Raw genomic sequence first — 56,027 nt, forward strand, 5'->3', positions numbered from 1 at the left:
CCGCCGGCGGCCGCGGCGGCACCGCCGGCCGTGAGGACGCCCAGCGCCCACAGCGCGGTCCGGCGCCTCATCGCGACGGGGCGGGCGACCGGCCGCCGTGCCGGATGCACGCCGCCTCGGCCTCGTCGAACTGCGGGTCGAGCCGGATCGACTCCGGCACCTCGCGGTCCAGGTCCGGCTCCGGGTCGGGGAAGTCCTCGACGCCGTGGGCGCGCATGCAGCGCGACTCCTCGCGCGCGGCGTCGAGCTTCGCCGAGCGGTCCTCGGGGCTCAGGACGCTCTCGTACTGCCGGCAGGCCGCCATGGCGGCGGCCAGCACCTCGGCGTCGATCTGGCTCTTGTCGTACCCGCCGCCGATCCTGAGGCCGCCATCCGCGTTCGCGACCGGGTCGGCCTCGGGCACGCCGTGCTCGCGCATGCAGCGGGCGTGCCGCACGGCCTGCTCCCGGGCGTCGGCGGTGGCGGTCGGCGGTGCCGCCGGGCCGGCGCCGGGCGATGCCGTGCACGCGGCCACCCCGAGCACGAGCCCGGCCAGCCCGGCCAACCCGGCCAGGCCGGCGATCCACACGCGTCTCGTCATGGGCTCCAGTGGACCCGGGAGGCCGCAACGGTACCGTTGCCGCGTCTGTAACACCCGTGTAACCCCGGGTCGCCGAGACTGCGGGTGTGCGCGTGTTGCTCATCGAGGACGAGACGGTGCTGGCCGAGCAGGTCGCCGACGGCCTGCGCGACCAGGGGATGGCGGTGGACGTCGCCGCCGACGGGCTGGACGGGCTGCACAAGGCGACCGCGAACCGGTACGACGTCGTGATCCTCGACCGGGACCTGCCGCGGCTGCACGGCGACCAGGTCTGCACCGCCCTCGCGGCCGGCGACGGCGGCCCCCGGGTGCTCATGCTCACCGCGGCCGGCGAGGCGGCCGACCGGGTCGCGGGCCTGACCCTCGGCGCCGACGACTACCTGCCGAAGCCGTTCGTGTTCGCCGAGCTGGTCCTGCGGGTGCGGGCCCTGGCCCGGCGGGCGGCCGGCGCGCCGCGGGTGCTGCGCCGGGCCGGCCTCACGTTCGACACCGCGCGCCGCGTCGTCACCCGCGACGGCCGCACCATCCCGCTGACCACCAAGGAGCTGGCCGTGCTGGAGATCCTCATGACCGCCGACGGCGCCGTGGTCAGCTCCGAGGACCTGCTCGAACGGGCGTGGGACGAGCACGCCGACCCGTTCACCGCCACTGTGCGGGTGACGCTCGCCCGGCTGCGCCGCAAGCTCGGCGAGCCGCCGCTGATCGAGACGGTGGTGGGGGCGGGGTACCGGCTGTGAGGCACCCGTCGATCCGCCTGCGCCTCACCGTCGTCTCCGCGGTCGTGCTCGTCGCCGCCTGCGCCGCGCTGCTGGCGCTGAACTACTGGCTGCTGTACCACAGCCTGTACAACAACATCCACGACCCGACCCCGGCCGAGCTGGCGAAGATGCGCAGCACGCCGCCCGGCGCCGCCCCCGAGCTGGGCGAGAAACTGCGCGTCGCGGACATCGACGCGGCCCGCATCGCCGAGCTGCGCCGCGAGACGCTCCTGGGCACCGCGGGTGCGTCCGCGCTCGGCCTGCTCGTGACGGCCGTCGCCGGCCTGGGCATCTCGTGGGTCGTCGCGGGTCGCCTGCTGCGCCCGCTGCGTACGCTGACCGCCGCGACCCGCCGCATCTCGCAGGACCGCCTCGACGAGCGGATCGCGCTGACCGGCCCGCACGACGAGCTGCGCGAGCTGGCCGACACGTTCGACGCGATGGTCGGCCGCCTGGAGGCGGCGTTCGCCAGCCAGCGCCGCTTCGTCGCGGACGCCGCCCACGACCTGCGTACTCCCCTGGCCATCGTGCGCACCGGCCTGGAGGTCCAGCTGGCCAAGCGCTCCGCCACGCCCGCGCAGTGGGAGGACGTGGCCCGCCGCGCGCTGACGGCGACGTCCCGCGCGGAACGGATGCTGGACGGCCTGCTCGCGCTGGCCCGCAGTGACAGCGGGGTGCTCGCGCGGGAGCCGTACGACCTGGCCCTCGCCTCGGCGGCGGCGTTGAGCGCGGTGGACGAGGAGGCGGCCGCGCTGACGGTGACCGCCGACCTGCGCCCGGCCCCGGTGACGGGCGACCCGGTGCTGCTGGACCGCCTGGCCGGCAACCTGGTCGACAACGCGGTCCGGCACAACCACCCGGGCGGCTGGGTGTCGGTGTCGACCGGCCCGGAAGGGCTCACGGTCCGCAACAGCGGCCCGCCCGTCCCACCGGCGGACCTGGACCGCCTGTTCGAGCCGTTCCAACGCCTGACGACGGGCCGCGCCGCCAACCCGTCGTCGACGGGCCTGGGCCTGGCGATCGTCCGCTCGATCGTGCACGCCCACGCGGGCACGATCACGGCGGCGGCGAACCCCGACGGCGGCCTGACCGTCACCGTCACGCTGCCCGAGCTCACCGTGCCAGCTGCGCCGCGGTGAGTTCGGCCAGGATACGGTCCGGTGCGAGGAACGGGCCCATGTGGCCCAGCCCCTCCATGGGTACGTAGGCCTTGGCCGGCGCCTCGATCCGCTCCACGTACTCCTGCGCCAGTTCCGGCAGTGCCCAGGTCTCGTTCGCGCCCTGCAGGATCAGCACCGGGACCTCGAACGTCGTGCCCAGCCGCTCCGGCGTGACCGCCATCGTCTCGGCGTACAGGTGCTGGGGAAAGGCCATCACGTCGCCGAACCAGGCGAGGATGTCCCGCAGCGAGTAGCCCGGCATCAGCAGGACCCGGGCGATCGCGATGTTCCGCCACGTGGTCCCCTCCGGGTCGACGGCCATCGCGTAGCGCAGCCGGCGGGTCCACTGGTCCACCTTCGGGTACGGCGGCGGGCCGAGCTTCACGAGTCCCTTGACCACCCGGTGCTTCCCCGCCGCCCGGGTCGCCGCGAGCAGCCGCTCGTACGCGACGGCCTCGTTGCGCTCCATGTCCACCATCTGGCCCATGCCGACGTACGCGTGGAACAGGTCGGGCCGGCGGCGGGCCATGCCGACGCCGATCACCGTGCCCTGGGAGTGGGCCGCCAGCACCATGCGGTCCTGGCCGAGGCGCTCGCGCAGGTGCTCGGCGAGCTCGATGCCGTCGGTGATGAGGCGGTCGAACGTCCACTCGGCGTCACCGCGACCGCGGGCCGCCCGGCGGGTCCGGCCGACCGTGCGACGGTCCCACTGCACGACCGTGAAGTGCTGTTCCAGGGAGGTGTACAGCGGGGTCAGCGGAATCATCGACGCGCCGTGCGGGTGCAGCCACAGCAGCACCGGGTTGGCCCGGTCGGCGCCCCGGACCTGCACCCACTGGTCCACCCCGCCGATCCGCACGAACCCACTCTCGTTGATGCCCGCCGGTGGCAGGGCAAGCCGGCGGGCGACCGACCGGCGGCGCAGCATGACGAACCCGAGCGGCGCGGCGATCACCACGACGACGGCGACAGCGAGCAGCATCCATGTCATAGTGAGAAGGTGACATGACAAAATCTACATGTCAATATCTAGGTGTGTACGGTGTCGGGACAGGAGGTTGGGATGTCGCTGCGCTACGCCCTGCTCGGGTTGCTCGCCGAGGAACCGGCGAGCGGCTACGACCTGGCCCGCAAGTTCGAGCGGAACCTGCGCCGGTACGCCTGGCACGCCCAGCACAGCCAGATCTACCCGGAGCTGAACCGGCTCGCCGCCGACGGCCTGGCGGCGGTCGTCGAGGAGGGCCCGCGGGGCCGGCGCACCTACGCGATCACCGACACCGGGCGGGCCGAGCTGCGCCGCTGGGTGCTCGACCCGAACGACGACCCGGTGGTCCGCAACGAGCACACCCTCCGGCTCTTCCTGCTGTCCACACTGGACGTCGAGGACGCCCGGAAGATGCTGCGGCACCAGGCCGAGGGCAGCCGGCTGGAGTACGAGCGCCTCCGCGCCGCGATCGACGCGGCCGGCGCGTCGGGCCGGGCGCCGGTCGAGCTGTTCGCCAGCGAGCTCGGCGCGCGGTACTTCCAGGTCCTCCACGAATGGGCGCTCTGGGCCCTGGACCACCTCGACAGCGAGTAGGCGCCCTCGTCAGTGCTCGAGCGCGACGTGCTGCAGCGCTCGCGCCAGGCCGGCCACGTCGACGCCGGCCAGGTGGTCGAGAAGGTGCCGGCGGACGCTGGCCAGGTTGCTCGGCCAGGCCCGGTCCAGGCGGGCGCGGCCGGCGTCGGTGAGCACGGCGGTCCAGCCGCGGGCGTCGTCCGCGGCCCGGACCCGCTCGACCGCGCCCTGCTCCTCCAGGCGGCCGACGATGCGGGTCATCCCGCTCAGCGACAGCTCGCAGGCGGCGGCGAGCTCGCCCATCCGCAGCCGCAGCCCGGGCGCCTCCGACAGCCGCATCAGGGCCGTCCACTCGCTCAGTGACAGCCGCTGCTCGCGCATCAGGTCGGCGTCGATCGCCCTCGGCAGGGCGTACATCAGCCGGGGCAGCGCCCGCACCAGCGCGTCCTCGTCGGGGGTCAGCGGCCGCGGTGTCGTCATGGTCACAGCTTACTTGCTTGGCGAAGCAAGTTCACACCGCCTACTACTTGGCTGGTACTTGCTTGACGAAGCAATGAGCGAGGGAGGACCCCATGGCAACGCTCGACGGGAAGGTCGTGCTCATCACCGGGACGGCCGGCGGGCAGGGCCGGGTCGCGGCGCAGGTCTTCACGCGGGAGGGCGCGCGGGTGGTCGGCACCGACATCCAGGCCACCGCGAACGACGAGACGGTCGCGCTGGTGCGGCGGGCCGGCGGCGAGATGACCGGCCTCGCGCCGGTCGACCTCACCGACCCGGACCAGGCGCGGCGCGTCGTCGAGGACGCCGTCGCCGCGTACGGCGGGCTGGACGTGGTCTACAACAACGCGGCCGTGCAGCGCTTCGGCCCGCTGCCGGACTTCTCCGTGGACGACTGGCGCACGACCGTGGCCGGCGAGCTCGACATCCCCTACTTCGTGTCGAAGTTCGCCTGGCCGCACCTGGTCCGGCGGGGCGGCGGCGTGATCATCAACATCGCGTCCATGGCGGGCATGGTGGCGGGTGCGGTACCGCCGATGGTCGGGCACAGCGCCGCGAACGCCGGCGTCATCGGGATGACCCGCCAGCTCGCCCTGGAGGGCGCGCCGCACGGGATCCGCGCGGTGGCGATCAGCCCCGGCCCGGTGCTGACCCCGGCCAGCGACCGCGACCTCGGCGACAACCGGGCGGCCCGGGACGCGATCACCGCGAAGACCCTGCTCAAGCGGTTCGCCCGGCCGGAGGAGATCGTCGAGCTGGCGGCGTTCCTCGCCTCCGACCGCGCGTCGTACATCACCGGCGCCAACTACCCGGTCGACGGCGGAGCGACCGCCTGGTAGCGCTGCACAACGCGGCACCGGCCCGCACCGCCCGTTCGGCTCCGCGGGTGGGCCGGGCCGCGCGCGCCTCGGCCCGCCCACGGTGACTCAGCGGACCGGTAGCCGGCCGCGGGCCAGGGACGGCGTGCGCATCCGCAGCAGCGGTACGCCCACGCCGTAGGTGACGAAGTGGCCGACCGGCTCGATCTCGATGACGCAACACCCGGCCCGCCGCTGCGGCGGGACCAGACGCGCGAGCGGGCCGTCCGGCAGCTCGGCGGCCGGTTGGACGGTCGCGGTGCCGTGGAAGCTGACCGTCGCCGGCGGGATCGGGAACAGCAGCGCCAGGATGCCGCCGCGGCGCACCGGCACGGTCACCGCGACCCGCCCGGACAGGCCGATGTGCCGGGCCTTCCAGCTGTCCTCGGCGACCGCCACGTACATCCGCCGGCGGTCGACCACGTACACCACACCGCTCGATCGCGGTTCGCCCGCCGGCGTGACGTAGCCGAGCACCGCGAACGACGCCCTGGTGAGGTCCCGCCAGATCCGCTCGACTGTCGCGGCCATCGTGCGCTCCTTTCCCTCAGTGGTGCGCGCCGGTCAGCGCGGCCCAGTCGCGCTCCATGCCGGCCAGCACGACCGGCAGGTCCGGGAACCGGGCGCGGTCGGCGATCGCCGTGACCACGAGCCGCCCCGCGTACGACAGCGCCAGGAAACTGATCGCGAGGTTCCCGGCGAGCGCACCGACCGGCACCAGCTCGATCGCCGGCGCGCCGAGCACCCGGACCGGCGCGGGCGGCCCCGGCACGTTGCTCACGACAAGGTTGACCAGGTGCTGGCTCCGGCTGAGCCGCCGGGCCAGCCCGGTACGCGCCACTGCGACCATGAACCCCTGCTGCGCGACGGCCGCCTGGCCACGCTTGGCCCGCGCCGTCTCGGCCGCCACGGCCCGCAGCCGGGCGCGCGGGTCGGCGTCGCCGACCGGCAGCCGCACCACGACGCTGCCGTTGTGGTTACCCCCGGCGGCCCCATCCCGGCCGCCCGCCAGCTCGGCCGGTCCGCCCGCCAGCTCGGCCTTGCCGCTTGCCGGCTCGTCCCGGCCCCCCGCCGGTCCGTCCGCGCCGCCTGCCGGCTCTTCCGGGCCGCCTGCGGACCCATCCCGGCCGCTTGCCGGTCCGTCCGCGGCGTGCAGTGCGACGGTCACCGCGACCCGCAGCTCCAGGCCGCTCACCGGCTCGCCGCGGGCCAGGAGCAGCTCGCGCAGCCCGCCCGCGACGACGGTGAGCAGCACGTCGTTGGCCTTGCCGCCGGCCGCATGGGCGACGGTCTTCGCCTCGGCCAGGTCGAGCCGCACCACGCCGAGCCGCCGGCCGACCCCGATCGGTCCGTTCAGCGACGTCCGCGGCGCCGCCCACGCCCGACGCAGCGTCTGCCACGCCCCGCCCAACGTCGACCCGGCCCTGCCCATCGTCGGCCCGGCCCTTCCCCTCGCTGGCTCGGCACCGCCCTTCGCCGGCCCTGCACCGCGCAGCGTTGGCTCGGCCCTGCCCATCGCCAGCCCATCAGCGCCCATCGCCGGCCCGGCAGCGTCCTTCGCCGGCTCGGCGCCGAGTGCTGTCCGTGCGGTGCCGGACCCGGGGCCCCGGCTCCGTCCCGTGCCGGGCCGGGCGCGCCGGATGCCGCGCAGGCGCTCGACGACGAGCTGCCGCCACGGCGGCGGTGGCGCCGGCGCCCACGGGGCTTCGGCGGCGGACGGCGGGTCGAGCAGCGCGCCGAGCAGGCGGACCGCCGCGGCACCGTCGCCGACCGCGTGGTGGAGCTGCACCACGACGGCGACCCGGTGGTCGGGCAGGCCGGTGACGATCCAGAGGTACCACAGCGGCCGGGCCCGATCCAGCGGCGCCGCCAGCAGCCGCTCGGTCAGCCGGAGCAGCTCGGCCTCCCCGCCGGGGGCCTCGACGGCGACCGCCGCGACGTGCCGCTCGACGCGGAAGCCGGGATCGTCGACCCAGATCGGGCGTCCGGCGAGCAGCCCCGGGCGGTACACGACCTGCCGCAGCCGCGGCGCCCCACACACCCCGGCCCGCAGCCGCGCGTGAATGGCGGCCAGCCGCGGCCGCCCGGCGGCGTCGAGCAGCCCGCACCCGTCGACCATCGCGATCACCCCGACGTGCATGGGGGTGTCGGCCGCCTCGACCGCGAGGTTGGTCAGGTCGAACGCGCTGAGCCGCTCGATCCGCATACCCCGACGATGGCCCGCCGGGTCCGCCGACGGCAGGGTCCAAGGTCCCGTCGCCACCGGCCGAGGTACGCGGCCATCACCGCGCGCGGCAGGCCAGGGCTCACGGCGGCGGCCTCGACGACGTCCGGCTCCGGGTCGTCGGGCATCGGGGACCCTCGCCGTTACGTGGTAGGAAAACTGGTGCCAGAGCCCCGGTTTTCCTACCACGTCATCCGGCGCTCAGGAATAGACCTCCATCTCGTACAGCGAATAGCCCCACTGACCGGACAGGGCCACGCCCTGCATGCGGACGTACCTTGCCTGGCCGCTCACCGCGAGGCGTTCCGTGCCGCCCGGTGAGTTCGCCTGGGTGTAGGCGTCGCGCCAGGTCGAGCCGTCCGTCGACGCCTGGAGTTTGTACGACTTCGCGTACGACGTCTCCCAGCGCAGGACCACCTCGCGCAGGTTGTACGTGGCGCCCAGGTCGACCTGGATCCAGTTGTTCGGGTCCTGGCTGGCGGCCCACCGGGTGGCGAGGTCGCCGTCGACGGCCTTCGCCGCGGTCTGGTCGGCGCTCGACGACGAGGACGCCGTGGCCGGCCGGCCCTGGGCCAGGTTGACGGCCGCCGCGCTCAGCGTCAGCTCCACCGTCACCGTGCGGCCGCGGACCAGCGGCAGGACCCGTGCGATGCCGCCCAGCGGGGAGGACTGCACCGTGACGCCGTCGGCGGTGACGGCGGTGATGCCGGAGCGCTGGATCAGGGTCAGGTTCTGGTCGATGTTCGACGTGAGGGTCACCCGTACCTTGCGGGTGTCCATGTCCCAGGTCAGGTTGTCGATGCGGAACTGGCCCTTGCCGAGCATGCCGTTGATCGAGCCCTTCCGCAGGGACTTCGGCAGCGCGGGCAGCACCTCGAGCGTGCCCGGCCTGCTCGTCGCGAGCATCTCCATCATGACCGTGGGCACGGAGTTGGCGACGTCGGTGGCGAAGACGCCGTGGTTGTTGTAGTGGGACGTGGCCATGCTCGTGTAGTAGTAGTCGTCCTTGGCGAAGCGGAGCAGCTTCGCGTTGACCGAGTCGGCGTTGTTGAGGTCGGCCGCGATGAGCGCGCCGTGCAGCAGGCCGTGCCCGGCGTTCTCGTAGGACCCGGCGTCCTTCTTCTGCAGGAAGACCTGCGCGGCGTTGTACTGCGCGCGGTTGGTCTCCGGCGTGATCTCGCGGTACGGCCACACCGGCATGAGGCCGCTGGAGTGCCGGTGCTGGTAGTTGTTCTTGTTCGCGAGGTCCGGCCAGGCCCACTCGGCGAGGGCGCCGTCGTTGTTGATGATGTACGGCGGGAGGTGGTCGAGCTTCTCCTGCCACACGGGGATCTTGTCGGCGTCGCGGCCGAGTGCGCGGCTGGTCTGGATGAGCGTCGACAGGGCGAACCGGGCGCCCGAGATGTCGTAGACCGAGTTCACGGACAGCGGCACCCCGCCGGGCGGCGTGTTCTCCGGGGAGATCGACCCGGCGAAGATGTAGTTGCCGTTGCCGTCCTTGCGCACGAGGAAGTCCTCGTAGAAGTCGCCCATGTCGCGGATCAGCGGGTAGTACTGGTTGGCCAGGAACGTGGTGTCGCCGGTCACCTGGTAGTACTCCCAGAACGGGTACAGCAGCCACGACTCGCCGCCGGTCACGTACTGGTACGGGTAATCATAATTAATGTTTGATATGAGCCCCTCGTTGTTGGGCGTGTTGCCGCCGGTGAGCATGCCGCGGGTGCCGAGCAGCTTGCGGGCGTTGGTGCGGAAGTCGGCCTGCCACTGCTGGTTGAGCCAGAAGTAGCCCTGCATCGCCTCGGGCATGTTGCCGATGTTGCCGCCGGAGATCTGCAGGTTGAGGTTGGCGTCGAGGTGGTAGTAGCCGTCCCAGCCGACGTTGCTGTCGCCGGTCCAGTTGCCGAGCAGGTCGGGCGCCGCGGTCTCGTTGCTGGAGGCGAGCAGGTGGTAGCGGCCGGCGTTGAACATCCGCTCGTACAGCGCGGGGATCGGCGCCGACGCGGTCTTCTGCTCGGCCAGGAGCTGCTCGGTGGACTTGGCACGGTCCTGCGCACCGGCGCCGAGGTCGAGCGTCACCCGGTTCATGATCGAGCTGTGCTTGCTGACGTGGCGGTTCAGCAGCGTCTGGTAGTCGCCGCTGAGCCCGTTGAGCCGGGACTGCAGCTGCTGGCGGTTCCACTCCGTCTCGGCGGTCACGCCGCCGTTGAACGTCCCGTCGTACCGCTGGGTCAGCGTCAGCAGCAGCACGTACGTCGCGTTGGTGACCTGGACGTCGGTGCCGTCCATCGTCTTGGTGCCGTCCGTGACGATCCGCGTGACGCCCTCGTAGCCGGCGTTGTAGGTGCCGCCGGCGTACTTCGCGCGCAGGTTCAGGAAGTTGACGTTCGAGGCGTTGGTAAAGGTGACGCCCTTGTTGAGCAGGTTCATGCCCGGGTCGATGGACAACCCGAGCTTGACGCTGAGCCGCTGCCCGGACGGCGCCGGCAGGTACTGCACGGCGGCCCCGTCGGTGCGCGACACGAACGACGTGCGCTCCCACCCGCCGGCACCGTCGTTCCAGTTCACCTTCACCAGCCCGGCGGAGTAGTCGGTCGAGCGGCTGTAGTTGCTGACCGAGCCCGAGCCGGTGAGCTGCATGGTCATCTTGAAGCCCGGGTGCTTGCTGCCCTCTCCCCCGCCCTGGTACCCCTGGACGTTGGCGGCCAGCTGGTTGGCCTGCTGGTACTGCCCGGCGATGAGCAGGTCCCGGATCCGGTTGATGTCGGTGGCGCTGACCGTGTTGAACGTCCGGTGCGGCCGGGCCTCCGACCGCGCCATGAAGAAGTCCTTGTCGTTGAACACGGTCGTCTCGCTGCGCGGGTTACCGAAGACGATGATGCCCTGCTTGCCGTTGCCGGCGAGGAGGCCGTTGGCCCAGTCGGCGTACGTCTGCGGGTAGCTGGTCGACGGCGCGACCGTGGCCGAGCCGCCACCGCCGCCGGTCGAGCCGGTCCCCCACACCTCGAACTCCCACAGCGAGTAGCCCCACTGCGTGTTCGGGGTGACGCCCTGCATCCGCACGTACCGCGTGGTCCGGCCGACGGTGACCGAGTCGCTGCCCCCGTCGCCGGTGGTGGTGGAGTAGACGTCGGTCCACTGGGTCCCGTTGTCGGACACCTGCACCTTGTACCCGCGCGCGTACGCCGCCTCCCACGACAACGTCACCGTCGAGACGGCGGCGGCGGTGCCGAGGTCGACCTGGATCCAGGCGTTGTTGTCGTTGCTGTGGTCGCTCGACCAGCGGGTCGAGGTGTTGCCGTCGATCGCGTTGGCCGCGGTCAGCGTGCCGTCCTGGTAGGAGGCGGTCGCGCTGGCGCCGGCGTTGCGGGCGAGGTTGACGGGCGTGTCGGCCGCGGCCGAGGGCAGCCGCAGCGCGGCCGGCGCGAGGATCAGCACCGCGAGCGCGACGCCGAGGAGTCGCCGTTTCATCGATTACCTCTCTTTCAGCGGGTGCTGACGCGCAGCGAGGAGATGGCGTCGTTGTTGCCGGAGTTCACGAGGTTCGGGGTGTCGGCGGTGAACGTCCACGCCGTGCCGGCGAAACCGGCGTCGGCGTACGCGGTCACCGAGTAGCCGGCCGGCACGCGGATCGAGGAGACGGTGTCGTTGGCGATCCCGGCCGCCTGGAGCTGGGCCAGGTCGTAGTTGCCCACGCCGAGCGTCGCGCCGGCGCCGGTGTAGTTGGCGTCGGCGTAGAACGACGGGCCGGCGCTCGTCGCGGCGGTACCGTAGACCTCGAATTCCCAGAGTGAATAGCCCCATTGCGTGGCGGGCGTGACGCCCTGCATCCGCAGGTAGCGGGCGCTGCGGCCGACGGTGACCGAGTCGGTGCCCCCGTCGCCGGTGGTGGTGGAGTACACGTCCGTCCACTGGGTCCCGTTGTCGGACACCTGCACCTTGTAGCCGCGCGCGTACGCCGCCTCCCAGGCGAGGTTCACCGACGACACGGCGTAGCCGCCGCCGAGGTCGACCTGCAGCCACGCGTTGTTGTCGTTGCTGTGGTCGCTCGACCAGCGCGTCGCCGAGTTGCCGTCGATGGCGTTGGCGGCGGTCAGCGTGCCGTCCTGGTACGACGCCGTCGCCTGGGCGCCGGGGTTGCGGGCCAGATTGACCGGCACGTCGGACGGCGGCGCCGGCGGCTTCGGGACGGTCTGCCCGGCCGGCGGCCACAGCGTGAACGTGTTGGCGCCGCCGCGTGCGTTCGCGAACGGGCCGGCCATCGTGTTGGTGGTGCTGACCGCGGCACCGAAGAAGTCGGTGGTGACGTCGGCCGCGATGCTCTCGTTCGCCCGCGGGATCACGCCGACGCGGCTGCGCGTCGCCGGGGTCAGGCCGGTGATGCCCGACGCGTTGAGGTCGAAGCTGAGCGACATCTGGGTGTTGGTCGAGGTGTACCGCACGTTCGACAGCGCGCCGGTGAAGTTGCCCTCCTTGACGTGGGTCTTGCCGGTCGCGTTGTCGGGCAGCGTCGAGCCCTGGACGAGGTTGTTGTACCAGAAGAACTTCTGCGGGTTCGTGATCGCGGTCGACTCGTTCATCGTGCCCGGCTGGAAGTAGTAGGCGTCGCGCCCGCTGCCGTCGATGTTGATCCGGCCGTTGTCGATGAACAGGTTGTTGGCGAACACCACGCCGGTCGCGTCCAGCGTGCGGATGTCGCTGTTGCCGATGAAGACGTTGTTGTCGACGAGGATCGGCCCGTGGACGGCCTCGGCGTAGTACCCCCAGGGCGTGTTCATGACGATGTTGCCGGTGACGCGGACGTTCTGGTTGCCCCAGTCGGTCCAGATGCCGGCAGAGTTGCCGCCCTTGGAGCTCTTGATGTAGTTGCCTTTGATGAGGCCCTCGTTCATGTAATGCACTTTGATCGGGGCCGTCTCCGCGCCGCTGAACTCGTTGCGGTAGTTGGTGTCCTCGATCATGTTGTAGAGGATGTCGGAGTTCCACGAGAAGACGCCGGCGATGCCCGACTGCCCGGACTTGCCGATGTAGTTGTTGCGCACTACGTGCGAGCCGTACCTCGCGGTGTCGTGGAAGTGCGTGCGGGTCGTGCCGGGCCGGTTGCCGGCCCACTCGTCGCAGCCCAGGCCGATGTCGATGCCGATGGTGCGGGCGTTGAGCACGACGTTCTGCTCGATGATCCAGCGCAGGCCGCCGAAGACGCTGATCGCGCCCGCCTGCCGGCGCGACGGGCTGCTCGGGAAGTCGGAGTAGGTGTTGGCCGCCTGGTTGACCGTGAACCCGCGGACGGTGATGTAGCCGAGGCCCCACACGTCGGGGGCGAAGATCTGCCGGCGGACGTTGATCTCGGCGAGCTTGGCGTTCGGGTCGGCGGTGCCGAAGTTGGCCCAGATGGTCGTGGTACCGCCGGCGACCTGTGAGTACCACGTGTTCGCGCCGGACTGGACGTCGGCGAGCGACGGCTTCTCGAGGTACGCCTGCTCGCTCAGATAGACGTCGCCGGCGGTGTAGCCGGGGAAGGTCGCGTCGCCGCCGCCCTGGGGCTGGCCGGTCGCGTAGGGGTTGTACGCGCCGAAGAAGCTGCCGGGCAGGGACACGCTCCAGACGTTGCCGCTGGTGCGCGCCCAGTTGTTGATCTCCTCCGATCCCTTGATGACGACCTCGCCGTCGCCGGCGTTGGTGTACGTGATGCGGGTGGTGTCGCCGGTGCCGCCGCGGGCCGGCTTGACCGTCTCCCGGTAGAGGCCGGCGTGGACGAGGACGGTGTCGCCGGGCTGCGCGTCCTGGGCGGCGCGGTTGATCGTCAGGTACGGCGCGGCCTGCGTGCCCGCGTTGGCGTCGTTGCCGTTCTTGGCGACATGGATGGTGCGCGGGGCCGCCGCGGCCGGCTGGGCCGCGAGCAAGGTCGCCGCTATTGCGAGGGCACCGGCGGCCGCGCACAGCGACGTGATCCTGCGGTGGGTCATGGGGCTCCTTTGCGGAGACGAGCAGGGGGTGTACGCCTCGTTCGATCGAGGCGATGATGGGCGGACCCCCGGTGACGTCAGCGCGCCGTCGCGTCGTCTGCTGCGCGGCCACCACGGAAGGGCGCCACGCCCGGAGTGCATCGCTTGCCGACCCACGGATGGCGGCCGTGACCCGCGGCGCGATGACCGACTTTCATAATTAATCTATGCTCTCGTATCTGCGAAGCAATCTAAGGGCGCTCCGCCCGGACGTCAACCGGGGACGGACCCCGGACCAGCACGGCGACCGGATAGCGGCCCGATGCTCAACGCGCGGACCGGCCCGAGACCCGCGGCGCCGGGCGCGGGACGCGGGCGGGCGAGAGCTGGGGCCGCGGCCACGGCCCGGTACGCGGGCGGTACGCGGCCGCCGCGTGGGACGCCGGCGGTACGCGGGCTCAGGTCAGCGCCGCTACCTGAGGGCCGTGGCCCGGGGCGACCGAGCCCTGCAGGACCAGCGCGGCGCCGCCGATGGCGGCCGAGTCGCGGGGGTTGCTCGACAGGTCGACGTGGACGCCGTGGACGTCGCGGGCGAAGGCCCGCTCGGCCAGGCGGCGGCGGATCTCCGTGACGTAGATCGAGCCGGCCACGGCGAAGCCCGGGCCGGCCAGGACCAGGGTGTCGAGGTCCCACAGGTTGGCCAGGGTCACCGCGCCCTCGGCGAGCAGGGCCGCCGACTCGTCGATGAAGCGGCGGGCCTCGGCGTCGCCGTAGATGGCGGCGCGGGCCAGGACGTCGAAGGCCCGCGCGTCCGGGTCGTCGCGGTGGATCCGCAGGCGGGCGGCCAGGCCGCGGGTGGCGCGGGCGCGGGCGACGAGCCGGTGCGGGGCGGCGTACTGCTCCAGGCAGCCGCGGCTGCCGCAGTGGCAGGGCGCGCCGTCGCGGACCACGGTGAGGTGGCCGATCTTGCCGGCGTTGGAGCTGGCGCCGCGGTGCAGGGCGCCGTCGAGGACGACGCCGGAGCCGATGCCCGAGTTCATGTACAGGCAGCCGAACGTGCGCTCGCGGGAGATCTGGCGGCCCCAGAACTCGCCGATCGTGGCCGCGGCGGCATCCGTGTCGACGAGCACCGGCACGCCGAGCCGGCCCGTGAGGGCGTGCGCCAGGTCGAGGTCGGGCTGCGGCGGCAGGCCGGGCAGCGCCAGGAACCGGCCCCGCGCCACGTTCACCGGGCCCGGGCCCACCACGGCCATGCCGGCCACGCTCTGCGGGGGCAGGCCCAGGCCGTCGGTCACGTCGCGGTACAGCGTGGCGAGCCGGTCCACCACGGACCCCGGCCGGCCGTCGGCCGGGCCCGCGACGAGCTGCCGCCCGACGGTGCCGCCACGGGTGTCGGTGACGACGCAGGTGAGGGTGTCGGCGCCGACGTGGATGCCGACGCCGTACGCGGCGCGGGAGTTGATGACGAGCATGCTGCGCGGCTTGCCCCGCGTCGCGACCGTGTCGCCGGTCTCGCGCACGACGCCGTCGTCGATCAGGCGGCGCACGATGTTCGAGATCGTGGGCTGGGTCAGCCCGGTGGCCTTGACCAGCTCGACCCTACTGATCGGCCCGGACGAGCGGATGAGGTCGACGATGAGCGCACGGCTGCCGGGCCCCGCGGCCGCCGCCTCCCGTCGTGCCACCGTCGCCCACCTCTCGTCTCGCCGTACGCTGTCGCACGACTACGGTACGGGGACGAGACTAGCGGCGCGGACCCATGCGGGGGCGGCGGGAGTGCTTTTGTCGTACCCGCCTGGTAGGCGCCGCACGGACCGTCATCGCCTGGGCCGTGCAGCATCGGATCGGCACCCTCACCGTCGGCGACCCGCGCGGCGTCCTGCAGCTGGATGCTGGACGGCGGCAGAACCTCCGTCTCCGTCAATGGCAGGTCGGCCGCGCCATCGCCGTGCTTCGCGACAAGGCCGCGCTCGCCGGCATCACTCTGCGGCTCGTCGACGAGCGCGGCACCTCCTCCAGATGCCCCGCCTGCCAGCGCCGCGTCCGGAAGCCGGCCGGGCGGACCATGACTTGCACCAACTGCCGGACCATCGGGCACCGTGACCTGTTCGCGGCCGCCAACATCGCTGCTCGGACCGTCATCGGAACGAGCGCGGATCTCACGCCGCGGCGGCACCCATCGTGCCGACCGTGATAACGCACCGTCGAGCCGGACGGCATCTTCCTGGTGTCGGACCGTCCCGGCGTGACCCGCGCCGCCACCCGCCCCATCGCGGCGAGGCGACGGTACAAGGGTCGGTTGGCCAGCTGAGGCCCGCCCCGCCATCTACTACGGTGACGGGGAGTCGCTCGACCGCCTCACGCGGCGAGGAACCGCGACACGCTCGCCAACGTGGTGAGACTTCGCGGTCACAGCACTGGACGATTTCGGAGGGACCATGGCGACAGCAGCGCCCAGGCCGGGGACGCCGGTCGGCCTTGCCCTCGTCCGCGACGCCGAGGTTCTCGGCGCGGAGCCGTTCTTCCACGAGTTCATCGCCGGCATCGAGCGCATCCTGGTGCCGCTGGGTGTGCCGGTACTGCTGCAGGTCGTCGCCACCGTGGCCCAGGCCGCCGAGCGGATGCGCGCCTGGGCCCAGCACGGCCAGGTCCAGGGCATGATCCTCATCGACCTGCTCCCCGACGACGAACGCGTCGCGCTGGTCCGCAGGCTGCGCATGCCGACGGTCGTCATCGGCGACCCGGTCACTGCCGGCGGCCTGCCGACGGTGTGGACCCAGGACGACGTGGCGATGCGCGACGTGGTGTCGGCGCTCGTCGCGGGCGGCCACGAGCACCTGGGCCACGTCGGCGGCCCGGCCCAGATGGCGCACACGATCATCCGCCGCCACACGTTCGAGACCGCCGCGGCGTCGCTCGGCGCCCGCACGACGTCCTTCGAGGGCGACTACTCGGAGGCCGCCGGCGTCCGCGCGGTGGCCGACCTGGCCGCGCTCGCCCGCCGCCCCACCGCGCTGGTCTTCGACAACGACGTGATGGCCCTGGGCGCCCTGCACGAGGCGGCCCGCCTGGGCCTGGCGGTGCCGGACGACCTGTCCCTGGTCGCGTGGGACGACTCGGCGCTGTGCCAGCTGGCCGCTCCGCCGCTGACCGCGGTGAGCCACGACGTCCAGGAGCTCGGCGAGCTGGTCGGCCACACCCTGGCCGACGCGCTGGCGGGCGCGCCGACCGGCGTCGTCAACGCCCCGCCGGCCCGCCTGACGGTCCGCGGCTCCAGCCGCTAGCCCACCGCGGCGCCTCCCACCAAGGCACTCCCACGTCCCCAGCCCGCGCCCAAGTCCAGGCCCCAGCCCAGCCCAAGGCCCAGACCAGCGCGGGCGACGCCGCGCCGGGTAGATCTGCAACGCCGGCTCTCCAACTCACCGCCGCCTGCTTGCTTGACCTCGCCACAAGCGGCACTTTCATAGATTACTAATCTTAGTTATTGACTTCGGCGGGGGCGTCGAGGAAGCTGTCAGGCGAGCAAGGGCCGACACCAAGGCACGAGCGAGCGACACCGACAGCAAGCACCGAAGAAGCCAGCACTGCCGAATGCAAGCAAGAGGCACCGCCGATGCAGGCGGGCCAGCACCAAGCTGCGCCAACGGCAAACACCGCCGAAGCAAGCGCCCCGTTCACCCCCGCGGCGCGCCGTCCCGGGTCACACCCTGCCCGGATCACGCCCCACCCGCGACAGCGTCGATCGCCCGTGATCGACGCCGATGCATCCTGCCCTGCCCTGAACACCACCGCGCGAAGAAGTTGAGGAAGACCTATGGACCACCGCACCAGGCCGCGGTCCTTGCGTACCGTGGCCGCCTTCGTTGTCAGTGCCCTCGCGCTCGCCCCCGCGCTCGTCGCCTGCGGCGGCGACGACGGCGCGGCGAGCAGCGACTCCATCGACGTCGTCACCCGCTGGTCGGCCGGCAACTCGGCCGCCGCCGCCCAGAACCGGGTCCTGCAGGCGTTCACCGCCGAGACCGGGATCAAGGTCAACGTCACCGAGGGCCTCGAGACCATCGACGACCAGGTCGAGAACGCCGTCGCGGCCGGCAAGTCGCCCGACGTCGTGATCGTCAACCTGTTCGACAAGACCCTCGGCTGGCTCGACGCCGGGGTGACCGTGCCCGCCGACCAGTACGTCAAGGACTGGGGACTGGAGGGCAAGCTCAAGCCCGCCGCGCTGGACGAGTGGCGGGTCGGCGGCGCCGCCGGCGGCCAGCTGCAGGGGCTGCCGTTCTCCGGGTTCAGCTGGCCGCTGTGGTACAACAGCGACCTGCTCAAGCAGGCCGGCGTCGACAAGATCCCGGCGACGACCGACGAGCTCATCGCCGCGGCGGGCAAGCTGCGCGCCGCGAACATCGGGCCGCTCGTGGTCGGCGGCAACGACTGGACCGGGCAGAAGCTCTTCTACCAGATCGCCCAGTCGTACACCGACGCCAAGACCATGCAGCAGGTCATGCAGAAGGGCGGCTACTGCAGTACCGAGAAGGTCCTCGACGGCATCAAGCTGTTCACCCAGCTGCGCGACGCGGGCGTGTTCGTCGACAACGCGGCCGGGCTCATCGCCGACGGCATGTACGCCGCCTACTACTCGGGCAAGGCCGCGATCATGCCGGCCGGCTCGTGGGCGTACACCGAGTCGACGGCCGCCGGCACCGGCATCGACAAGCGCACGACGCTGGGCGGCTTCCCGATCCCGAGCGGCTCGACGTTCAAGAAGCCGGTGGCGTACCGCGGCTTCACCGGCGTCGGCTTCATGATCACCAAGCGCGGCGCCGAGCCGGGACGGATCGACAACGTGCGCAAGCTGGTGACGAAGTTCTATGCCGACACGGCGGTCGGCGACTTCGTCAAGGACTCCGGCATCCTGCCGCCGACCACGGGTGACTTCGCCTCGTACGCCACCAACCCGCTGCTGTCCCAGTCGCTCGGCCTCGACAGCACTGTGGACTACGCCGTGCTGCCCGACGTCTGGATCGGCGCGGCGTCGGACCGGATCATCCAGGTCCTCACCGGTGCCTACGGCAAGTCGACGCCGCAGCAGATCTGCGCCGGCCTCGACACAGCCACCAAGGGCTGACACCGACGAAGCGGGGGCCGCACGACCCGCGGCCCCCGCGACAGCGAAGGAAAGCGATGTCATCCACCAGCACGCTCACCCGTCCCACCACAGTGCGAACGCCCGCCAGAAGGCGCAATAACCCGTCGCGGGTCCTGTGGCTGACCGTCCCGTCCCTGGTCTGGTTCGCCGTCTTCGCCGTCGGCCCGCTCGCCGCGATGTTCGTCATCGCCACCCTGCGGTGGAAGGGCCTGCTGTACGAGCCGACGTACACCGGCACCGAGAACCTCCGCAAGGTCTTCGCCGACCCGGTGTTCTACGACGCGGTGCGCAACAGCGTCGTCCAGGTCGCCGTCGTCATCCCGGTGATGATCCCGCTCGCGTTCATGCTGGGGTACCACCTGCACACCAAGCCGCGCGGGTACCGCGTGCTGTCCGTGCTGTACTTCTCCCCCGGCCTCATCTCGATCTCCGTCACCGGCATGATCTTCTACGGCGTGCTGTCCCCGGACGGCGGCGTGAACGGCGTGCTGGGCGCGCTCGGGCTCGACACGCTCGTCACCCCGTGGCTCGCCGACCCGGCGACGGCGCTGCCGAGCCTCATCGCCATCGATCTCTGGCGCGGCGTCGGCTGGACCGCGGTGCTGTTCGCCGCGCGGCTGGCCAGCCTGCCGGCCGACGTGATCGAGGCGGCCCGCATGGACGGGGCCGGGCGCCTGCGGGTCATGTGGCAGATCGCGTTCCCGATGGTCAAGGACTACGTGCGGACGCTCACGATGCTGCAGTACCTCTGGACGCTCTTCACCTCGGCGGCGCTGATCCTGCTGCTGACCAAGGGCGGCCCCGGCACGTCGTCGACGACGCTGTCGTACCTGGTGTACGCGAAGGCGTTCGCCCAGCGCGACCTCGGCTACAGCCAGGTGGTCGGCGTCGTCCTGCTCGTCCTCGGCATCGCCGGGATGGCCCTCATCCGCACCCTGCTGCGCAGTTCCCTGGAGCACAACCGATGACCGCCCAACGTCAGCGACACCCGCTCGCGACCGCCCTGTCCTGGCTGTACGCGCTGCTGCTCGCCGCGCCGCTCTACTACCTCGCCGTGAGCGCCCTCAAGACCAACATCGAGATCTTCACGCGGCCGTTCGCGCTGCCGTCGCGCTGGCTGTGGGGCAACTTCGCCACCGCCTGGCGCGCCGCCGGGCTCGGGCAGGCGCTGGTCAACTCGCTGCTCGTCTCCGCCGTCGCGATCGCGCTGACGCTGGCGCTCGCGGTACCGGCGGCGTATGCCCTCGCCCGTCAGGACAACCGCCTCGCGCGGGTCATCACCGGGACGTTCTCCGCCGGGTTCCTCATCCCGCCGTTCGCGGCGCTGATCCCGACCGTGGTCCTGGCCATCAAGCTCGACCTGTTCTACACGCGCGAGTTCCAGATGCTGTTCCTGCCGGCCAGTGCGCTGCCGCTCTCGGTACTGCTGCTGACCCAGTTCATGAAAACGGTGCCGCCGGCGCTGGTGGAGTCGGCCGCCCTCGACGGCGCCGGGCACTGGCGGCTGCTCGGCAGCGTGTACCTGCCCATCGCGATGCCCGGAGTGGTCAGCGTGACGATCCTGCAACTGCTCACCTTCTGGAACGAGTACCTGTTCTCCCTGACCATCACCGGCACCGCGCCGGGCGTGCGCACCGTGCAGGTGGCGCTGCCGACGCTCGTCTCCGACGCCACCAACTTCGGCGTGCTCACCGCCGGCACCGTGCTCACGCTGCTGCCGGTCTACGTCGCGTACGCCATCGCCAGCCGCCGCATGCAGGAGGCGCTCACCGCCGGGGCGGTCAAGGGATGACACTCACCACGCAGGCGACGACCGCCGCAGCGACCCGCCTCGACCTCGGCGGCGAGTGGGAGCTCACCTGGGCCGGCGGCCCGTCCGACGCTCCCCCGGCCGTCCGCGGTGCGGCCGTCCCCGCACAGGTGCCCGGCGAGGTCCACACCGCGCTGCTGGCCGCGGGCCTGATCCCCGACCCCGACAGCGGATGGGGTGAGCTCGCCCAGTCGTGGGTCGGTCATTCGCATTGGGTGTACCGCCGCAGCGTGCACTGGCAGGCGGTGCCCGGCACGAGGACCGATCTGGTCGCCGACGGCCTGGACACCATCGCGGACGTGCTGGTCAACGGGCGGCTGGTCGGCGCCGCCCGGGACCAGCACCTCGCCCACCGGTGGCCGGTCGACGACGCGCTGCGGCCGGGCGACAACGTGATCGAGGTGCGGTTCGCCCCGGCCTGGGAGGCCGCCCTGGAGCACGAGCGCGCCCACGGGCCGCTGCCCAGCCCGTACGACGAGCCGTACGCCCACGTGCGCAAGGCCGCCGCGAACTTCGGCTGGGACTGGGGACCGCACTTCGTCACCGCCGGCATCTGGCGCGGCATCCGTCTCGAGACGTACACCGGCCGCATCGAGCACGTCCGCCCGCTCGTCCGGCTCGACCCCGCGCACGCGGTCGCCCACGTGACCGCGCACGTGCGGGTCGACGCGCCCGCCGGCACGCGGGTGCGGGCCGAGCTGACCGACCCGGCCGGCGGCACCGCCGCGGCGGGCACCGGGGTCGTCGCCGGCGACGAGGTCGCCATCACGCTGTTCGTCGTCAACCCCGAGCTGTGGTGGCCGGTCGGCCTCGGCGGCCAGCCGCGCTACCGGCTGCGGGTCGAGCTCGACCACGGCGGTACCACATTGGACACCACATCCGTCCACATCGGACTGCGGTCGGTCGCGGTCGACGAGTCGCCGGACGCCGCCGGCACCCGCTGGACGCTCGTCGTCAACGGCCGCCCGGTGAAGATCCGCGGGTACAACTGGATCCCCGACGACACCCTCGCCGGCCGCGCCACGCCGGAGCGGGTCGCGGCCCGCATCGACCAGGCCGTCGCCGGCAACGCCAACCTGCTGCGCGTCTGGGGCGGCGGGCACTTCGCCACCGAGGAGTTCCTCGACGCCTGCGACGAGCGCGGCGTGCTCGTCTGGCACGACTTCCTCTTCGCCTGCGCCGCCTACTGCGAGGACGACGACGTGACCGCGCTCGTCACCGCCGAGGCCGAGCAGGCGGTGGCGCGGATGTCGTCCCACCCGAGCCTGGTGCTGTGGTGCGGCGGCAACGAGACCGTCCTCGGCCGGCACCACTGGGGCTGGGCCGACCAGCTCGGCCAGCGCGGCTGGGGCGCCGCCTACTACCTCGACGTGCTCCCGCGCGTGCTGGCCCGCCTCGACCCGACCCGCCCGTACCTGCCGAACTCCCCGTGGTCCGGCACCCTCGACCGGGACCCGCTCGCCGACACCCACGGCCCGTCGCACCTGTGGAACCCGTGGAACACGGCCGACTACGCGCACTACCGCGACCACGACCCGGCGTTCGTCGCCGAGATGGGCTGGTGCGGCCCGGCCGCGTGGACGACCCTCGAACGGGTCCTCGACGGCGAGACCCCCGGCCCGGACTCCCCGCTGACCCGCCACCACCTGCGCGCGATCGACGGCCTGCACAAGCTGACCCGCGGCCTGCAGCCCCACGTCCCCACCCCGACGACGGGCGCCGACTGGCACTTCGCGACCCAGCTCGTCCAGGCCCGCGCGGTGGCCACCGGCGTCGAGTGGCTGCGCACCCGGGACCGCTGCGGCGGCGTCGTGGTGTGGCAGCTCAACGACTGCTGGCCGGCGATCAGCTGGTCCGCGGTCGACCACGCCGGCATCGAGAAGCCGCTGTGGCACGCGCTGCGCCGCGCGTTCGCGCCGCGCCTGGCGACGGTCCAGCCGGTCCGCCCGGGCCCGACCCACGACCCGTCCGGCCCTGAGGGCCTGGAGCTGGTCCTGGTCAACGACGGCACCTCGGCCTGGCACCCGGACGTCCTGATCCGCCGGGTCGGGCTGGACGGCAGCGAACACGCCCGCACCCTCCTTCGCCCGGAGTGCCCGCCGGGCTCGCTGGTCCGGGCGCCGATCGACATTGCCGGGTGCACGGACCCCCGCGCCGAGCTGCTCGTCGTCGACGTGGACGGCGCGCGGACCGTGTGGACGTACCGCCCGGACCGCGACCTGGCCCCGCTCCGCCCGTCCCGCCGGGTCGCCGTGACGGCGGCGGACGGCGCGCTGCACGTCACGGTGGATGCCGTGACCCTGCTGCGCGACGTGTGCGTGTTCGCCGACCGCCTGGCCGCGCCGCTGGGCCTGCCCCCGGCCGCGCTGGTGGTGGACGACGCCCTGGTGACGCTCCTCCCCGGCGAACGGCACGTCTTCCGGGTGACCACCCGGGACGGCCGCCCGCTGCCGCCGGCCCCGCTCCACGACGCGGTCCTCGATGCCGCGGTCCGCTCGGCGGGCGAGCTCACCAACGGCGGGAACTGAGCTGCTGGTGGTGTTCGACCTCGAGCCCGCCGGGTCACCGGTCGGGTCGGCGACGCTGCTGTTCGCGGGCCGGCCCGCTAGGGTCGGCGCGGTGCGGTTCGAGGACCTGGTGGCCGAGGCACAGGCCGTACCGCTGCGCGGCTGGGACTTCACCTGGCTCGCCGGCCGGACGAAGGGTTCGACCCCGACGTGGTCGTACCCGGCGCTGGCCGGCGAGCTGCTCCACCCGGGCGTGCGGCTGCTCGACGTCGACACCGGCGGAGGCGAGCTGCTGGCCTCCCTCGCCCCGTTGCCCGCGGGCAGCCTCGCGGTCGAGGGCTGGCCGCCGAACGTGCCGGTGGCTGAGCGGAAGGGGCGCCTGGCCGCAGGGGCGGGAGTAGCAGCGCCCACGCGGACAGGACGGCCGCGGCGGCGGTGGGGCTGGCGGTGCGAGGGGCCGCGCAGACACGGCGGGCGCGGCCGGCGGCGGTGGGAGCGGCCGGGCTAGCCGGTGACGGAGTGGCCGTTGGCGCTCAGTTCCTGGTAGCGGCTGATGTACTCGGCGCCGACCGCGGGCATCGCCGTGTGGTCGGTGTCGGCGAACCAGATCTCGTTCTCCAGCCAGTAGCGGCACAGGAACGTCTCGAACGACTCGCCGCAGAACACCACCTCGTCCGGCTGGTCGTCGTCACCGTAGTCGAGCGGGTCGAAGAACCCGGACGAGCAGACCACGGCGTGGTCGCGGCCGTCGCCGGTCAGGAACAGGTACCAGTACAGGCAGCCCTGCTGGTCGGCCAGGAACCGGACCAGGTAGCCGTCGCCGGCCGGGGCCCGGGCCGGGCCACGGCTGAGGTCGACATAGCACGCCGTGCAGGAGCGGACGCGCCGCTGCAGCTGCGCCGAGCCCATGAACGTGACGAACGCCGGTGGCAGGGCCAGGCCGATCCGCTCGCAGGCCGACCGCAGCTCGGGCAACTCCCGCGCCGGCGCCTCGCCCACGCACCACTCGCCGTGCGCGGGCTGCGTGGACAGCCACGACAGATCCCCGGACATCGCGAACGGCACCGGCGGCAGGTCCTCGAACCCGTACCGACCGTACGTCCCCACGTCGGGCCGGCCGCCCACCCCGGCGTCCTCGAGACCGATCCCCCACCAGAACGGACGGAACGGCGAATCCTCTGCCAGCACCCGGAAACCTCCTCGTAGCCCGCTGTCGCCGACAACATAGCCCCCGGGTACGACAAAAAAGGCCGCTACTTCTGGTAGCCGTAGTTGTCGCAGGTGCGCCGCTGCAGGACGCAGTTCTTGGTGCGGCTGTTCATGGTCGCCACGTCCCAGACCACGAAGGCGTCGCCGTGCATCGACGAGGCGCTCTTGCCCTCCTTGTCGGACGAGAGGTAGTAGCCCTCCGGGGTGCCCTTCGCGCCGTACTGGATGTCGAACGTGATCGCCGGGATCTTCACCGGATGGCTGGCCGGGCAGGCGTTGCCCCCGCCGAAGGCCACGTGGTCCTTGTGGTTGGGGCTGTCCAGGTGCTTGCCGTCCCAGCAGTCCGGGAACTGCATCATGAAGTGCAGCGTCGCGGTGCCGCCACAGATGGGCCAGTTCCCGTTGGTACTGCGGGCAATCCCGTCGAGGTCCCCGGGCCCGTAGAAGGCGCAGTAGAACTGCCCCCTCGCGCCGCGCGGGGTCGGCTGCGACTTCTTGGCGTCGCCGGAGATCATGCGCAGCCCGTTGGGCATCGGCAGCACCCCGGCCGACGAGCTCATGAGCGACCGGTAGTACACCCGGAACCCGGTGGTCTCGACCGGCTTCCCGCTGGCGATGTCGTACAGCGTCGGCACCCAGTACGCGGAGTGGTCCTGGGCGGGCTTGCACGTCGTGGCGGTGAACTTCATGAGGTCGGCGGGCGTGGTGTCCGCGTTGACGGCCTTGTTCCCGACGAACGAGTGCATGTGCGAGGCGCCCGCCAGCCCCGGGAACACGATCGGGTCGTCGGCGAGCGAGTGGCTGTACTGGCAGTCGGCCCGGAACTCCGGCAGGTTCCCGACGCCGGCCGGCACCGGATCGACGGCGAGCGCCTTGAACGCGTCGACCTGCGCCTTCCAGGCCCCCTGGTCGACCGGGACCCACCCGCCGGCGGCGACCGGCGCCTTGGTCGTGGCCGACGGCGCCGCGGATCCGGAGGGCGCGACGGAGGCGGCACCGGACGCGGCGCCGAGCGCGGCCCCGGCGTCGGCCGCCGCGCCGCCCTCGAGGGCACTGTCCACGCTGGAGGGTGTGGGTGCGGCGGTACCGCCGGTCAGGTACACCACCCCGCCCGCCACGACGATCATCACGACGGCGCCGGCGCCGGCCAGCAGCCCCCACCGCTGCAGCAGGCGGGATTCACGGAACGACACGGACTCTCCCCCAACACCAGGACTCCACGGCCGCGCGTATGGTAGGCGGCCCGGACCGCGCCGCCATAGATCTCTAACGCAGCCTTAAACCGGAGAACAGGTTTCCTCAGACTGCTCCCCCGCCGGCCCCGGCCCGCCGGGCCTCCTCCCGCCGGGCCCGGACGGCGAGCCGGAGCGCCGGCCACAGCCGCAGCCGGCGCGAGCTGTCACAGGCGGCGATGAGCCGGGCGAGCCCTTCGCGCTCCTCCGGCGGCACCATCGCGATGACGATGACGACCGGCAACGCGGCGGCGACGAGCTCGGTCAGCACGATGAGCCCCAGCGCCCCCGCGGCGACGATGACGACGTACCCGGTCACCGCACGGCCGCCCAGGCCACGACGACGACCATCACGAGCACGACCACGCTGCCGAGCGCAGCGGCGGCCGCGGCCGCGGCGGCCTGCATCAGCGCCCCGATGAGGAAGAGCGCCCGCTTGAGCGAGCCCAGGACGACCACCACGCAGACCATGGCGACAGCCAGGACCGCGACCGGCTGCTGCGTCCAGAACACGTCACCGACGTCCGTGGGCGACGGCGAGGTGGAGAAGAGGAAGGACATGACGACCTCCGATCTGGCGCCTGCGCGGGATCGCCGCGCATATTCACCCTTGCGGGTCGTGACCACGTCGTCCGAGGCCCCACGGTCACCGCCAGTCACACTGGTCGGCGGAAGTCGTTACGCCTCTGTGACCCTTGAGCCGAATATGCATCGCTATGCATCAGATCGCAACTGCCATTCCGATGAGTGAATATCATTCATCTCAGCGATGACGCTGGGTGCACATTCGGACACGGCTTCGGCATCAGCGTGCGAGCGAATCACCGGCCGGGTTGCTTGCGTCCCCACCCGCGTGTGGTTAGGTAATGCCCAACACTGGCGCTTCCCGCACGCAGGCCTTGACAACAGGCGTACTCTGATGCGGCGTGAACTATGACAATCCGGATCTCACGGACACCGTGACTGGCGGCACCGCGCCGACGCTGACCCTCGTCACCACGCTGTGCGGCGGAGGCACCTGCCCGACCGTATATCGGACAGATCGGGGCACCCTGGTCATCCAGGGCTACACCGTCACAGCCGAGAACGTGGCCATCGATCTGCCCGCCGGAGAGCAGTTGGTGGAGATCCCCGCTGAACTCCTTGCGGCGGCTATGCAGGCGGGCGCATAACATGGTCTCCTGACCACGTGAAAGGGGGCGAGTTGCGATGACGGACTCGCCCAACCCCGCCGACCAGCCGGTCGAGCCGGTGGGCGCCGTCCTGGCCCGGTGGCGCAAGCGGCGGAAGCTGACCGGCCAGGCTCTCGGCAGCCGGGTGGGGATGACCCAGTCGAAGATCTCCCGGCTCGAGACCGGCGCGGTCGCGGCCGAACCCGGCGACGTGCGGCTGCTCGCGGAGGAGCTCGGGATGCCCCCCGCGGAGGTGGAGCGCATCGTCGAGCTGGCCGAGCGCTCCGACGACCGGCTCACCGACTGGACCTCGGCGCAGCCCGGACTCTCGGCCCGCCAGCGGGAGATGGGCCGGATCGAGGAGTCCGCGCGGGCGCACCGCGTCTTCCAGCCGACCGTGGTGCCCGGCCTGATCCAGACCAGTGAGTACGCACGGGCGATCCTGTCCTCGTTCAAGGACGAGCTGGACGACGCCCGGATCGCCGACTCGCCCGTCGCCGTGGCCGAGGCGGTCAACGCCCGCATGCGGCGCAGCCAGATCCTCTTCCTGCCCGACCGCACCTTCCACTTCCTGATCACGGAGCAGGTGCTGCGCAACCGGGTGTGCGACCCGGCGGCGATGGTCGCGCAGATCGCCCGCCTCCGTGAGGTGGCCGCCTATCCGAACGTCGACCTGCGGATCATCGCGGACGACGCCGAGCTGCCCATCGCGCCCTACCACGGGTTCTACGTCGCCGACGACCGCTGGGTCATCGTCGATCTCTTCAATGCCAGCGTCCTGTCGAAGGGTCGCCGGACGGTCCACACCTATCGCCGGGTGTTCGACGCCCTCGAAGGCGTGGCATCGACCGAGATCGGTGATCTCCTCGACGACTACCAGGCCCGCTACGCACGGATGCTGCTGCCGGACTCCATCGCCGGCTGAGCGCGCCCGCGCTTGTCGGGGCGCACCGGAGTTCCTACCTTGGGAGTATGCCGAACCACGAGGATGCCGGCTTCCCCCTGGCCGCCGAGGGTCCGCCGGCCACCCCGGAGACCAGCCCACGACTGGTGAGCAGCCTGTGCGGCGGTGGCAGCTGCCCGACCGTCTACGCAACCGACCGCGACACCGTGCTGGTGCAGGGCAACGCGGTCACCGGGTTCGCCGTCCCTGACGGTGAGCTGCTCGTCGAGATACCGCGGGACCTGCTGATCGAGGCGGCCCGCCGGATCATGGCGCAGGACGCCTGATCTCGAATCCGTCTTCCGCTCGACGACGCGCGGGCTGACCCCCAGGACGGCACGAACCGGCGTGCCGCCAGACCGGCGCGCTTGCCGGGCGGTGCCACGATCGGGTCCGTGAGCGACTATCGGCCCACCGAGGCGTCGTACTTCCTGCTCGCGCTCCTGCCGCCCGCCGCCGGGCTGGCCTTTCTGCGGTCCCTCTGGCTCTCCGGCGACGTCGACGGCGGGTGGGTCTGGCTCTGGGCCGGGCTCGCCGCCGGGGTCGGGGCCGGGGCCGCCCTCGCGCCCTACCTGCGGACCCGGCCCGGCATCGCGCGGCGGTCGCCGCAGACCGTCGCCGCCGTCGCGCTCGCCGCGTTCGGGGTGCCCACGCTCGGGGACGTCCGCTTCGCGCCCGTGTACGCGCTGCCGGCCACGGCGTTCATCACCGGGCTCGCGCTCGTCGCGTGCGTCGTCTGCGTGCTGTGGGTCGCCGGGAAGTACCGGATCGAGGTCCGGCACCGGGCCACGGTCTGCGTCGGGACGGCCGGGGACGACGACTTCTACCAGGCGTACTGCGAGTGTGGCTGGCGCAGCCGGCGGCTGCCCATGACCCGCGACGACACGTCCGAGGAGCAGGCGTTCGCCGCCGCGCGCCGGCACACCCCCAAGGTGCGCCGCGGGGTCGTGGCCGGGTACTACCCGCCGCTCAAGTGAGCCAGGTCGCTGTCGGTGCGCACCGGCGGGGGTATTCTGACGGTGATCGTTCAGCAATAGGATGGTGGCGATGCGCGCAGCGATGCCGGGACGGCCGCGCGACCCGCAGGTGGACCGGCGGATCGCCCGGGCCGCCCTCGACGTGTTCGGCGAGGGCGGCTGCGCCGGGTTCGCGATGGAGACCGTGGCGCGCCGCGCCGGGGTCGGCAAGGCGTCGCTGTACCTGCGGTGGAGCACCAAGGAGGCGCTGCTCACCGACGCGCTGACGGCCGGCCTGGTCCGGGTCAGCGACGTCGACACCGGCACCCTGCACGGCGACCTGGTCGAGCTGGCGACCCAGGTGCTCGGCCTGTACGCGGGCCCGTCCAGCCGGGCGGCGCTGCGCCTGTCGCTGGAGGCCCCCGCGATCCCCGGGGTCGGCGAGCACTACGCGGCGATGCGCCTGGCGCAGATCAGGGCCGCCCGGGCGATCGTGCGCCGCGGCATCGACCGGGGCGAGCTGCCCGCCACGGCGTCGGTGACGCTGCTGCTGGACACCCTCGTCGGCGGGGCGATGATGCACGCGCTGAGCACGCCGCCGGACCGGCGGGCGGCGCTCGCCGCCGACACCGCGGGCCACGCCCGGCGGCTCGTCGACTTCCTGCTGCACGCCGTCACCGCGCCGGCCGGGGCGGGCGCGTGATCGTCACCGGTACCGCACAGCACCGCGCCTGGCGGGAGCGCGTCCTGCCGCCGGTGGAGCACGTCCGCCCCGACGTGTGGTCGGTTCCCGTCCCGATTCCGCACAGTCCCCTGCGGTACACCATCTGCTATGTCTTCCTCGACGACACCGGCGCCGTCGTGGTGGACCCCGGCTGGGACACCCCCGAGGGGCGGGCCGCGCTGACCGCCGGGCTGCGGACGGCGGGTGCGGGCGTCGGGGACGTCACCGGCGTCGTCGTCACCCACGTCCACCCGGACCACCACGGGCTCAGCGGCTGGCTGCGGGAGTCCGGCGGGGCCTGGATCGGCATGCACCCGGCCGAGGCGCGCTCGCTGCCCGGCCGGGTGTGGCGCGACCGCGAGCCGGGCCTCGACCGCGCCTGGCTGCTGCGGCACGGCGTGCCCGCGGCCGACGCGGCGGTGCTGGCCGCCGACCTCGGCCGGATGGACCACCTGCTCGGCATGGCCGAGCCGGACCGCGCGATCGAGGACGGCGACGTGCTGCCGCTCGCGCGGCACGAGGTGCGCGCGGTCTGGACCCCCGGGCACACCCCCGGCCACCTCTGCCTGCACGACGCGAACGCCGGGATCCTGCTCACCGGCGACCACCTGCTGCCCCGGATCAGCCCGAACATCGGCGTGCACGTCGGCACCGACGGTGACCCGCTCAGCGCCTACCTGGCGTCGCTGGAGCAGACCGCGAAGTTCGCCGCGGACGAGGCGCTGCCGGCCCACGAGTACCGCTTCCGGGGCGTCGACGACCGCGCGGCCGCCCTGATCCGCCACCACGGCGAGCGCAACGAGGAGATCCTCCGGGCGATCGCCACGCTGGGGCCGGCCACCGCGTGGGAGGTCGCCGCCGAGCTGACCTGGTCGCGGGGCTGGGCGTCGCTGCAGGGCATGCTGCGCCGCATGGCCCTGGCCGAGACGCTCGCCCACCTGCACCACCTGGCCGCGTCGGGCCTCCTGCGCGGCTCGCCGGAGGCACCGGCGCGGTGGTCACTGCGCTAGGTCCGGCGCCGGATCCGGCGGCGGTGGCGCGGCCTTCGCACCGGCCCGGGCCGACCACCAGGTGCGGGCGATCGCGGCCAGCGGCGGGGCCAGGAACACCCCGCAGAGGCCGCCCAGCGCGGCGCCCAGGACCGTCGCGGCCAGGACCACCACCGGGTGGAGGTTCAAGGCCCGACCGAACACGAACGGTCGGAGGATGCCCTCCAGGACGTTCTGGGTGATGAGGACGATCACCACCATCCACACGGCCGCGGTGACGCCCCCGGAGCCCAGGGCGAGCAGCACCGCGAAGATGGCCGAGACCCAGGCGCCCAGGTAGGGCACGAAGGCGGCTACGAACGTGACGATGGTGATGGTCAGCAGGAACGGCACCCGCAGCACCGCCGCGCCGAGGGTGATGACGGCCGCGTCCATGAGCGCCACGACGGTGGTGCCCACGATGTACCGCCGCAGCTGCGTCGCCGCGTGTTCGACGAGCTCGTGCGACGGGCCGATCGAGGGCGGCAGCCGCCGCTCGATCGCGGCGACGACGCGGGGGCCGTCGCGCAGCATGTAGTACAGCAGGTACACGCCGGCCAGCAGGCCGATCGCGACCTGACCGACGATGACCGCGCCGTTGGCGACCGCGGAGCCGACGCCGAGCAGCGCGGTACGCCAGGTCGCGGACTTGAGGATGGTCTGCACCGGGTCGGCGCCGATCGCCTCCTGCAGTCGGCGGCCGGCCTCGACCAGCGCGGGCTTCCAGTCCGCCGCCTGCCGCACCAGGACCCAGACGAGCAGCCCGCCGACGATCGCCAGGGCGAGCGGCACGACGAGCGCGCCGAGCAGCGACGCCGGGCCCGCCGCCAGCCCGAACCGGCGCAGCCGGGCGACGAGCGGCTGCACCACGGCGGCGATGACGATCATCAGGAGCAGCGGCATGACGAACGGCACGAGGATGCCGATCGCCGCCGCGAGCAGCGCCGCGCCGCCGATCGCGCCGGCGACCGACCACCCGGTCCGGCCCAGCCGGGCGAGCCATTCGGGCCTCACCGGCGCAGCACCGCCTTCCGGACCTCCGTCACGACGAGGACGGACGCGGCGGCCACGGCACACACCAGCCACTGGCCCAGGTCCAGGTGCACGGTGTCGAGGAGCCGCTGGAAGGGGCCGAGCTCGGTGGCGAGCACGATCGCCAGCAGCGACAGGCCGCTCGCGACCACGAAGCGCCGGTCGTCGAACGTGTCCAGGCTGAAGACCGAGCGGGTCTGGCTGCGCACGGTCGCGGAGAGGTACAGGTTCAGCAGTGAGAACGTGGTCAGGCCCATGGTGCGCGCGGTCTGGCGGCCGTAGACGGCGTCGGCCCAGGCGAGCACGGCGAGGGTGGTGACGCCGAGGACGACGCCGAGCACGCCGAGCCAGGCCAGGGTGCGCCCGGGCAGCAGCGGCTCGTCACCGCCGCGCGGCGGGCGGCGCATGATGTCGGGCTCGGGGCGGCCGTAGCCGAGGCCGATCGCCTGGAAGACCTGCGTGGTGAAGTTGACCCACAGGGTCTGCAGCGGGAGGAACGGCACGCCGGCGGCGACGCCGAAGATGCCGGCGCCGAGGAACGTGGCGATGAAGCCGATCAGGGCGCCCATCTGGAAGTAGACGTACCGCTTGAGGTTGTCGTACAGCGCCCGCCCGATCGCGACGGCCTTGACGATGGTGGCGAAGTCGTCGTCGGTGAGGATCATCGCGGCGGCTTCCTTCGACACGTCCGTGCCCGTGATCCCCATCGCGATGCCGATGTCGGCGTGCTTGAGCGCCGGCGCGTCGTTGACCCCGTCGCCGGTCATCGCGACGATGTGCCCCTGCCGGCGCAGGACCTCCACCAGCCGCACCTTGTGCTCGGGCGTCACCCGGGCGATCACGCCGATGCCGTCGATCTCGCGCAGCGCCTCGTCGTCGTCCATCGCGGCGAACTCGGCGCCGGTGATGGCGCGGCCGGTGATGCCGAGCTGCTTCGCGATGGCGCCCGCGGTGACCGCGTGGTCGCCGGTGATCATGCGGACCTGGATGCCGGCCGCCTGCGCGGTCGCGATCGCGTCCTTCGCCTGCGGCCGGGGCGGGTCGACGATGCCGGCGAGGGCGAGCAGGGTGAGGTCGTCGAGCGCGCCGAGCAGGTCGCCGTCGGGGTCGAACGTCGCCGGGTCGAAGTCCTTGCGGGCGGTGGCCATCACCCGCAGGCCCTGGCCGGCCATGCGCTCGTTCTCGGCGAGGTACCGCCCGCGCAGGTCGTCGTCGAGCGGCGCCGACCCGCCGTCCCGCGTCACCACGGCGCCGGCGCGGGCCAGCAGCTGGTCCGGCGCGCCCTTGACGAAGCAGCGCACCACGCCGTCCATGCGGTGGAATGTGGCCATCAGCTTGTAGGCGGCGTCGAACGGCACCTCGGCGATGCGGGGGTACCGCTCCCGCGTCGACGCCACGTCGAGGTGCCCCTTCTCGGCGAGGACCGCCAGCGCACCCTCGGTCGGGTCGCCGACGAGCCGCCCGGCGGTGACGACCGCGTCACTCGCGAGCGCCATCGGCAGCAGGAAGGGCTCCAGCGGTACATCGGGATCCCCGGCCACCCGCCGGATGTCCCCCTCGGCGGCGTAGCCGGTACCGCTCACCGAGTAGCGCCGGCCCGGGATCGCCAGCTCGGCGACCGTCATCTGGTTCAGCGTCAGCGTGCCGGTCTTGTCGGAGTTGATCGCCGACGTCGACCCGAGCGTCTCGGTCGAGCGCAGCCGCTTCACGATCGCGTTGGACCGGGCCAGCAGCTGTGTGCCGAGGGACAGGATCGTGGTCACCACGGCCGGCAGCCCGGTCGGGATCGCCGAGATGGCGAAGGCGATGGCCGCGGTGATGACGACGTCGAACGTGTTGCCGCGGGCCAGGCTCAGCAGGACCGACAGCAGCAGGGCGACGCCGGCCACGAGCAGGATCTGGTTGGTCAGCCGGGACAGCTGCCGGGTCAGCGGCGTCGGCGGCTCCTTGCCGGTCTGCAGCATCCCGGAGATACGGCCCACCTCGGTGGCCATGCCGGTCGCGGTGACCACCATCTCGCCGGTACCACGGGTGACGTTCGTATGCATGTACGCCATGTCGGCCCGGTCGCCGAGCGGCGCGGCGGCCGCGGCGACGGCCGCCGCGTCCTTGCCGACCGGCACGCTCTCGCCGGTTAGGGCGGACTCGTCGACCTCGAGCCGCGCGGTGCGCACCAGCCGCCCGTCGGCGGGCACCCGGTCGCCGGCCTCCACGAGCACCACGTCCCCGGGCACGAGGTCCTCGGCCGGTACCTCGTCCGCCCGCCCGTCCCGCCGCACCCGGGCCCGCGTGATCATCGCCTGCTGGAGGGCGCTCACGGCGGCCGCGGCCTTGCCCTCCTGCCGCAGCCCGAGCACGGCGTTGAGCAGGGTCAGTGCGATGAGCAGCAGGCCGGTGCCGTGCTGGCGGATGAGGAGGATGCTGCCGAGCCCGGCCACGAGCAGCACGATCTGCATCGGGTCGGCGTACTGCCGCGCGAACGCCCGCCATCGCGGCTCCCGCCGCGCCTCGGTGAACCGGTTGGGGCCGTAGCTCGCCCGCCGCCGTTCGACCTCACCGGCGTCGAGCCCGTCCTGCGGCTCGACGTGCTCCGCCGCGAGCGCGTCGGCGACCGACAGCGCGTGGAAGGGCGGCTCCTGCGTCTCCGGCAACACGCTGGTCCCCATGGCCCGGGCAGGTACCCGCGCCGCGGCCGCTCACCCCTGCGCGCCCGCCGACCACCCGGGTCCCCTCACCCGCGTCACGACGCCGGTCACGGTGCCGAGGAAGCGCCGCACCGTGTCCAGTTCGGCGTCGGAGAACGCCCGGGTCGCGGTCACCACCTCGGTGATGAGCGGCCCGAAGAACGCCCAGCCCAGCGCCACCGCCCGCTCCTCGACCACCACATGGACCCGGCGGCGGTCCCGGGTGTCGCGGATCCGGCGGACGTGGCCGGCCCGCTCCAGGCGGTCGATGAGGCCCGTCGTCGAGGCCGAGTTCAGGCCGAGTTGCTCGCCGAGCCATCCCGGCGTGGCCACGGTCCCGTCCCGGCCGGCGTCGAGGAGGGCGATCAGCGCGCGCAGGTCGGTCGGGTGGAGCCGGTTGGCCGCGGCGAACTCGGCCGCGAGCAGGTCGAACTCGACGGTGAGGCCGCGCAGCAGGTGGACGAGGCGCAGCCCCGGATCCTGATCGTCCATGACACACCCCTTGACGACAGACTGTCTCGGTCACCGAGAATATAGGTCACCGAGACACCTTGCCCAGGAGGTCCCCCCATGTCGGAGTTCTTCACCGCCTACGACGCCGTCCTGGCCCGCTGGCCGGTTGCCGTCGAACCGGTCGACGTGCCGTCGTCGTACGGCACGACCAGGATCAACGCCTGCGGCCCCGCCGGCGCCCCGGCGCTGGTCCTCCTCCACGGCGGTGGCGCGACGTCCACGGTGTGGTTCGCGACCGTCGGGGAGCTGAGCCGCGACCACCGGGTGTACGCGGTCGACACGATCGGCGACGCCGGCCGCAGCGTCGCCGACGGGCGCCCGATCGACCACATGGACTGGCTCGACGGCGTGCTCGACGGCCTGGGGCTCGATCGGGCCACGCTGTGCGGGCACTCCTACGGCGGCTGGATCGCCCTGAGCTACGCCGTCCACGCGCCACACCGGGTCGACCGGCTCGCGCTGCTCGACCCGACCGACTGCTTCTCCGGCCTGCGCCTGGCCTATCGGCTGCGGGCCGTGCCGGTGCTCGCGCGGCCCACCCCCGAGCGCCTGCGCGCGCTCGTGCGCTGGGAGACCGCCGGGGCGCCGCTCGACGAGGGCTGGCTGCGGCTGATGTGCCTCGGCGCCACGTTCCCGAAGTCGAGGCTCGTGCTCCCACGCCGCCCGGCCGCCGCCCCGTTGCTCCCGGTGCTGGTCCTGCTGGCGGAGCGCAGCCGGGCCCACGACATCCGCGCGGTGGCCGCGACCGCCGAGCGCCTGCTGCCGGACGTCTCGACCGCGGTGCTGCCCGGCGCCTCCCACCACACGATCCCGACCGAGCACGCCAGGCACCTCACCCGCGAACTCACCAGATTCCTCGTCTGATCACCCGGGCCGGGGGATGGCCGGCGGCGAACCGAGTACCACGCTGAATCCACGGGCTAGCCCAGACCGAGTTCTTCCGAACCGGAGGTAGGCGATGGACGTAACGTTCGGCGAGATCCTGCTGTCGACCGTGTGGTTCATGCTGGTGTTCGCCTGGATCTGGCTGATGGTGAGCATCCTGACGGATCTGTTCCGGGATCCGTCGATGTCGGGATGGGGCAAGGCGGCGTGGACACTGTTCCTCATCGTGTTGCCGTGGATCGGCGCGCTGGCCTATCTGGTCGCGCGTGGCCGGTCGATGAACGAACGGGCCGCGGAACGGGCCCGGCAGCAGGAGGCGCGGATGCGCGAGTACGTGCGCGAGGTCGCGAACGAACCCGCCACGACGGCATCCGCATCCGGCAGCACGAGCGACGACCTCGTCAAGCTCGCCGACCTCCGGCAGCGCGGGGTGCTGACCCAGTCCGAGTTCGAGCGGGCCAAGGCGGTGCTGCTCGGCTCGAACGGGAATGTGCCACAGCGGGCCTGACCATGCACGCGGGGCGCGGAGACCTCCGCGCCCCCCTTTTTCTCCGGGGAGGTCGTCGCTGATGACCACCGTTCCGGGCCGCGCCACCGGCACCGTCGCACACGGGCGGGTGACCCTCCCGTTCTGGCAGCTGCTGGCCGCCGGCATCCTGACCGTCGTGTTCGGCCTGGCCGTGCTCGCCTGGCCCGCGGCGACCCTGCGCCTGATCGGCGTCCTCGCCGGCCTCTGGCTGCTCGCCATCGGCCTGACGCGGGTGATCGGCGTCTTCCGCCGCGCGCCCGGCGCCGAGCACCGCGTCACGACCCGCCAGATCGTCGACGGCGCCTTCGGCGTCCTGCTCGTCGTCATCGGCCTGGCCTGCCTGCGCGAGGTCGCGGCGGGCGTGACCGCGGTGGCGGTCCTGCTCGGCCTGGCCTGGCTGCTCAGCGGCTTCGCGGAGCTGCTGCTGGGCATGTTCGCCGAGGGCCGCACCCGCACCTGGCTGCTGGTCATCGGCGCGCTGTCGGTGGCGCTGGGCCTGCTGTTCCTGGCCTGGCCCGGCCTGACGCTGCACGCGCTGGTCCTGCTGACGGGCATCACGGCCCTGGTGATCGGCATCGCCGAGATCGTGGTGGCCTTCGAGTCCCGCCACCATGCGACGGCGACCTCCGCGAACGCTTGACCGACCGGAGCGCTGCGCCTGGCTGCTGCCGCCGACCGGCGGCGCGGTCAGGCGTTGAGCTTGGCCGCATGCGGACCACGCGGTCGGCTACCCCGTTTTTCCAGTGGCCAACCGGTGGTCAACCGGAGCCGGACCGCAGGCGCAGGGCCAGCCACAGCTCGGCGCGGACGTCGGCCGAGTCCAGGTCCCGGCCGGTGAGCTCGGCGACCCGGCGGATCCGGTTGCGCACCGTGTGCCGGTGCACGCCGAGCTCGGCCGCCGCCGGATCCCATTGCCCGTGGTGGCGCAGCCACACGGCAAGGGTCCCGGTCAAGGCGCCCAGCGGCGCCAGCAGCGCCTCGGCGTACGCCCGGCCGGCGTCGCCGGGCAGCAGCCCGAGCAGCCCACCGCCGGCCAGGTCGGCGAACCGCACGAGCTGGGTCCCGGCCCGCCGCGCGGCGTCGGCGGCGGCGAGCGCCTGCCGGTGACCGTCGGCGAGGCGCTCCAGCGGCACCGGCTCGGACACCCCGACCGCGAGGCCCGTCACCGGTTCGCGGGGGACGGCGCCGAGCACGACGATGTGGTCGTCGTGCTCGGCGAAGAAACCGTCGAGGAGCTCCAGCTGGGCCTCCCGCGCGGCGGCCGGCCCGGTCAGGACCGCGACCGGGCCGGGGGCGGGCGGCACCTCCCACACGGCGGCCGCCACGTCGGTGGCCAGGGCCGTGCTCCCGTCGAGCAGCAGCCGCAGCAGCCCGGTCCGCAGCCGCCGGTGCGCCCGGTCGAGCGCGGTGGACCGGGCCACGGCGAGGGTCAGCACCGACGCCGCGGCCCCGATGATCTGCTGTGCGGTGCGGTCGAACGGCTCGGGCCGCCCCACGACGAGCAGCCGGCGGTTCAGGACCTGGGCCACCACGTGCTCGCCGCCGGCCTCGAAGACCACGCTGGCGAGCCGACGGCGTTGCAGCCGGTCGAGAGCCGGCCCGATCGCAGCGGGAGCGGCGCCGGCGAGGGTGCGCGCGGCCGACGCGGGCGCGGCGTGCAGGACCGTGCCCGCGCGGTCCAGCAGGGCCGCCCAGCCGCCGACCAGCTGGGCCAGCCGGCGGACCACCCCCGCCGGGCCCTGGGCGCCGAGCGCGGCGCGGGTCAGCGCCTGCTGCGCCGAGCTCGTCGCGACGACCTCCGCGTAGGCGTCGGCGGCCTGCGCGGCCAGCACCGCCTTGCTGATCGCGATGAACGGGACCTCCCGCGGCACCTCCAGCACGGGCAGTCCGGCGGCCGAGGCCGCCGCGAGCAGGCCGGCCGGCGCGGCCGCGTGGCTGAGGCCGACCCCGAACCCGAGGCCGGCCACGCCCCGGCCGGCGAGCCGGCCCACGAACGCGTCGAGGTCCGACGCCGGCGACAGGCCGAGGCCGGTGGTGAGCAGCAGCTCGCCGCCGTCGAGGAACGGCGTCGGGTCGGCCAGCTCGCTCACGTGCACCCAGCTCACGGGCCGCTCCAGCGACGCGGCACCCGCCACGACGCGCAGCCGCAGCCGGCCGTCTGCCACCAGCTGCGCCAAGGTGAGTGGCACGGGGAGCCTCCTGGACAGTTCGGCGAGGTACGGCCGCCTGATTATCCAAATCGGCCATGCCGCGACGGAGCGGAACCCCTGATCCTGGCGCCGTGAGCACAACCAGAAGCCCGATGACGCCGTACTGGGTGGCCGGTCGCCCCTCCAGCAGCCCGGACCCGGTCGAGGTGCGCAGCCCCTACGACGACACGCCGACCGGGTGGACGAGCAACGCCACGGCGGCCGACATCGAGGAGGCCGTCGCCGCGGCGCGGGTCGTGACGGCCTTGCCGGCCCGGCCGGCCCACGCCCGGGCCGCCGCGCTGGACCACGTGTCGCGCCGGCTGGCCGAGCGGGCCGCCGAGGTCGCGGCGCTCATCACCGCCGAGTCCGGCAAGCCGGTGAAATGGGCGGCGGCCGAGGTGACCCGCGCGGTGTCGACGTTCCGCTGGGCCGCCGAGGAGGCCCGCCGCGACTCCGGCCACCTGCAACGGCTCGACACCGACCCCGCGTCGACCGGCCGCCTGGCGCTGGTCCGCCGGGCACCCCGCGGCCCGGTGCTCGGCATCACCCCGTTCAACTTCCCGCTCAACCTGGTCGCCCACAAGGTCGCGCCGGCCATCGCCGCCGGCTGCCCGATCATCGTCAAGCCCGCGCCCGCGACGCCCCTCACCGCCCTGCTGCTCGGCGAGCTGCTCGCCGAGACGGACCTGCCCGCGGGCTCCTGGTCGGTGCTGCCGATGCCAAACGCCGCCGTCGCCGACCTCGTCACCGACCCGCGGCTGCCGGTGGTGTCGTTCACCGGCTCCGTGCCGGTCGGCTGGTCGATCCGCGACCGGGTGCCCCGCAAGCACGTGACGCTCGAGCTCGGCGGCAACGCGGCCGCCATCGTCTGTCCTGACTGGACGGACCTGGAGCACGCCGCCCGGCGGATCGCGACGTTCGCGATGTACCAGGGCGGCCAGTCCTGCATCTCGGTGCAGCGCGTCTACGCCCACCGGGACGTCTACGCGGAGCTCGCCGAGCGGATCGTGGCCGAGGTGCGGGCCCTGCGCACGGGCGACCCCGCCGACCCGGCCACCGACGTCGGCCCGCTCATCAACGAGGCGGCCGCGATCCGGGTGCAGTCGTGGATCGAGGCGGCCGGCGCCACCGTGCTGACGGGCGGCGGCCGCAACGGCACGACGGTGGAGCCCACGGTCCTGGCGGGAGCGCCCGACGACAGTCGGGTGAACGCCGACGAGGTGTTCGGCCCGGTGCTCACGCTGGCCCCGGTCGACGACGTAGACGAGGCGTTCGCGCGGGTCAACGCGTCCCGCTTCGGCCTCCAGGCGGGCGTCTTCACGCACGACCTGCCCACGGCGTTCCGCGCCGCGGCGCGGCTCGACGTCGGCGGCGTCATCGTCGGGGACGTGCCGAGCTACCGGGCCGACCAGCTGCCGTACGGCGGGGTGAAGGACTCCGGGACCGGCCGCGAGGGGGTCCGCGCCGCGATGGACGACCTCACCGAGGTGCGGACCCTGGTCCTGACCGGCGTCCAGCTCTGACGCTCGGCCGTCAGCGCAGCTCGCGCAGCGCCCCCGTGAGGCGGACGAGCTCGTCGAGCATGGCCTTGCCGGCCGCCTCCGCCGACGCGGCCGGGACGAACTCGCCGTCGTCGGTGAGGTGCTGGCTGAAGTTCGGGACCGACACGGCCTCGCCGGCCGGGAACATCCGCAGCGAGGCGAGCACCGGCCGCAGCGCCGTCGCGGCCCGCAGCCCGGCGGACACCCCGCCGTAGGAGACGAGGCCGACCGGCTTGTGGGCCCACTCGCGGTGCAGGTGGTCGAGGGCGTTCTTCAGCGAGGCCGGGAACGAGTGGTTGTACTCCGGGGTCACGATCACGAACGCGTCGGCCCGCGACACGACCGCGCTCCAGTCGCGGGTGTGCTGGTGGACGTACTGGCCGAGCCGCGGGTGGTTCGGCTCGTCGAACAGCGGCAGCCCGACCTCGGCGAGGTCGACCAGCTCCACGTCGAAACCGCCGTGCTGCTCGGCCAGCTGCCGCATCCAACGGGCGACGGCGATGCCCTTGCGCCCCTCGCGGGTGCTGGCGGCGATGATCTGCAATAACACGACGGCCCCTCCGGCTCTTCGTTCGAACACGAACGACAGTAGCTCGACCCCGGTCACGCGCCGTCGTGCGGCCGGCCGAGCAGGGCGCGGGAGCACTCGGCCTCGAAGCGGGCCGCGGTGCGGGCGACGGCCGGCAGGGTGACCGCGAAGAACGCGGCGAGGACCAGGTAGAAGACCACCGCGGTCAGGTACCCGTCGCCGAGGCCGATCAGCTCGGGCAGCTCGTGGTCGTCCGGGCCGTCGGGCAGTGACCAGCCCCACAGCGACCAGGTCAGGCTGCCGAGCGCGGCGGCCCACCAGCCGACCACCACGGAGAACGAAATCGTGTTGGGGATCCAGCGCAGCAGGGCGTGGGCCAGGTCGGCCCAGGACCGCGGGTCGGTGAGCACCCGGCGGGCGCCGGTGCCGTACGCGGGCTGGGGCACCGGCGTGCCGAGCACGGCCGAGATCCGGTCCCGCTCGGCCACGGCGAAGGTCCGGGCCAGGCCCAGGGCGGCGAGCAGTAGCGGCACGCCGACCCAGAGCACGGCCAGCCCGGCGCCGAGGGAGAAGGTGGTGACGCAGAGCACCAGCGAGGCCAGGGCGACCGGGAAGCCGGTGAGGACGTAGCGGGTGTCGGCGGCGAGGCGCGGCAGGGTCGTCATGCCCACGACGCTATGGATCGAGACCCGCGAAACCGATCCGGTGAGCCGCCCAACCGCGGGTGGGGACAGCCCCACCCCGTCCTCAGTCCAGGCCGCGCTTCCCCGGGGCCCAGAACGGCTTGACCACGACCGACGTGCGGGGCCAGCCGCGCTCCGCCGTGAAGTGGCGGCGGATCGCCTGGCACGTGCGGGCCTCGCCGGCGACGTAGGCGGCGCCGGGCCCGGCCGGCAGGTCCAGGTCGCGCAGCGCCGCGAGGATGCCGTCGGTACCGGTGCGGTCGATCCACCGCAGGTCCTCCGCGCGGGGCAGCGGCATGCGGTCGTCCGGGTCGGCGACCTCGATGACCCCGTGCACCGGCGTGGTGGCGGGCAGCGCCCGCAGCATCGCGCCGAACGCCGGGCAGGCCGTCTCGTCGCCGACGAACACGTGGTACGACACCTGCTCCCGCAGCACCATGCGGCCCTGCGGCCGGGTGAACGCGACCGGCTGGCCGACGCCGACGTCCCGGGACCAGCGGGCGCCGGGGCCGCCGGCCGGCTGGTCGAAGACGCACAGGTCGAGGTGCTCGCCGTCGGCGTAGTCCCAGACGGAGTACGTGCGCAGGGTCATGCCCTCGACCCGGACCCGGACGTGCTGCCCCGGCGCCCAGCCCAGCCCCCGCAGCGCGTCGCCCGTGCAGCGGATCCGGCGCATGCGCGGCGTGACCGGCTCGGTGCCGGCGACCGTCGTGCGCACCAGGAAGTAGTCCATGAGGTTGCTCATGCGGCACAGCCTGCCGCTTCATGTACACATGAAGTCAAGCATCGGCGAGCTGGCCCGGCGGTTCGGGCTGGCCACGCACGTCCTGCGGCACTGGGAGAGCATGGGCCTGCTGACCCCGGCGCGCGACGAGACGGGCCGGCGCGTCTACGGCGAGGCCGACCTGGTGCGGGTCGCGCTGATCCTGATCGGCAAGGACGCCGGCTTCGAGCTGCGGGAGATGCGTGAGCTGCTGCGGTCGGGCAACCCGATGCAGCACCCGGACCTGCTCCGCCGCCACGTGGCCGACCTGGAGCAGCGCATCGCCGCCGCGACCGCCGCGAAGGAGCTCATCGAGGAGGCCCTGGCCTGCACCCTGCCGTTCGCCGAGTGCCCGCACGCCCAGGCGCACATCAACGCCCGCATTCCCGCCGGGTAGGAGCCGGGTCCGACGTCATCGCGGCGCCGGACTCGCTCTCCCGAGTGCTCAACCCGTAGTGACGGCGGAGTAGCGGAGCAGGGCGGCCACACCGCCCTCGGCCCGCACCTCGTCCGGCGCGGCGAGGACCAGGTCGGCGTCGGAGCAGACGACGGCCCGCACCAGCGCCGCGTCCGCGCGGGCCCGCTGCGGGTCGGCGACGCCCATGGCGTGCAGCTGGGCCGGGTCGAACGACAGCTGCGCCGGCTCGGGGCCGACCCACAGCCGCGCCGTGGACGACGGGTCGTCGACGAGCAGCACCGTACCGACCTGGCCGCGCTGGAGCGCCCGCACCACTGCCGGGAGGCCGCCCGCGTCGCTGCCGCGGTAGCGGTCGACGGCGGCCTGCGCGTTCGCCGCGGCCCGGGCGGCGATCGCCCGCACGGTGGCGTCGTCGAAGGTGGTGCCGGCCCCCGCGTCGGTCTGCACGACCCGCTCCTGCCAGTGCTCCGGCAGCTGCGCGACCAGCAGCGGGCGCGCCTGCGGATCGCCGGCCACGACGACCACCTCCGCACCGCAGGCCCGGGCGGCCTCCGCGACCGCCGCGGCCACGTCGCCGGCGTTGCGCTGCCATGTCACCTTGGCGGCGCGCTGGTACCGCGGCTGCGCCCACCCGCCGGGCTTGGTCCGGTGCAGCGGGAACACCTCGTGCCCCTCGACCGCCTCGCTGCGCACCAGCCGGTCGGCGTCGACCGCCTCGACCCGGCCGCCGGTGCGGTCGACCATCACCCGGACGTACGGGATCGACTCCCCCAGCTGGGCGAGCAGCGGCATGACGTGCGGCAGCGGGCCGAACGCGGCGATCTCGCGGCGGGGCGGGGCCGGCAGGTCCCGCACCAGCAGTGCCTCGCCGCCGTTGGCGAAGCCGGCCAGCCCGTACGGGCCGCCCTGCACGGGGTGGCCGAGCAGGGCGCGCTCCAGGGCGCCGGCGGTGGCCGCGTCGCAGCCGGCCGCCTCGAGCGCCGTCCGCGCGGCCCGCGAGCGCAGTTCGAGCGCGCCGGCGGCGTTCTCGGTGTTGCGGGACGCGTCGAGGTACACCGACGCCCAGGGACCGGAGCGCTCGTACAACGGGCGCAGGAATGCCACATGCATGCTGGACTCCTTTCGGCTCACCCGGCCAACTACCCGATCACGGGCGGGAAACGCATCCGTCCGGGAAGTCGGCGCCGTGTGTCGTTGCGCTACCAGCCGTCGCTGGACGGCGTGCGGGCCGCCCCCGAGCTGCAGCGCCTGCGACCACCTGATCGCGGGGACGCGCCGACCCGGGCTCAACCCTTGATCGCGCCCGACGTCATGCCGGCGACGATCTGGCGGTTGAAGAACAGGAACATCAGCAGCGGCGGGATCGTGATGAGCAGGACGTCCATGAAGAGCAGGTTGTACTGGGTGCTGTACTGGCTGGAGAAGTTGTAGAGGGTGAGCTGGACGGTGGCGTTCGTGTCGCCGGGCAGGAAGTACAGCGGGTACGTGAAGTCGTTGAACACCGCCACCGACTGCACCACGACGACGGTGATGGCGACCGGGCGCAGCAGCGGCAGCACCACCCGGAAGAACAGCCGCAGCGGGCCGGCGCCGTCGATGACGGCGGCCTCGTCCAGCTCGCGCGGGATGCCGGCGATGAAGGCCCGGAAGAGCAGGATCGCGAACGACAGCCCGAACGCGATCTCGATGAGGATCAGACCGGGCATGGTCTTGAACAGCCCGAGCTTCTGCAGCACCCAGATGGTCGGCACGACCGCGGGCGGGATGATCAGCCCGGACAGGACCAGGAAGTTCACCAGCGGCGTCCAGCGCGAGGCCCGCCGCTGCAGCACGAAGGCGACCATCGCGGCGAGCACGACCATGCCGGTGACGCTGGCGACGGTGAGGATCGTGCTGTTGATGAAGGCGATGATGAGCATGTAGTCGCGCGCCTGGACCACGTCGACGAAGTTCTGGACGGGCTGGAACGACGTGGGCCAGTCGAACGACGGCAGCGCCGACTGCTGCCGGTCCTTCATCGCGTTGATCGCGATGAACAGGAACGGCACGACGAACACCACGCCCGACACGAGGATCGCGGCGATCCCCATGAGGTGGCGCCTCACTGCTGGACCTCCCTGCGGTTGAGGAACCAGAAGAGCGGGACGATGACGGCGGTGACGACGACGAACAGCACGACGTTGCCCGCGGTGGACAGGCCGTAGAAGCCGGCCTGGTACTGCTTGTAGATGACCGACGCGATGACGTCGGACGTGAAGCCGGGGCCGCCGCGGGTCATCGCCCAGATGAGGTCGAACGAGCGCAGCCCGCCGATGAGCGACAGGATGACCACGGTGACCGTGGCCGGGCGGGCCAGGGGCAGCACGATGTGGCGGAACCGGCCGAACGCGCTCGCACCGTCGACGGAGGCGGCCTCGAAGTACTCCTGGGGGATCGAGACGATGCCGGCGATGTAGATGAGCGTGGCCAGGCCGACGCCCTTCCACACGTCGACCAGCGCCACCGACAGCAGCGCCCACTGCGGGTCGGTGAGCCAGCCGGGCCCGTCGACGCCGACCGTGCCCAGGACGGCGTTGATGAGCCCGTGCTCGGGGTTCATCAGGACCGTGAACGTGATGCCGACGCCGATGGTGCTCACGAGCACCGGGAAGAACACCACCGAGCGCAGGTACCCGCGGGCCGTGATCTGCGAGGTCAGCAGCACGGCGAGCAGCAGGCCGAGGACGACCTTGAGCCCGGAGGTGACGACCGCGTAGATCATGGTGTTGGTGAAGCCCTTGACGAGGGCTGGCTCGGCGAAGAACTGGCGGAAGTTCTCCAGGCCGATGAACTCGTGGTCGAACAGTGTCCACCGGGTGAGGCTGAAGTAGAACGACGCGAACGTCGGCACCAGGAACAGCGTGCCGTAGACGAGCGCCGCGGGCAGGTAGAACCAGTACGGATACGGGCTGGGCGATCGGCGGCGGCGCGCTGCGGCGACCTGTTCGCCGGTCGCGGTGCGGTGCTCGGGCACGGTGGTGGTCATGGCTGGGCCCTCCTCGACCCGGGCCCGTGGCCCCGTGCGGGGCCACGGGCGGGGACGGCGGACTACCAGCCGGGCAGGCCGAGTTGCTGGGCCTGCTTCTTGACGTCCTGGTCGTAGAGCGCCGCGCCGTCGGGCGCCTTGCGGATGCCGGAGCCGACCTCGACGGTGATCTGCTCCAGCGACGGGCCCTTCACCGGCGACAGGAACTCCAGCGCCGGGCTGTTGTTGCCGGAGTCGAAGTACGGCTGCATGTCCTTGATCGGCTCGGCCACGTCGGCCGGCAGCGCGCAGCCCTTGACGAGGAACGGCCCGAACGGCGTGGTGGCCTTCGCGACCGCGTCGCAGCCCTCCTTGCTCGCCACGAAGGCCAGGAACTTGCGGGCGCCGTCGAGCTTGGCGCCGCTGGTGGTCTTCGGAATGAAGATGCCGGCCGGCTCCCAGACGGTGAGGCCGTTCTTGCCGGCGTCGTCGCCGGGCAGGGCGAAGAACCCGACGTCCTTGACCTTGTCCGGCGACTGGCCGACGAGCGTGCCGACGGCGAACGTGAGCATCGGGTAGTGCACGCCGGTGCCGTCGGCGAGGTGCTTGATGCCGGCCTCCAGCTTGGTGGAGGCGAAGTCGGACGTCAGGTAGCCCGCGTCGTGCACCTCCTGGAGCTTCTGGAAGCTCTTGAGCGCCGCCGGGGTCGACGCGTACTTGGCCTTCCCCGCGGTGTACTGGGTCGCGAAGTCCGACTGCGCCGCCGACACGTTGTGGAAGTCGGCGAGCACGATCACCTGGGAGGTCCAGGTGTCCTGGTAGGTCTGGATCACCGGGGCGATCCCGGCCGCCTTGATCTTGGCGTTGTTGGCCATGAAGTCGGCCCACGTCTTGGGCACCTGCAGGCCGAGCTTCGCGTACACGGCCTTGTTGTAGAGCATGCCGCCACCGGTCGCGCCGCCGAACGGCACGCCGTAGAGCTTCCCGCCGGCCGACACCGTGGTCTTGAACGTGCCGTCCAGGTCGCCGACGTACGGCTGGTCGTCGATCGGGGCCAGGTTCTGCTCCGGCTTGAGGGCCTGGAACAGCGAGCCCGAGTTGTACATGAAGACGTCGGTCATGTCGCCGGTGGACAGCCGGGTCTTGACGATGTTGTCGCCCTCGGAGCCCTGCGGCCGGGTCTCCACCTTCACGGTCACGCCGGTGTTCCTGGCGTTATAGGCCTTGGCGAGGGCCTCGGCGGTCTTGAGGCTGGCGTCGGAGTTGTCGGCGAGGAACGTGATGGTGGTGCCGGAGCCGCTGTCGCTGGAGCCGAGGTCGCCGGCGCTGCAGGCGCTCAGCGCCAGCGCCCCGGCGGCGAATGCCGCGAGCGCGGCTCGTGACCGGATTCGTCTCATGATCGCTACCTCCGATGGGGGTGTGTGAGGGTACTCAACCGTTCGTGGGGGGCGCGAACGGGTGGACGACGGGGACAGGGGACGGATCGTCACCGGCGTCGCGGAACGGGCAGCTGAAGGCGTGGTGGCCGGAGCCGATCTCGGCCGGCGCGCCGGACGGCAGTTCGACCGTCGCCGTCACGCCGGGCGGCAGGGTGACGTCGACGTCGAGCCGGCCGTCCGCGCGTCGCCAGGCGACCGCGATCCGGCCGTACGGGCTGTCGTGCGTGGCGGCGGCGCGGGTCAGCCCGCCGCCGGGGCGGGGCCGCACCGTGACCCGGCGGTAGCCGGGCGCGGCCGGGGCCAGGCCGGCCACCCGGCGGTGCAGCCAGTCGGCGACGGCACCGAACGCGTAGTGGTTGAAGGAGGTCATGTCGCCGGGGTTCACCCGGCCGTCGGGCAGCAGGCTGTCCCAGCGCTCCCACATGGTCGTGGCGCCCATCGTGATCGGGTACAACCACGACGGGCACTCCCGCTGCAGCAGCAGGTGGTAGGCCGTGTCGTCGGCGCCGACGCTGCTCAGCGCGTCGCAGATGAGCGGCGTGCCGGCGAAGCCGGTGCTGACGTGGTAGCCGTCGACGCGCACCAGCTCGGCGAGCCGGTGCCCGGCCCGCTCCCGCTGCTCCTCCTTGGCGAGCAGCCCGGCGGTGAGGGCGAGCGCGTACGCGGTCTGCGCGTCGCTGGCCAGCCGGCCGCTCGGCGTCACGAACTCGTCGCTGAACGCCTCCGCGACGGCGGTGGCGTGGGCGGTGTACCGCGCGTGGTCGGCCTCCTCGCCGAGCAGCGCGGCGATCGCGGCCAGCCGGCGGGCGCTGTCGGCGTGGGCGGCGGTGGCGACGAGGTGCGGGTCGGTGCGGGCGGCCGCCGGCTGGTCGGCCGGCGCGGCCGGGTCGAGCCAGTCGCCGAACTGGAACCCGGTGTCCCACAGCCGGTGCTCGCCGGCGAGCGCCGCGACCTGGTCGACCCAGGCCTTCATGCTCGGGTACTGCGCCCGCAGGATCCCGGTGTCGCCGAAGCGCTCGTGCAGCACGTCGGGCCCCACGACCGCCACGTCGCCCCACACGGCGGCCGGCTGGGCCGGGCCGAGCAGTTCCAGCCACGGCACGTAGAACGGGACGGTGCCGATCTCCTGCTGCTCGGCGGCCAGGTCGGCCAGCCACGAGGTGAGCAGCCCGGCGCAGTCGTACAGGAAGCTCGCGGTCGGCGCGAAGACGGCCAGGTCGCCGGTCCAGCCGAGCCGCTCGTCGCGCTGCGGGCAGTCGGTGGGCACGTCGAGGAAGTTGCCGCGCAGGCTCCACACCACGTTGTCGTGCAGGCGGTTCAGCAGCGGGTCGTCGCACTCGAACCAGCCGGTGCGGGTCATGTCGGTGTGGCAGACCACGGCCTCGACGTCCTCGGCGGACGCCGTGCCGGTCACCTCGGCGTAGCGGAAACCGTGGACGGTGAACCGCGGCTCCCACGTCTCGGCGCCGCCGCCGCGCAGCACGTACTCGTCGCGGGCGGCCGCCTGCCGCAGCGGGCGCGTGTACAGCTCGCCGTCCTGCAGCACCTCGGCGTGGCGCAGGGTCACGGTCGCGCCCGCCGGCCCCTGGACGCGGATGCGGAGCCGGCCGGTGATGTTCTGGCCGAAGTCGAGGAGGGTCGCGCCCGACGGCGCGGTGCTGACGGCGACCGGGCGCAGGACCTCGGTGCGGCGCACCGGCGGGCCGTCGGGGGCGACCAGCCGCGCCGGGTCGAACGGCAGCGCCTCGACCGGGTTCCAGCCGGCGTCGTCGAAGCCGGGACTCGACCAGCCGGGCCGTTCGAGGCGGGCGTCGTAGCGCTCGCCGTCGTAGAGCCCGGTGGCGGTGATCGGCCCGGACGCCGACCGCCATCGGTCGTCCGTGCCGATCACGTGCGTGGAGCCGTCGGCGCAGCGCACCTCCAGCTGGGCGAGCAGGCCGGTGCGCTCGCCGTAGACGGCCCGGCGGCCGCCGCCGAACCCGAGCCGGCCCCGGTACCACCCGTCGGCGAGCCAGGCGCCGACGGCGTTGGCGCCTTCGGTGAGGTGGCCGGTGACGTCGTAGGTCTGGTAGCGCAGCCGGTGGTGGTAGGAGGTCCAGCCGGGCGCCAGGACGTGGTCGCCGACCGTCCGTCCGTTGAGCTCGATCTCGTACACGCCATAGGCGGTCACGTAGAGCCGGGCTTCGACAACGTCCGACGGCAGTTCGAATGCCCGGCGCAGCAGCACCGCCGGGCCGTCGGCGTCGAGCGGCTGCGGCGGCGGGCCCACCATCGCGGCGGTCCAGTCCCCGGTGTCCAGCAGGCCGGCCTCGACCGCGAGCTCCTCGCTCCACGGCGACGGCTCGTCCGCGCCGACACCCCAAATGCGCACGCGGACGAGCCGTCGCTCCCGGGACGCCAGCGCCGCGGCAGGCCATGGCACCAGTACCTGCTCGGCGGAGGCGACCCGGCCCGAGGTGGACTCGGCGCCGTCCGCGTCCCGCACGGCGATCTCGTAGGCCGACTGGACCCAGTCCGCGGCGGCCGTCTCGACCCGCCACGACAGCCGGGGCGTGCCGGTGCCGAGGCCGAGGGGCTCGCGGTGGTGGTCGGCCCGCAGGCCGGAGACGCGAAGCGACACGGGAACTCCCTGAAACGATTCAAAGGGACTGTCAACGCAACCGCGCGACCGAGGGGTGTCGTCGCACGGTGCCGGAGATGCTTGGGGGTGTTTCGTAGAGCGTTCTTCATTGTTATAACGGTCACAGACGTTGTCAAGACGCTCTATCTGCACGTCCGTGTAGACCAATGTCCACGAGGCCGGGCGCGATCAAGACCGGCTAGACTGCCCGAGCTGGTGTAGTCCGTTCTACGAAGGAGGCCGAGCATGGCCGCCGGACCGCCGCCCCGCCGGGCCACCATCACCGACGTCGCCAACCTGGCCCAGGTGTCGCCGGCGGCGGTGTCGAAGGTGCTGCGCAACGCCTACGGCGTGAGCCCGGCGATGCAGGAGCGCGTCCGCGCCGCGATGGCCGAGCTGGGCTACCGCCCGCACGCCGCGGCGCGCGGCATGCGCGGCCAGACGTACACGATCGGCGTGCTCATCCCCGACCTGCGCAACCCGTTCTTCCCCGAGCTCATCGAGGGCATCGGCGACCACCTCGAGGGCACCGACTACCAGACGGTGCTCGGCCCGGGCGGCAGCACGCCGGAGACGCAGTCGCGCACCACGGACGCGCTCGTCGACCGGCGCGTCGACGGCCTGGTCTTGATCGCCCCGGCGCTGCCGCGCACCCGCCTGGAGCAGATCGCGCGGACGGTGCCGGTGGTGGTGATCGGCCGGCACGGCAAGTCGACCGAGTACGACGGCGTCGTCGACGACGACCTCATGGGCGCCGGGCTGGTGGTGGACCACCTGGCCGACCTCGGCCACCGCCGGATCGCCCACATCGAGCACCGCGACACCACCCGCGGCATCCCGACCACGATGCCGCAGACGGTCCGCGCCGAGGGCTACCGCCAGGCGATGGAGCGCCGCGGCCTGACCGCCGGGATCGACATCGTCCCGAGCACGTACAGCGAGGCCGGCGGCTACAGCGCCGCGCTGGAGCTGCTGGCCCGCCCGGTCCGCCCGACGGCGATCTTCGCGGGCGCCGACGTCGCCGCCATCGGCGTCCTGAACGCGGTGTACGAGGCCGGCCTGCGCATCCCGGAGGACCTCTCGGTGGCGGGCTACGACAACACGACGGTGGCGGCGATGGGCCCGATCTCGCTGACGAGCGTCGACCAGGACGGCCACCTGATGGGCGGCAACGCGGCCCGCCTGCTCCTGGAGCGCATCGAACGCAAGCGCGACCGCTCGGTCCTGCTGTCCTTCTCCCCCACCCTGGTCCCCCGCCGCAGCACCGCCCCGCCACCGCACGCCTAGCGCGGCGCGGATGCCGGGGCGGCTTGCGGCGCGGGGCGGCTACCGGCCGCCGAGGAACCAGGCCCGCAGGCGGTCGAACGCGGTCTGCGTGAACCGGTCCACGACCGCGGGGTCGGCGGAGCCGCGCTCCCAGCCGTTCGCGAGGAGGACGAGCACCGCGGTGCCCACTCGGACGGCCGCCACCAGGCTGACGTCGTCGCCGCCCGTCGGGTTGCCCTCCGAGTCCCGGGCCGGGGAGCGCAGCTCGAACAGGATCGCGTCGTCGCCGCGCTCCGTCGCGGTGAGGAGGCGGATCCGGTACCGGACGCCCTCGCGGGTCTCGGCCGGGCAGGCCGACACCGCCGAGCGCAGCTGGCGCATGAACTGCTCGGCGCCGTCGCGCTGATAGGTCGTGATGGTCTCGTCGAACGTGCCGTCGGGCACGGGCACGAAGTCCTGCTTCGGCGGCTGCGCCGAGAAGATGACGTGCAACGTCCGGCGGGCCGCGACCAGCGCGTCGCTGCCGTACCTCGCCCCGCACAGCGGCGGCAGCATGCCGGCGGACGGCACCTCGTAGGGGGCGTCCGCGCGGTTGGTGTCGGGCTGCTGCAGGAACGCCCGGTCCGGGATCGCGTGTACCGCCACGGCGGTGCTGGACGGGGCGGCCGACGACGGCGGCGGCGAGGCAGCGGTCGGTGCGGCGGCCGACGGTGCCCGCCCCGGGGCCGGGTCACATCCGGCGAGGCCGCTCACCAGCACCCCGAACGTCACGGCTATCAGGACTCGTGTGTTCATCTGCCACCCCCGTTGAAGACGCGTCAGTACGAGTTACGCGCGACGCCGGTCGCGGGTTGCAGGGGTTGCTGCGGCGGATGGCACCGGCTGCTGCAACCCGGCGCCGGTGTCGGACGTAAGGCATGGTGACGGGTGAGGCAAGCGGAGCGGGGGCGGCGACGCATGCGGGACGCAGCGGATTTTGACGAGTTCTACCGGGCGACGTCCGGGCGGTTGCTGCGCTTCGGGTACGCGGTCTGTGGGGACCTCACCGAGGCGCAGGACCTCGTGCAGGAGGCCTATACGCGGGCCTGGTCGCACTGGCGGACCGTGGCCGGGCATCCGAATCCGGAGGGCTGGCTGCGGCTGGTGGTCGCCCGACTGGCCACCGATCGGCGGCGGCGGCTGCAGCGGTGGCAGGGTGTGCTGCTGCGGACCGGGCCGCCCGCCGTCGGTGAGCCGCCCGGGGAGGACACCGTGGTCCTGGTCGCGGCGCTGCGGCGGCTGCCGGTCGCGCATCGGCAGGCGCTCGCGCTGCACTACCTGTTCGATCTTCCGGTTGCGGACATCGCCAGCGAGATCGGGGTGGCCGTCGGGACGGTGAAGTCGTGGCTGTCGCGGGGGCGGGCGGGCCTCGCCGCGGTCCTGGGCGAGCCGGCGGTGGCGAAGGAGGGTGACCGATGAGCGACCTGCAGGATCTCTACGCGGCGCTGGCCCGTGAGGCCGACGGCACGCGCCTCGGCGGGCCCGACGTGCCGCGTCGCCGGGCCGACCGGCGGCGGCGGGTCCGGGCGGCCGTGGGTGTGGCGGCGGTGGCCGTGCTGGTCGCCGTGATCACCGTCGGCGGGCGGGTGGTGCTCGGGGCGGAGGGCCCCCCGCTTCCCCCGATCGTCAGCACGTCCCCGTCGCCGGCGCAGACGCCGTCCGAGACGCCGTCCGCGTCGGCCAAGCCGTCCGAGACGCCCTCCGGGACACCGTCGTCCGGACAGGCGCCATCCAACACGGTCGCGGCGATCCCCGACAGCGCGTTCCTCCAGCAGCCGGACACCAACCGGGCCGACGCCCCCTACGAGGTCGCTTCCGACCGCATGCTCCCCGAGCTGTGCGGGGCCAGGTACGCCGGCGACAAGATCATCCAGCGCCGGACCTTCCACGTCATCTACTCGAAGGAGCCGAACCGCCAGGACTTCGTGCCGGCGCCCGACGGGACGTTCGCCGAGACCGTCACGACCTACCGGGCGGACGGCGCCACGCGCTTCATGCAGCAGCTGCGCGGCGCCGTGTCCGGGTGCCCGGCCCAGACGCGGGAGGGCGTCCGGTACAAGAACCGGATGCTGACCGCCGGGCAGCACGGCGACGACGCGATCCTGTTCGAGGTCCGCTACCCCACCCTCGACTCGGACGGCAAGGCGACCGGTGGCGAGGAGGTGCGCCTGGTCAGCGCCGTGCGGGTCGGCACCGTGGTCCTGGTCCTGTACGAGCAGGGCTGGGAGCGCGGCTGGTCGGCCGACCGCACCGTCGTCGAGCGCTTCACCACCGTCGCCGTCAGCCGGCTGCGCGCCTGGCTCGACGCCGGCGCAGGATCAGCCAGCCCAGGCCCGTCGCGGTGAGCAGCACGGCGGCCGCGGTGAGCAGCCGCAGCCACACCGGCCACGGGCCGCGCCGCGGGTCGCCGGTCTCGGCGACCCGCAGGTCCGGCAGCAGCCCGGCGGCGACCTGCAGGTCGTACGTGGTGCTGCCGCCGGCGACGCGGGAGAGGGGTCGCGGGGTGCCGCTCAGGGGGACCGCCGACACGGTGCGCCCGACGATCGAACTGCCCTCGGTCAGCAGCAGCTCGTCCGTGGCGCGCCAGCCCAGCAGCGCGATCTCGCCGGACCGCTCGATCACCGGCGGTACCGATGAAGCCCCATCGACGGCAATGAACGTCAGCGTGCAGGGGATCTTCCCCACGCCGGCGTTGTCGACGAGTGCGACATATCGCCCGTCAGGGGACCAGGCGTTCGGGCCGGCGATCCGCGCGCCGAACGGGATCGATCCCACGGTCTCCGGCTCCCCGCCGCCGACATCGACGATCAGCAGTTCACTGCGCGTCTCCAGCTGCTGTTGTACCGCAATGCGCCGCCCGTCCGGCGCGAACGCCGCCTCGACCGCCCGCACCGGCAGCGTCGTGGACGTGCCGGAGCGCAGGTCGAGCAGCACCGCGTCGGCGCCGGTGTCGTACACGAGCCGCGCGCCGTCCGGCGACCAGGCCCGCGGCTGGATCACGCCCGTGGCCGGGGCCGCGAAGTGCCGGGTGTCCCCCGTGGCCAGGTCGACGACCGCGACGTCCCCGGCGTCGCCCAGGCTGCCGACGGCGACCGCCGCGCCGTCCGGGGACAGCAGCACCGGCGCGTCCTGCCAGGTGCCCAGCTCGACCGGGCCGCCGCGCCGCTCGGCCTCGTCGAGCCGCCGGTACGTGCGCCCGTCGGTGCCGACCACGACCGTCTGCAGCTGGTGCAGCACCCGCGGCCCGTTGCTGCCCTGCACGTACGTGGCCACGGCCGGCCCCGCCGGCGCGGCCGACACGGGCGCGGTGAGCAGCGAGAGGCCGGCGAACGTGCGCGGCAGCACCGGCGCGGCGGCGCGGGGCTGTCCGGGCTGGGCCAGCAGGCCGGGGCCGGCGACCGCGCCGAGCAGCACGGACAGCACGGCGACGGCGCTCGCCACGGGCCGCCAGCGGGCCGGCCGGGCGGCCCGGGCAATGAGCACCTCGGGGTCGGGCGGGACGATCGGCAGGGCGTCGGCGACCTCCCGGAGCGCCGCGCCGACGCGGGTGTGCGGGTCAGTCTGCATCGAGCTCCTCCTTGACCGCGGCCAGGCCGCGGTGCAGCAGCGACTTGACCGTCCCCGGCCGGCAGCCGAGCGCCGCGGCGATCTGCGCCTCGGACAGGTCCAGGTAGAACCGCAGGAACACGGCCGCCCGCTGGCGGGGGTTCAGGCGGCGCAGGGCCGCCCGGACGGCCTGCGCGTCGGCGCTGCCGCCGGCGTCGCCGGCGGCCCCGGTGATCCAGGCCGGGTCGGCGACCCCGGCGTGCCGGCGCTCCAGCCGGCGTCGCCGCACCCACGACGTGCACCGCGACACGACCGCGCGGCGCAGGTAGGGCACGGGCTCGCGGACCTGGGAGCCGCGGCGGTACCACTCGATGAACGCCTCCTGCACGACGTCCTCGGCAGCGGCCCGGCTCCCGGTCGTCACGTACGCGAGCCGCGCGAGCGGCACGTAGTGCGCGGCGTACACCGCCCGGAAGGCCTCGTGGTCGAGGCCGTCCGGCGCGGGCCGGTCAGTCAGCACGGTCACATGGTGCAGGGCGCACGGGTCACGCGTTCGGTTCCGGCGGTCAGCCGGCGAAATGTTCCCCGGCCGGGGCCGGGGTGAAGTCGTCCAGCGCCGCCCACAGCGCCGGGACGCTCACCAGGGCGGTGGCGGCCACCTCGTCCCGCTCGCGCAGCCAGGCCAGGTGGCGCAGCGCGTGGACGGCCACCGCGTCGACGGGCACCACCGCCGGGCTCGGCGCCGCCGGGTCGCCCGAGCTGGTGACGGTGCGTGACACCAACGGTACCGAATCGGGATCCGCGACGCCGTCCAGCACCGCGGCGTAGGTCAGCACCACGGCCCCCGCCTCGAAGCGCCACGACGTGGAGTGCAGGATGGTCAGCGGCGAGCCGGCCAGGTCGGCGGCCACCGCGTCCGGGTGCGTGTCCCGGGACAGCGGCGCGCAGGCCCGCCGGTAGTGCACCGCGGCGTCGCGCGCGCCGACGATGAGCACCTCGACCCGCACCGGAGCGTCTCGCCACACCAGTGCCACTGTGCAGTATCTGCCACTCAGTTGCAACAACCGGCCGGCCTCACGTCCGACGCGCTGTTCCGTCCGGATCAGCTCGTCCAGCAGTGCGTCCCTCAGCGAACGCGGCGGCGAACGCGTCCGCGCCGAGCGCTGCGGCCAGGCCGGCCCGCAGCCGCTCGTCCGGGGGCGCGAGCGGGTGGCGGCTCGCCGACTGGCGCTCGCGGTGCGCCGCGCCGAGCAGCACGGCGGCGTCGCGGGGCCGGTCGCGCGCGGCGAGGACCGCGGCGAGCGACTCCAGGGCCGAGACGAGCACGATCGACTGCCCGGCCACGGTCACCGCCTCGGCGCTGCCGCGCAGCAGCTCCTCCGCCGCGTCCAGGCGGCCGGCGGCGCGGGCCTCCTCGCCGAGTATGAACAGGGCCCGGCCGGTGCAGCGGCGGTCGCCGAGCCGGCGCAGGGCCGGCAGCAGCGACCGCATGAGCCCGGCGGCCCGGCCGGTGTCGCCGCGGACCCAGGCCAGCTGGGCGAAGCCGACCGCGGCGTGGGCGATGTCGGCCTCGCTGCCGGCCGCCTCGGCGAGCTCCCGGCTCTCGCTGAGCCAGCCGCGGACCTCCTCGTCGGCGACGCCGGCGTTCATCGCCCGCTGGGCCATCATGAACAGGGTGTTGGCGGCGAACACCTGGTCGCCGACCCGGCGGAACAGCGTCACGGCGTCGCGGCCCCACTGCAGCGCCTCGCTGAGCGCGCTGGAGATCGACACGAAGCCCTGCATGACGAGCGCGCGCTCCCAGTCGTGCCCGGCGCCGAAGCCGGCGAGCGCCTCGAGCAGTGCGGGCCGGCTCAGCTCGGGCCGCACCCAGGTGGCGCTCACGCCGAACGCGTGCGCGGCCCGGGCCCGGCTGACGTCGTCGAGGCCGGCCGCGAGCCGGCGGGCCCGCTCGGCCAGGCCGAACGCGGTCCGGGCGTCGGACGGGTGCAGCAGCGCGCTCGCGGCGGCGAGGCCGGCGACGACGGCCGGCGTGGCGGGCGG

Annotated in this window: 54 protein-coding genes (1 of these 54 running past the window's edge); 25 read left to right on the top strand and 29 right to left on the bottom strand. The window is 73.3% G+C overall.

Going from position 1 to position 56,027, the window contains the following annotated elements; all coding sequences use genetic code 11:
• Positions 1-67 precede the first annotated feature (67 nt).
• Complete coding sequence (locus tag ABZS66_RS25925) at positions 68-580, bottom strand: hypothetical protein (protein WP_354761869.1); 513 nt, start codon at positions 578-580, stop codon at positions 68-70.
• Positions 581-666: 86 nt separating this feature from the next.
• Here ABZS66_RS25925 and ABZS66_RS25930 point away from each other — a divergent pair, with 86 nt between their 5' ends.
• Positions 667-1,317, top strand: a complete 651-nt coding sequence (locus ABZS66_RS25930; RefSeq protein WP_354761871.1) for a response regulator transcription factor — start codon at positions 667-669, stop codon at positions 1,315-1,317.
• Positions 1,314-2,477, top strand: coding sequence for an ATP-binding protein (locus ABZS66_RS25935; RefSeq protein ID WP_354761873.1), 1,164 nt, complete (start codon positions 1,314-1,316; stop codon positions 2,475-2,477). The genes ABZS66_RS25930 and ABZS66_RS25935 overlap by 4 nt, the downstream gene beginning before the upstream one ends.
• On the opposite strand, the gene ABZS66_RS25940 is transcribed toward ABZS66_RS25935, so the two are convergent.
• A complete protein-coding gene (locus ABZS66_RS25940) occupies positions 2,452-3,480 on the bottom strand; it encodes an alpha/beta hydrolase (RefSeq protein ID WP_354761875.1) in 1,029 nt (342 codons plus the stop codon). The two genes, ABZS66_RS25935 and ABZS66_RS25940, sit on opposite strands and share 26 nt — an antisense overlap.
• Positions 3,481-3,561: 81 nt before the next feature.
• Between ABZS66_RS25940 and ABZS66_RS25945 the strand changes: the two genes are divergently transcribed.
• On the top strand, positions 3,562-4,077 hold the full coding sequence (locus ABZS66_RS25945; protein WP_354761877.1) for a PadR family transcriptional regulator: 516 nt from the start codon (positions 3,562-3,564) through the stop codon (positions 4,075-4,077).
• 9 nt (positions 4,078-4,086) lie between these two features.
• Here the strand turns inward: ABZS66_RS25945 and ABZS66_RS25950 are convergent, their stop codons facing one another.
• Positions 4,087-4,536 carry a MarR family winged helix-turn-helix transcriptional regulator gene (locus tag ABZS66_RS25950; protein WP_354761879.1) on the bottom strand — a complete coding sequence of 150 codons (450 nt, stop codon included), beginning with the start codon at positions 4,534-4,536 and terminating at the stop codon, positions 4,087-4,089.
• Between the two features lie 92 nt (positions 4,537-4,628).
• Between ABZS66_RS25950 and ABZS66_RS25955 the strand changes: the two genes are divergently transcribed.
• Positions 4,629-5,393, top strand: a complete 765-nt coding sequence (locus ABZS66_RS25955) for an SDR family NAD(P)-dependent oxidoreductase (RefSeq protein WP_354761881.1) — start codon at positions 4,629-4,631, stop codon at positions 5,391-5,393.
• Between the two features lie 87 nt (positions 5,394-5,480).
• On the opposite strand, the gene ABZS66_RS25960 is transcribed toward ABZS66_RS25955, so the two are convergent.
• The 5 genes from ABZS66_RS25960 to ABZS66_RS25980 form a co-directional block, all read right to left on the bottom strand.
• Positions 5,481-5,942 (bottom strand): pyridoxamine 5'-phosphate oxidase family protein, encoded by a 462-nt coding sequence (locus ABZS66_RS25960; RefSeq protein WP_354761883.1) that lies wholly within the window; start codon positions 5,940-5,942, stop codon positions 5,481-5,483.
• A 16-nt stretch (positions 5,943-5,958) separates the two neighbouring features.
• Positions 5,959-7,617 carry a wax ester/triacylglycerol synthase domain-containing protein gene (locus ABZS66_RS25965; protein WP_354761885.1) on the bottom strand — a complete coding sequence of 553 codons (1,659 nt, stop codon included), beginning with the start codon at positions 7,615-7,617 and terminating at the stop codon, positions 5,959-5,961.
• A gap of 219 nt (positions 7,618-7,836) precedes the next feature.
• Positions 7,837-11,103: a discoidin domain-containing protein gene (locus ABZS66_RS25970; RefSeq protein ID WP_354761887.1), complete on the bottom strand. Its 3,267-nt coding sequence runs from the start codon at positions 11,101-11,103 to the stop codon at positions 7,837-7,839.
• Between the two features lie 14 nt (positions 11,104-11,117).
• Positions 11,118-13,598, bottom strand: a complete 2,481-nt coding sequence (locus ABZS66_RS25975) for a discoidin domain-containing protein (RefSeq protein ID WP_354761889.1) — start codon at positions 13,596-13,598, stop codon at positions 11,118-11,120.
• Between the two features lie 437 nt (positions 13,599-14,035).
• Positions 14,036-15,262, bottom strand: coding sequence for an ROK family transcriptional regulator (locus ABZS66_RS25980; RefSeq protein WP_354761891.1), 1,227 nt, complete (start codon positions 15,260-15,262; stop codon positions 14,036-14,038).
• Between the two features lie 146 nt (positions 15,263-15,408).
• On the opposite strand from ABZS66_RS25980, the gene ABZS66_RS25985 reads away from it, so the two are divergent.
• From ABZS66_RS25985 to ABZS66_RS26015, 7 genes are all read left to right on the top strand, one after another.
• Positions 15,409-15,771 (top strand): zinc ribbon domain-containing protein, encoded by a 363-nt coding sequence (locus ABZS66_RS25985; RefSeq protein WP_354761893.1) that lies wholly within the window; start codon positions 15,409-15,411, stop codon positions 15,769-15,771.
• A 244-nt stretch (positions 15,772-16,015) separates the two neighbouring features.
• Entirely contained in the window at positions 16,016-16,861 is an 846-nt protein-coding gene (locus tag ABZS66_RS25990; RefSeq protein WP_354761895.1) for a substrate-binding domain-containing protein, read from the top strand.
• A 566-nt stretch (positions 16,862-17,427) separates the two neighbouring features.
• Complete coding sequence (locus ABZS66_RS25995; protein WP_354761897.1) at positions 17,428-18,699, top strand: extracellular solute-binding protein; 1,272 nt, start codon at positions 17,428-17,430, stop codon at positions 18,697-18,699.
• Positions 18,700-18,755: 56 nt separating this feature from the next.
• On the top strand, positions 18,756-19,688 hold the full coding sequence (locus ABZS66_RS26000) for a sugar ABC transporter permease (protein WP_354761899.1): 933 nt from the start codon (positions 18,756-18,758) through the stop codon (positions 19,686-19,688).
• Positions 19,685-20,512 carry a carbohydrate ABC transporter permease gene (locus ABZS66_RS26005; RefSeq protein WP_354761901.1) on the top strand — a complete coding sequence of 276 codons (828 nt, stop codon included), beginning with the start codon at positions 19,685-19,687 and terminating at the stop codon, positions 20,510-20,512. Before ABZS66_RS26000 ends, ABZS66_RS26005 begins: the two co-directional genes overlap by 4 nt.
• On the top strand, positions 20,509-23,058 hold the full coding sequence (locus ABZS66_RS26010; protein ID WP_354761903.1) for a glycoside hydrolase family 2 TIM barrel-domain containing protein: 2,550 nt from the start codon (positions 20,509-20,511) through the stop codon (positions 23,056-23,058). The genes ABZS66_RS26005 and ABZS66_RS26010 overlap by 4 nt, the downstream gene beginning before the upstream one ends.
• A gap of 7 nt (positions 23,059-23,065) precedes the next feature.
• Positions 23,066-23,545 carry a hypothetical protein gene (locus tag ABZS66_RS26015; protein ID WP_354761905.1) on the top strand — a complete coding sequence of 160 codons (480 nt, stop codon included), beginning with the start codon at positions 23,066-23,068 and terminating at the stop codon, positions 23,543-23,545.
• On the opposite strand, the gene ABZS66_RS26020 is transcribed toward ABZS66_RS26015, so the two are convergent.
• From ABZS66_RS26020 to ABZS66_RS26035, 4 genes are all read right to left on the bottom strand, one after another.
• Positions 23,542-24,225: a hypothetical protein gene (locus ABZS66_RS26020; RefSeq protein ID WP_354761907.1), complete on the bottom strand. Its 684-nt coding sequence runs from the start codon at positions 24,223-24,225 to the stop codon at positions 23,542-23,544. The two genes, ABZS66_RS26015 and ABZS66_RS26020, sit on opposite strands and share 4 nt — an antisense overlap.
• Positions 24,226-24,290: 65 nt before the next feature.
• A complete protein-coding gene (locus tag ABZS66_RS26025; protein ID WP_354761908.1) occupies positions 24,291-25,439 on the bottom strand; it encodes a DUF1996 domain-containing protein in 1,149 nt (382 codons plus the stop codon).
• A gap of 106 nt (positions 25,440-25,545) precedes the next feature.
• The gene (locus ABZS66_RS26030) at positions 25,546-25,797 is read right to left on the bottom strand and encodes a hypothetical protein (protein ID WP_354761909.1); all 252 of its coding nucleotides are present in this window, start codon (positions 25,795-25,797) and stop codon (positions 25,546-25,548) included.
• Positions 25,794-26,039, bottom strand: coding sequence for a hypothetical protein (locus tag ABZS66_RS26035; RefSeq protein ID WP_354761910.1), 246 nt, complete (start codon positions 26,037-26,039; stop codon positions 25,794-25,796). Before ABZS66_RS26035 ends, ABZS66_RS26030 begins: the two co-directional genes overlap by 4 nt.
• Before the next feature lie 365 nt (positions 26,040-26,404).
• Here ABZS66_RS26035 and ABZS66_RS26040 point away from each other — a divergent pair, with 365 nt between their 5' ends.
• The 6 genes from ABZS66_RS26040 (at position 26,405) to ABZS66_RS26065 (ending at position 30,283) form a co-directional block, all read left to right on the top strand.
• Positions 26,405-26,650, top strand: a complete 246-nt coding sequence (locus ABZS66_RS26040) for a hypothetical protein (RefSeq protein ID WP_354761911.1) — start codon at positions 26,405-26,407, stop codon at positions 26,648-26,650.
• Between the two features lie 37 nt (positions 26,651-26,687).
• The gene (locus ABZS66_RS26045) at positions 26,688-27,575 is read left to right on the top strand and encodes a helix-turn-helix transcriptional regulator (RefSeq protein WP_354761912.1); all 888 of its coding nucleotides are present in this window, start codon (positions 26,688-26,690) and stop codon (positions 27,573-27,575) included.
• 47 nt (positions 27,576-27,622) lie between these two features.
• Positions 27,623-27,880: a hypothetical protein gene (locus ABZS66_RS26050; protein WP_354761914.1), complete on the top strand. Its 258-nt coding sequence runs from the start codon at positions 27,623-27,625 to the stop codon at positions 27,878-27,880.
• 108 nt (positions 27,881-27,988) lie between these two features.
• Positions 27,989-28,570, top strand: coding sequence for a hypothetical protein (locus ABZS66_RS26055; RefSeq protein WP_354761916.1), 582 nt, complete (start codon positions 27,989-27,991; stop codon positions 28,568-28,570).
• 70 nt (positions 28,571-28,640) lie between these two features.
• Positions 28,641-29,252, top strand: a complete 612-nt coding sequence (locus ABZS66_RS26060; RefSeq protein ID WP_354761918.1) for a TetR/AcrR family transcriptional regulator — start codon at positions 28,641-28,643, stop codon at positions 29,250-29,252.
• A complete protein-coding gene (locus ABZS66_RS26065) occupies positions 29,249-30,283 on the top strand; it encodes an MBL fold metallo-hydrolase (protein WP_354761920.1) in 1,035 nt (344 codons plus the stop codon). Before ABZS66_RS26060 ends, ABZS66_RS26065 begins: the two co-directional genes overlap by 4 nt.
• Here ABZS66_RS26065 and ABZS66_RS26070 read toward each other — a convergent pair.
• From ABZS66_RS26070 to ABZS66_RS26080, 3 genes are read right to left on the bottom strand one after another with little or no spacing between them, the layout of a single operon-like run.
• Positions 30,272-31,315: an AI-2E family transporter gene (locus tag ABZS66_RS26070; protein WP_354761922.1), complete on the bottom strand. Its 1,044-nt coding sequence runs from the start codon at positions 31,313-31,315 to the stop codon at positions 30,272-30,274. The genes ABZS66_RS26065 and ABZS66_RS26070 overlap by 12 nt on opposite strands.
• Entirely contained in the window at positions 31,312-33,987 is a 2,676-nt protein-coding gene (locus ABZS66_RS26075; RefSeq protein WP_354761924.1) for a cation-transporting P-type ATPase, read from the bottom strand. Before ABZS66_RS26075 ends, ABZS66_RS26070 begins: the two co-directional genes overlap by 4 nt.
• 42 nt (positions 33,988-34,029) lie before the next feature.
• Complete coding sequence (locus ABZS66_RS26080; protein ID WP_354761926.1) at positions 34,030-34,509, bottom strand: MarR family transcriptional regulator; 480 nt, start codon at positions 34,507-34,509, stop codon at positions 34,030-34,032.
• A 78-nt stretch (positions 34,510-34,587) separates the two neighbouring features.
• On the opposite strand from ABZS66_RS26080, the gene ABZS66_RS26085 reads away from it, so the two are divergent.
• The 3 genes from ABZS66_RS26085 (at position 34,588) to ABZS66_RS26095 (ending at position 36,584) form a co-directional block, all read left to right on the top strand.
• Complete coding sequence (locus ABZS66_RS26085) at positions 34,588-35,394, top strand: alpha/beta hydrolase (protein ID WP_354761928.1); 807 nt, start codon at positions 34,588-34,590, stop codon at positions 35,392-35,394.
• Positions 35,395-35,488: 94 nt separating this feature from the next.
• Positions 35,489-35,923, top strand: a complete 435-nt coding sequence (locus ABZS66_RS26090) for a PLD nuclease N-terminal domain-containing protein (protein WP_354761929.1) — start codon at positions 35,489-35,491, stop codon at positions 35,921-35,923.
• A gap of 61 nt (positions 35,924-35,984) precedes the next feature.
• On the top strand, positions 35,985-36,584 hold the full coding sequence (locus tag ABZS66_RS26095) for a DUF308 domain-containing protein (RefSeq protein WP_354761931.1): 600 nt from the start codon (positions 35,985-35,987) through the stop codon (positions 36,582-36,584).
• Positions 36,585-36,702: 118 nt separating this feature from the next.
• Here ABZS66_RS26095 and ABZS66_RS26100 read toward each other — a convergent pair whose 3' ends face one another.
• Positions 36,703-38,133 (bottom strand): PucR family transcriptional regulator ligand-binding domain-containing protein, encoded by a 1,431-nt coding sequence (locus ABZS66_RS26100; RefSeq protein ID WP_354761933.1) that lies wholly within the window; start codon positions 38,131-38,133, stop codon positions 36,703-36,705.
• A 113-nt stretch (positions 38,134-38,246) separates the two neighbouring features.
• Here ABZS66_RS26100 and ABZS66_RS26105 point away from each other — a divergent pair, with 113 nt between their 5' ends.
• On the top strand, positions 38,247-39,659 hold the full coding sequence (locus ABZS66_RS26105; protein ID WP_354761966.1) for an aldehyde dehydrogenase family protein: 1,413 nt from the start codon (positions 38,247-38,249) through the stop codon (positions 39,657-39,659).
• A 10-nt stretch (positions 39,660-39,669) separates the two neighbouring features.
• Here ABZS66_RS26105 and ABZS66_RS26110 read toward each other — a convergent pair whose 3' ends face one another.
• The 3 genes from ABZS66_RS26110 to ABZS66_RS26120 all read right to left on the bottom strand — a co-directional run bounded on the left by ABZS66_RS26110 (position 39,670) and on the right by ABZS66_RS26120 (position 41,634).
• Entirely contained in the window at positions 39,670-40,227 is a 558-nt protein-coding gene (locus ABZS66_RS26110) for an NAD(P)H-dependent oxidoreductase (protein ID WP_354761935.1), read from the bottom strand.
• Positions 40,228-40,280: 53 nt separating this feature from the next.
• On the bottom strand, positions 40,281-40,871 hold the full coding sequence (locus ABZS66_RS26115; protein ID WP_354761936.1) for a sensor domain-containing protein: 591 nt from the start codon (positions 40,869-40,871) through the stop codon (positions 40,281-40,283).
• An 82-nt stretch (positions 40,872-40,953) separates the two neighbouring features.
• Positions 40,954-41,634, bottom strand: coding sequence for a siderophore-interacting protein (locus ABZS66_RS26120; protein ID WP_354761938.1), 681 nt, complete (start codon positions 41,632-41,634; stop codon positions 40,954-40,956).
• Between the two features lie 28 nt (positions 41,635-41,662).
• Between ABZS66_RS26120 and ABZS66_RS26125 the strand changes: the two genes are divergently transcribed.
• Positions 41,663-42,049, top strand: coding sequence for a MerR family transcriptional regulator (locus ABZS66_RS26125; RefSeq protein ID WP_354761940.1), 387 nt, complete (start codon positions 41,663-41,665; stop codon positions 42,047-42,049).
• A 48-nt stretch (positions 42,050-42,097) separates the two neighbouring features.
• Here ABZS66_RS26125 and ABZS66_RS26130 read toward each other — a convergent pair whose 3' ends face one another.
• The 5 genes from ABZS66_RS26130 to ABZS66_RS26150 all read right to left on the bottom strand — a co-directional run bounded on the left by ABZS66_RS26130 (position 42,098) and on the right by ABZS66_RS26150 (position 49,133).
• Positions 42,098-43,180 (bottom strand): Vms1/Ankzf1 family peptidyl-tRNA hydrolase, encoded by a 1,083-nt coding sequence (locus ABZS66_RS26130; RefSeq protein ID WP_354761941.1) that lies wholly within the window; start codon positions 43,178-43,180, stop codon positions 42,098-42,100.
• A gap of 176 nt (positions 43,181-43,356) precedes the next feature.
• The gene (locus ABZS66_RS26135) at positions 43,357-44,175 is read right to left on the bottom strand and encodes a carbohydrate ABC transporter permease (RefSeq protein ID WP_354761943.1); all 819 of its coding nucleotides are present in this window, start codon (positions 44,173-44,175) and stop codon (positions 43,357-43,359) included.
• Positions 44,172-45,095 carry a sugar ABC transporter permease gene (locus tag ABZS66_RS26140; protein ID WP_354761944.1) on the bottom strand — a complete coding sequence of 308 codons (924 nt, stop codon included), beginning with the start codon at positions 45,093-45,095 and terminating at the stop codon, positions 44,172-44,174. Before ABZS66_RS26140 ends, ABZS66_RS26135 begins: the two co-directional genes overlap by 4 nt.
• 62 nt (positions 45,096-45,157) lie before the next feature.
• Positions 45,158-46,471, bottom strand: coding sequence for an extracellular solute-binding protein (locus tag ABZS66_RS26145; protein WP_354761945.1), 1,314 nt, complete (start codon positions 46,469-46,471; stop codon positions 45,158-45,160).
• Between the two features lie 34 nt (positions 46,472-46,505).
• Complete coding sequence (locus tag ABZS66_RS26150) at positions 46,506-49,133, bottom strand: glycoside hydrolase family 78 protein (RefSeq protein ID WP_354761946.1); 2,628 nt, start codon at positions 49,131-49,133, stop codon at positions 46,506-46,508.
• A 246-nt stretch (positions 49,134-49,379) separates the two neighbouring features.
• On the opposite strand from ABZS66_RS26150, the gene ABZS66_RS26155 reads away from it, so the two are divergent.
• The gene (locus ABZS66_RS26155) at positions 49,380-50,420 is read left to right on the top strand and encodes a LacI family DNA-binding transcriptional regulator (RefSeq protein WP_354761948.1); all 1,041 of its coding nucleotides are present in this window, start codon (positions 49,380-49,382) and stop codon (positions 50,418-50,420) included.
• 39 nt (positions 50,421-50,459) lie between these two features.
• Here ABZS66_RS26155 and ABZS66_RS26160 read toward each other — a convergent pair whose 3' ends face one another.
• Entirely contained in the window at positions 50,460-51,194 is a 735-nt protein-coding gene (locus ABZS66_RS26160) for a hypothetical protein (protein ID WP_354761950.1), read from the bottom strand.
• 162 nt (positions 51,195-51,356) lie between these two features.
• Between ABZS66_RS26160 and ABZS66_RS26165 the strand changes: the two genes are divergently transcribed.
• Together ABZS66_RS26165 and ABZS66_RS26170 are read left to right on the top strand one after the other, a co-directional pair.
• A complete protein-coding gene (locus tag ABZS66_RS26165; RefSeq protein ID WP_354761952.1) occupies positions 51,357-51,857 on the top strand; it encodes a SigE family RNA polymerase sigma factor in 501 nt (166 codons plus the stop codon).
• Positions 51,854-52,783, top strand: a complete 930-nt coding sequence (locus ABZS66_RS26170; RefSeq protein WP_354761954.1) for a hypothetical protein — start codon at positions 51,854-51,856, stop codon at positions 52,781-52,783. Before ABZS66_RS26165 ends, ABZS66_RS26170 begins: the two co-directional genes overlap by 4 nt.
• Here the strand turns inward: ABZS66_RS26170 and ABZS66_RS26175 are convergent.
• The 4 genes in view from ABZS66_RS26175 to ABZS66_RS26190 are tightly spaced (at most 49 nt apart) and all read right to left on the bottom strand, a layout consistent with a single transcriptional unit that may run on beyond the window.
• Complete coding sequence (locus tag ABZS66_RS26175; RefSeq protein WP_354761956.1) at positions 52,719-54,005, bottom strand: hypothetical protein; 1,287 nt, start codon at positions 54,003-54,005, stop codon at positions 52,719-52,721. The genes ABZS66_RS26170 and ABZS66_RS26175 overlap by 65 nt on opposite strands.
• Positions 53,995-54,504 carry a sigma-70 family RNA polymerase sigma factor gene (locus ABZS66_RS26180; RefSeq protein ID WP_354761958.1) on the bottom strand — a complete coding sequence of 170 codons (510 nt, stop codon included), beginning with the start codon at positions 54,502-54,504 and terminating at the stop codon, positions 53,995-53,997. The genes ABZS66_RS26175 and ABZS66_RS26180 overlap by 11 nt, the downstream gene beginning before the upstream one ends.
• A 46-nt stretch (positions 54,505-54,550) precedes the next feature.
• Entirely contained in the window at positions 54,551-55,009 is a 459-nt protein-coding gene (locus ABZS66_RS26185; protein ID WP_354761960.1) for a hypothetical protein, read from the bottom strand.
• A 49-nt stretch (positions 55,010-55,058) separates the two neighbouring features.
• Positions 55,059-56,027: the final stretch of a LuxR C-terminal-related transcriptional regulator gene (locus tag ABZS66_RS26190; protein WP_354761962.1), read on the bottom strand. It continues 1,443 nt past the right edge of the window; the window shows 969 of its 2,412 coding nt (coding positions 1,444-2,412); its start codon lies beyond the right edge, outside the window — the gene reads right to left on this strand; it ends in the stop codon at positions 55,059-55,061.

It is taken from the genome of Dactylosporangium sp. NPDC005572, assembly GCF_040605515.1.
Lineage (GTDB): Bacteria > Actinomycetota > Actinomycetes > Mycobacteriales > Micromonosporaceae > Dactylosporangium.

Coding starts and splice junctions, on each gene's coding strand:
- ABZS66_RS25925 (WP_354761869.1), bottom strand. CDS start 580: ATGACGAGACGCGTGTGGATCGCCGGCCTGGCCGGGTTGGCCGGGCTG.
- ABZS66_RS25940 (WP_354761875.1), bottom strand. CDS start 3,480: ATGCTGCTCGCTGTCGCCGTCGTCGTGGTGATCGCCGCGCCGCTCGGG.
- ABZS66_RS25945 (WP_354761877.1), top strand. CDS start 3,562: ATGTCGCTGCGCTACGCCCTGCTCGGGTTGCTCGCCGAGGAACCGGCG.
- ABZS66_RS25950 (WP_354761879.1), bottom strand. CDS start 4,536: ATGACGACACCGCGGCCGCTGACCCCCGACGAGGACGCGCTGGTGCGG.
- ABZS66_RS25955 (WP_354761881.1), top strand. CDS start 4,629: ATGGCAACGCTCGACGGGAAGGTCGTGCTCATCACCGGGACGGCCGGC.
- ABZS66_RS25960 (WP_354761883.1), bottom strand. CDS start 5,942: ATGGCCGCGACAGTCGAGCGGATCTGGCGGGACCTCACCAGGGCGTCG.
- ABZS66_RS25965 (WP_354761885.1), bottom strand. CDS start 7,617: ATGCGGATCGAGCGGCTCAGCGCGTTCGACCTGACCAACCTCGCGGTC.
- ABZS66_RS25970 (WP_354761887.1), bottom strand. CDS start 11,103: ATGAAACGGCGACTCCTCGGCGTCGCGCTCGCGGTGCTGATCCTCGCG.
- ABZS66_RS25975 (WP_354761889.1), bottom strand. CDS start 13,598: ATGACCCACCGCAGGATCACGTCGCTGTGCGCGGCCGCCGGTGCCCTC.
- ABZS66_RS25990 (WP_354761895.1), top strand. CDS start 16,016: ATGGCGACAGCAGCGCCCAGGCCGGGGACGCCGGTCGGCCTTGCCCTC.
- ABZS66_RS26000 (WP_354761899.1), top strand. CDS start 18,756: ATGTCATCCACCAGCACGCTCACCCGTCCCACCACAGTGCGAACGCCC.
- ABZS66_RS26005 (WP_354761901.1), top strand. CDS start 19,685: ATGACCGCCCAACGTCAGCGACACCCGCTCGCGACCGCCCTGTCCTGG.
- ABZS66_RS26010 (WP_354761903.1), top strand. CDS start 20,509: ATGACACTCACCACGCAGGCGACGACCGCCGCAGCGACCCGCCTCGAC.
- ABZS66_RS26035 (WP_354761910.1), bottom strand. CDS start 26,039: ATGTCCTTCCTCTTCTCCACCTCGCCGTCGCCCACGGACGTCGGTGAC.
- ABZS66_RS26045 (WP_354761912.1), top strand. CDS start 26,688: ATGACGGACTCGCCCAACCCCGCCGACCAGCCGGTCGAGCCGGTGGGC.
- ABZS66_RS26050 (WP_354761914.1), top strand. CDS start 27,623: ATGCCGAACCACGAGGATGCCGGCTTCCCCCTGGCCGCCGAGGGTCCG.
- ABZS66_RS26060 (WP_354761918.1), top strand. CDS start 28,641: ATGCGCGCAGCGATGCCGGGACGGCCGCGCGACCCGCAGGTGGACCGG.
- ABZS66_RS26080 (WP_354761926.1), bottom strand. CDS start 34,509: ATGGACGATCAGGATCCGGGGCTGCGCCTCGTCCACCTGCTGCGCGGC.
- ABZS66_RS26085 (WP_354761928.1), top strand. CDS start 34,588: ATGTCGGAGTTCTTCACCGCCTACGACGCCGTCCTGGCCCGCTGGCCG.
- ABZS66_RS26090 (WP_354761929.1), top strand. CDS start 35,489: ATGGACGTAACGTTCGGCGAGATCCTGCTGTCGACCGTGTGGTTCATG.
- ABZS66_RS26095 (WP_354761931.1), top strand. CDS start 35,985: ATGACCACCGTTCCGGGCCGCGCCACCGGCACCGTCGCACACGGGCGG.
- ABZS66_RS26105 (WP_354761966.1), top strand. CDS start 38,247: ATGACGCCGTACTGGGTGGCCGGTCGCCCCTCCAGCAGCCCGGACCCG.
- ABZS66_RS26115 (WP_354761936.1), bottom strand. CDS start 40,871: ATGACGACCCTGCCGCGCCTCGCCGCCGACACCCGCTACGTCCTCACC.
- ABZS66_RS26120 (WP_354761938.1), bottom strand. CDS start 41,634: ATGAGCAACCTCATGGACTACTTCCTGGTGCGCACGACGGTCGCCGGC.
- ABZS66_RS26125 (WP_354761940.1), top strand. CDS start 41,663: ATGAAGTCAAGCATCGGCGAGCTGGCCCGGCGGTTCGGGCTGGCCACG.
- ABZS66_RS26130 (WP_354761941.1), bottom strand. CDS start 43,180: ATGCATGTGGCATTCCTGCGCCCGTTGTACGAGCGCTCCGGTCCCTGG.
- ABZS66_RS26140 (WP_354761944.1), bottom strand. CDS start 45,095: ATGACCACCACCGTGCCCGAGCACCGCACCGCGACCGGCGAACAGGTC.
- ABZS66_RS26145 (WP_354761945.1), bottom strand. CDS start 46,471: ATGAGACGAATCCGGTCACGAGCCGCGCTCGCGGCATTCGCCGCCGGG.
- ABZS66_RS26155 (WP_354761948.1), top strand. CDS start 49,380: ATGGCCGCCGGACCGCCGCCCCGCCGGGCCACCATCACCGACGTCGCC.
- ABZS66_RS26160 (WP_354761950.1), bottom strand. CDS start 51,194: ATGAACACACGAGTCCTGATAGCCGTGACGTTCGGGGTGCTGGTGAGC.
- ABZS66_RS26165 (WP_354761952.1), top strand. CDS start 51,357: ATGCGGGACGCAGCGGATTTTGACGAGTTCTACCGGGCGACGTCCGGG.
- ABZS66_RS26170 (WP_354761954.1), top strand. CDS start 51,854: ATGAGCGACCTGCAGGATCTCTACGCGGCGCTGGCCCGTGAGGCCGAC.
- ABZS66_RS26175 (WP_354761956.1), bottom strand. CDS start 54,005: ATGCAGACTGACCCGCACACCCGCGTCGGCGCGGCGCTCCGGGAGGTC.